Origin of the sequence: Streptomyces sp. NPDC007205 (genome assembly GCF_040634095.1) — a bacterium.
GTDB lineage: Bacteria > Actinomycetota > Actinomycetes > Streptomycetales > Streptomycetaceae > Streptomyces.
The window spans coordinates 1-57671 of sequence record NZ_JBEYEW010000022.1 but is presented as its reverse complement, the minus strand read 5'-3'; the positions used below and the strand labels follow the sequence as shown (position 1 = coordinate 57671).

Annotated in this window: 42 protein-coding genes, 2 pseudogenes and 1 riboswitch (1 of these 45 running past the window's edge); of the genes and pseudogenes, 14 read left to right on the top strand and 30 right to left on the bottom strand. The window is 70.9% G+C overall.

Features of this window, described 5'->3' with window-relative positions; genetic code table 11:
• Positions 1–1864 carry the 5' portion of an acyl-CoA dehydrogenase family protein gene (locus tag ABZ624_RS29395; protein WP_360095376.1) on the bottom strand. Its footprint begins 74 nt before the window's first position, so only the first 1864 of its 1938 coding nucleotides appear in the window; the start codon lies at positions 1862–1864; the stop codon falls past the left edge of the window.
• Positions 1865–2058: 194 nt separating this feature from the next.
• Between ABZ624_RS29395 and ABZ624_RS29390 the strand changes: the two are divergent.
• A pseudogene (locus ABZ624_RS29390) lies at positions 2059–2546 on the top strand (LacI family DNA-binding transcriptional regulator); the annotation flags it as partial.
• Positions 2547–2755: 209 nt separating this feature from the next.
• Here the strand turns inward: ABZ624_RS29390 and ABZ624_RS29385 are convergent.
• From ABZ624_RS29385 to ABZ624_RS29365, 5 genes are all read right to left on the bottom strand, one after another.
• Positions 2756–3652: an SMI1/KNR4 family protein gene (locus ABZ624_RS29385; RefSeq protein WP_360095373.1), complete on the bottom strand. Its 897-nt coding sequence runs from the start codon at positions 3650–3652 to the stop codon at positions 2756–2758.
• Between the two features lie 103 nt (positions 3653–3755).
• On the bottom strand, positions 3756–5126 hold the full coding sequence (locus tag ABZ624_RS29380) for a S53 family peptidase (RefSeq protein ID WP_360095370.1): 1371 nt from the start codon (positions 5124–5126) through the stop codon (positions 3756–3758).
• 232 nt (positions 5127–5358) lie between these two features.
• Positions 5359–6804: an aldehyde dehydrogenase family protein gene (locus tag ABZ624_RS29375; protein ID WP_360095367.1), complete on the bottom strand. Its 1446-nt coding sequence runs from the start codon at positions 6802–6804 to the stop codon at positions 5359–5361.
• Between the two features lie 195 nt (positions 6805–6999).
• The gene (locus ABZ624_RS29370; protein WP_360095364.1) at positions 7000–8679 is read right to left on the bottom strand and encodes a PucR family transcriptional regulator; all 1680 of its coding nucleotides are present in this window, start codon (positions 8677–8679) and stop codon (positions 7000–7002) included.
• A gap of 120 nt (positions 8680–8799) precedes the next feature.
• The gene (locus ABZ624_RS29365; RefSeq protein ID WP_360095361.1) at positions 8800–11283 is read right to left on the bottom strand and encodes an ATP/GTP-binding protein; all 2484 of its coding nucleotides are present in this window, start codon (positions 11281–11283) and stop codon (positions 8800–8802) included.
• 313 nt (positions 11284–11596) lie between these two features.
• Here ABZ624_RS29365 and gabT point away from each other — a divergent pair, with 313 nt between their 5' ends.
• Together gabT and ABZ624_RS29355 are read left to right on the top strand one after the other, a co-directional pair.
• Positions 11597–12931, top strand: a complete 1335-nt coding sequence (gene gabT / locus ABZ624_RS29360) for a 4-aminobutyrate--2-oxoglutarate transaminase (protein WP_360095358.1) — start codon at positions 11597–11599, stop codon at positions 12929–12931.
• A gap of 377 nt (positions 12932–13308) precedes the next feature.
• On the top strand, positions 13309–14085 hold the full coding sequence (locus tag ABZ624_RS29355; protein WP_360095355.1) for a phosphatase PAP2 family protein: 777 nt from the start codon (positions 13309–13311) through the stop codon (positions 14083–14085).
• Positions 14086–14130: 45 nt separating this feature from the next.
• Here the strand turns inward: ABZ624_RS29355 and ABZ624_RS29350 are convergent, their stop codons facing one another.
• The 7 genes from ABZ624_RS29350 to ABZ624_RS29320 all read right to left on the bottom strand — a co-directional run bounded on the left by ABZ624_RS29350 (position 14131) and on the right by ABZ624_RS29320 (position 21925).
• Positions 14131–14589, bottom strand: a complete 459-nt coding sequence (locus ABZ624_RS29350; RefSeq protein ID WP_360095352.1) for a hypothetical protein — start codon at positions 14587–14589, stop codon at positions 14131–14133.
• Between the two features lie 131 nt (positions 14590–14720).
• The gene (locus tag ABZ624_RS29345) at positions 14721–16151 is read right to left on the bottom strand and encodes an FAD-dependent oxidoreductase (protein WP_360095349.1); all 1431 of its coding nucleotides are present in this window, start codon (positions 16149–16151) and stop codon (positions 14721–14723) included.
• Positions 16152–16202: 51 nt separating this feature from the next.
• Positions 16203–17003, bottom strand: a complete 801-nt coding sequence (locus ABZ624_RS29340) for an ABC transporter permease (protein WP_360095346.1) — start codon at positions 17001–17003, stop codon at positions 16203–16205.
• Positions 17004–17933, bottom strand: a complete 930-nt coding sequence (locus tag ABZ624_RS29335) for an ABC transporter permease (RefSeq protein ID WP_360095343.1) — start codon at positions 17931–17933, stop codon at positions 17004–17006. It lies immediately after the preceding gene.
• Positions 17933–19093: an ABC transporter ATP-binding protein gene (locus ABZ624_RS29330; RefSeq protein WP_360095340.1), complete on the bottom strand. Its 1161-nt coding sequence runs from the start codon at positions 19091–19093 to the stop codon at positions 17933–17935. The genes ABZ624_RS29335 and ABZ624_RS29330 overlap by 1 nt, the downstream gene beginning before the upstream one ends.
• A complete protein-coding gene (locus ABZ624_RS29325; protein WP_360095337.1) occupies positions 19090–20337 on the bottom strand; it encodes a spermidine/putrescine ABC transporter substrate-binding protein in 1248 nt (415 codons plus the stop codon). The genes ABZ624_RS29330 and ABZ624_RS29325 overlap by 4 nt, the downstream gene beginning before the upstream one ends.
• Before the next feature lie 52 nt (positions 20338–20389).
• Positions 20390–21925, bottom strand: coding sequence for a gamma-aminobutyraldehyde dehydrogenase (locus ABZ624_RS29320; protein ID WP_360095334.1), 1536 nt, complete (start codon positions 21923–21925; stop codon positions 20390–20392).
• A gap of 208 nt (positions 21926–22133) precedes the next feature.
• On the opposite strand from ABZ624_RS29320, the gene ABZ624_RS29315 reads away from it, so the two are divergent.
• Positions 22134–22697 (top strand): NADAR family protein, encoded by a 564-nt coding sequence (locus ABZ624_RS29315; RefSeq protein WP_360095331.1) that lies wholly within the window; start codon positions 22134–22136, stop codon positions 22695–22697.
• A gap of 67 nt (positions 22698–22764) precedes the next feature.
• On the opposite strand, the gene ABZ624_RS29310 is transcribed toward ABZ624_RS29315, so the two are convergent.
• Positions 22765–23217: a DUF4190 domain-containing protein gene (locus tag ABZ624_RS29310; protein ID WP_360095328.1), complete on the bottom strand. Its 453-nt coding sequence runs from the start codon at positions 23215–23217 to the stop codon at positions 22765–22767.
• Positions 23218–23324: 107 nt separating this feature from the next.
• A complete protein-coding gene (locus ABZ624_RS29305; RefSeq protein ID WP_360095525.1) occupies positions 23325–24077 on the bottom strand; it encodes a DUF4190 domain-containing protein in 753 nt (250 codons plus the stop codon).
• Between the two features lie 302 nt (positions 24078–24379).
• On the opposite strand from ABZ624_RS29305, the pseudogene ABZ624_RS29300 reads away from it, so the two are divergent.
• Positions 24380–25505 (top strand): annotated as a pseudogene (locus ABZ624_RS29300) (adenosine deaminase).
• A 20-nt stretch (positions 25506–25525) separates the two neighbouring features.
• The gene (locus tag ABZ624_RS29295) at positions 25526–26212 is read left to right on the top strand and encodes a glycerophosphodiester phosphodiesterase (RefSeq protein ID WP_360095325.1); all 687 of its coding nucleotides are present in this window, start codon (positions 25526–25528) and stop codon (positions 26210–26212) included.
• Positions 26213–26582: 370 nt separating this feature from the next.
• On the opposite strand, the gene ABZ624_RS29290 is transcribed toward ABZ624_RS29295, so the two are convergent.
• Both ABZ624_RS29290 and ABZ624_RS29285 read right to left on the bottom strand, forming a co-directional pair.
• Positions 26583–27095: a hypothetical protein gene (locus tag ABZ624_RS29290; protein WP_360095322.1), complete on the bottom strand. Its 513-nt coding sequence runs from the start codon at positions 27093–27095 to the stop codon at positions 26583–26585.
• A gap of 72 nt (positions 27096–27167) precedes the next feature.
• Positions 27168–33035, bottom strand: coding sequence for a TIR domain-containing protein (locus ABZ624_RS29285; RefSeq protein ID WP_360095319.1), 5868 nt, complete (start codon positions 33033–33035; stop codon positions 27168–27170).
• Between the two features lie 101 nt (positions 33036–33136).
• Here ABZ624_RS29285 and ABZ624_RS29280 point away from each other — a divergent pair, with 101 nt between their 5' ends.
• On the top strand, positions 33137–34417 hold the full coding sequence (locus ABZ624_RS29280) for an SLC13 family permease (RefSeq protein ID WP_360095316.1): 1281 nt from the start codon (positions 33137–33139) through the stop codon (positions 34415–34417).
• 203 nt (positions 34418–34620) lie between these two features.
• On the opposite strand, the gene ABZ624_RS29275 is transcribed toward ABZ624_RS29280, so the two are convergent.
• The 7 genes from ABZ624_RS29275 to ABZ624_RS29245 form a co-directional block, all read right to left on the bottom strand.
• A complete protein-coding gene (locus ABZ624_RS29275) occupies positions 34621–35589 on the bottom strand; it encodes an inositol monophosphatase (RefSeq protein ID WP_360095313.1) in 969 nt (322 codons plus the stop codon).
• Entirely contained in the window at positions 35573–36229 is a 657-nt protein-coding gene (locus tag ABZ624_RS29270) for a hypothetical protein (RefSeq protein WP_360095310.1), read from the bottom strand. Before ABZ624_RS29270 ends, ABZ624_RS29275 begins: the two co-directional genes overlap by 17 nt.
• A 30-nt stretch (positions 36230–36259) precedes the next feature.
• Positions 36260–37210, bottom strand: coding sequence for a hypothetical protein (locus tag ABZ624_RS29265; protein WP_360095307.1), 951 nt, complete (start codon positions 37208–37210; stop codon positions 36260–36262).
• A 61-nt stretch (positions 37211–37271) separates the two neighbouring features.
• Positions 37272–38711 (bottom strand): NAD(P)/FAD-dependent oxidoreductase, encoded by a 1440-nt coding sequence (locus ABZ624_RS29260; protein WP_360095304.1) that lies wholly within the window; start codon positions 38709–38711, stop codon positions 37272–37274.
• Between the two features lie 466 nt (positions 38712–39177).
• Positions 39178–39942: an alpha/beta hydrolase gene (locus ABZ624_RS29255; protein ID WP_360095301.1), complete on the bottom strand. Its 765-nt coding sequence runs from the start codon at positions 39940–39942 to the stop codon at positions 39178–39180.
• 205 nt (positions 39943–40147) lie between these two features.
• A complete protein-coding gene (locus ABZ624_RS29250) occupies positions 40148–41341 on the bottom strand; it encodes an extracellular solute-binding protein (RefSeq protein WP_360095298.1) in 1194 nt (397 codons plus the stop codon).
• 494 nt (positions 41342–41835) lie between these two features.
• The gene (locus tag ABZ624_RS29245) at positions 41836–43272 is read right to left on the bottom strand and encodes a gamma-aminobutyraldehyde dehydrogenase (protein WP_360095295.1); all 1437 of its coding nucleotides are present in this window, start codon (positions 43270–43272) and stop codon (positions 41836–41838) included.
• Between the two features lie 170 nt (positions 43273–43442).
• Here ABZ624_RS29245 and ABZ624_RS29240 point away from each other — a divergent pair, with 170 nt between their 5' ends.
• The 6 genes from ABZ624_RS29240 to ABZ624_RS29215 all read left to right on the top strand — a co-directional run bounded on the left by ABZ624_RS29240 (position 43443) and on the right by ABZ624_RS29215 (position 49046).
• Positions 43443–43961: an Lrp/AsnC family transcriptional regulator gene (locus tag ABZ624_RS29240; protein WP_360095292.1), complete on the top strand. Its 519-nt coding sequence runs from the start codon at positions 43443–43445 to the stop codon at positions 43959–43961.
• Between the two features lie 19 nt (positions 43962–43980).
• The gene (locus ABZ624_RS29235; RefSeq protein WP_360095289.1) at positions 43981–45345 is read left to right on the top strand and encodes an aspartate aminotransferase family protein; all 1365 of its coding nucleotides are present in this window, start codon (positions 43981–43983) and stop codon (positions 45343–45345) included.
• 209 nt (positions 45346–45554) lie between these two features.
• A complete protein-coding gene (locus tag ABZ624_RS29230; RefSeq protein WP_360095286.1) occupies positions 45555–46295 on the top strand; it encodes an ATP-binding cassette domain-containing protein in 741 nt (246 codons plus the stop codon).
• Positions 46277–47644, top strand: a complete 1368-nt coding sequence (locus tag ABZ624_RS29225) for a hypothetical protein (RefSeq protein ID WP_360095283.1) — start codon at positions 46277–46279, stop codon at positions 47642–47644. Before ABZ624_RS29230 ends, ABZ624_RS29225 begins: the two co-directional genes overlap by 19 nt.
• 108 nt (positions 47645–47752) lie before the next feature.
• Positions 47753–48166, top strand: a complete 414-nt coding sequence (locus ABZ624_RS29220) for a VOC family protein (RefSeq protein WP_360095280.1) — start codon at positions 47753–47755, stop codon at positions 48164–48166.
• 220 nt (positions 48167–48386) lie between these two features.
• Positions 48387–49046, top strand: a complete 660-nt coding sequence (locus ABZ624_RS29215; RefSeq protein ID WP_360095277.1) for an LAETG motif-containing sortase-dependent surface protein — start codon at positions 48387–48389, stop codon at positions 49044–49046.
• 77 nt (positions 49047–49123) lie between these two features.
• On the opposite strand, the gene ABZ624_RS29210 is transcribed toward ABZ624_RS29215, so the two are convergent.
• From ABZ624_RS29210 to rlmN, 5 genes are all read right to left on the bottom strand, one after another.
• On the bottom strand, positions 49124–49924 hold the full coding sequence (locus tag ABZ624_RS29210) for a maleylpyruvate isomerase family mycothiol-dependent enzyme (RefSeq protein WP_360095274.1): 801 nt from the start codon (positions 49922–49924) through the stop codon (positions 49124–49126).
• Between the two features lie 24 nt (positions 49925–49948).
• Entirely contained in the window at positions 49949–50968 is a 1020-nt protein-coding gene (locus ABZ624_RS29205) for an ABC transporter ATP-binding protein (RefSeq protein WP_360095271.1), read from the bottom strand.
• A gap of 29 nt (positions 50969–50997) precedes the next feature.
• Positions 50998–52599 carry an iron ABC transporter permease gene (locus ABZ624_RS29200; RefSeq protein WP_360095268.1) on the bottom strand — a complete coding sequence of 534 codons (1602 nt, stop codon included), beginning with the start codon at positions 52597–52599 and terminating at the stop codon, positions 50998–51000.
• 44 nt (positions 52600–52643) lie between these two features.
• Entirely contained in the window at positions 52644–53753 is a 1110-nt protein-coding gene (locus tag ABZ624_RS29195) for a thiamine ABC transporter substrate-binding protein (RefSeq protein ID WP_360095265.1), read from the bottom strand.
• 81 nt (positions 53754–53834) lie between these two features.
• Positions 53835–53943, bottom strand: a riboswitch (TPP riboswitch).
• Positions 53944–53981: 38 nt separating this feature from the next.
• On the bottom strand, positions 53982–55088 hold the full coding sequence (gene rlmN, locus ABZ624_RS29190; protein WP_360095262.1) for a 23S rRNA (adenine(2503)-C(2))-methyltransferase RlmN: 1107 nt from the start codon (positions 55086–55088) through the stop codon (positions 53982–53984).
• A gap of 396 nt (positions 55089–55484) precedes the next feature.
• On the opposite strand from rlmN, the gene ABZ624_RS29185 reads away from it, so the two are divergent.
• Positions 55485–56018, top strand: a complete 534-nt coding sequence (locus ABZ624_RS29185) for a hypothetical protein (RefSeq protein WP_360095259.1) — start codon at positions 55485–55487, stop codon at positions 56016–56018.
• A gap of 444 nt (positions 56019–56462) precedes the next feature.
• Here ABZ624_RS29185 and ABZ624_RS29180 read toward each other — a convergent pair whose 3' ends face one another.
• The gene (locus tag ABZ624_RS29180) at positions 56463–57161 is read right to left on the bottom strand and encodes a DUF6602 domain-containing protein (protein WP_360095257.1); all 699 of its coding nucleotides are present in this window, start codon (positions 57159–57161) and stop codon (positions 56463–56465) included.
• Between the last annotated feature and the right edge of the window lie 510 nt (positions 57162–57671).

Genomic DNA, 57671 nt, shown 5'->3' with positions numbered 1-57671 from the left:
CATCCGACGGGTCGACGACCCCCTCCTCCAGCCACGTGTACGCACCGCCGAGCACGCCCTTGACCACACCGCGGTCGAGGGCGTCGGTGTTGGTCCACAGCCGGCCGAAGAGCTCCTCGACGCGGATGCGGGCCTGCCGGCAGAAGGCGTCGGCCAGTTGGTAGGCCTCGCGGCCGTGTTCGTCACGGCCACGCAGCAGTTCGGCGCGGACGCAGGCCGCGCTCATCGCGAACAGTTCGGCACCGATGTCCACGATCCGGCCGAGGAAGCCCTGCTTGGTCTCCATCCGGCCCTGCCAGCGGGACATGGCGTAGAAGGTGGAGCGGGCCAGTTTGCGGGCCGTGCGCTCGACGTAGCGCAGATGCCCGGACAGGTCGACGCCATGCCGGAACTCGCCGTAGGACGTGGGGAGCTGGCCGGGCCCGGCGACCAGCTTCGGCAGCCACTTGGCGTAGAAGACGCCCGCGTTCGCGCCCGCCTTGGCCTTCTCGGACAGGGACTTGTCGGGGTCGATGAGGTCGCCGGCGACCGCGAGGTGGGCGTCGACGGCCTCGCGGGCGATCAGCAGGTGCATGATCTCCGTCGAGCCCTCGAAGATGCGGTTGATGCGCAGGTCGCGCAGCATCTGCTCGGCCGGGACCGCCCGTTCGCCGCGCGCCCTGAGGGACTCGGCGGTCTCGTATCCGCGTCCACCGCGGATCTGGACCAGTTCGTCGGCCATCTTCCAGGCCATCTCGGAGCCGTAGAGCTTGGCGAGGGCGGCCTCGATGCGGATGTCGTTGCGGTCCTCGTCGGCCATCTGCGAGGACAGGTCGAGGACGGCCTCCAGGGCGAAGGTGGTGGCCGCGATGAAGCTGATCTTCGAGCCGACGGCCTCGTGCAGCGCCACCGGCTTGCCCCACTGCTCGCGCTCCGCCGACCATTCGCGGGCGATCTTCAGGCACCACTTGCCGGACCCGGCGCACATCGCGGGCAGCGAGAGCCGGCCGGTGTTGAGGGTGGTGAGCGCGATCTTCAGGCCCGCACCCTCCGGGCCGATCCGGTTGGCGGCCGGGACCCGCACCTGGTGGAAGCGGGTGACGCCGTTCTCGATGCCCCGCAGGCCCATGAAGGCGTTGCGGTTCTCGACGGTGACGCCCTCCGAGGTCGCCTCCACGACGAACGCGGTGATGCCGCCCTTGTGCCCCTCGGACTTCGGTACGCGCGCCATGACGACGAGCAGGTCGGCGACCACGCCGTTGGTGGTCCACAGCTTCACCCCGTCGAGGACGTAGTCGTCGCCGTCCGGTACGGCCGTGGTGGCGAGCCGCGCCGGGTCGGAGCCGACGTCCGGCTCGGTGAGCAGGAAGGCGGAGATGTCGGTGCGGGCGCAGCGGGGCAGGAAGGCGTCCTTCTGTTCCTGGGTGCCGAAGATCTTCAGCGGCTGCGGTACGCCGATCGACTGGTGGGCGGAGAGCAGCGCGCCGACGGCGGGGCTCGCGGAGCCGGCCAGGGCGAGGGCCTTGTTGTAGTAGAGCTGGGTGAGGCCGAGACCGCCGTACTCGGGGTCGATCTTCATGCCGAGGGCGCCGAGTTCCTTCAGGCCCGCCACGACCTCGTCGGGGATGCGGGCCTCGCGCTCGATACGGGCGGAGTCGATCGTGGACTCGCAGAACGCGCGCAGCTTGGCGAGGAACTCCTCGCCGCGCCGGACGCTCTCGGGGTCCGGGAGGGGGTGGGGGTGGATGAGGTCGAGCCGGAAGCGCCCGAGGAACAGTTCCTTGGCGAAGCTGGGCTTGTGCCAGTCCTGTTGCCGGGCGGCCTCCGCCACCTGACGGGCCTCGCGCTCGGTGACGGTGGTGCGTGGAGTGGTGGGGGCGGACATGAGGCTCACCTCGCCGCGAAGAGGGCTGATTGCGGACCGTTCGTTACCGACCAGTGCTACTGGATCGTTGGTACCCGAAACGGGCCGATGCCACCACCCCTCGGGCGTCCGAACGGCCGAAAGGTCTGCCGCAGCCAGGCTCTCGGGTGTGTACTGCTTCCCAGTGGCTCGTTCGGCATCTCGACCACGCGGAGATCAGGGAACTGGGCTACCGCCCCAACGCCGGCGCCCGCGCCCTGGCCGGCAAACGGTCGGACATCATCGCGCTGATGATCCCGCTGCGCACCGACATGTATGTGCCGGTGATGACGGAGATCGCCATCGAGGTGGCCACCACGGCCCGTACGACGGCTACGACGTCCTGCTGCTCACCGGAGAGGAGGGGCCGGACGCGGTGCACCGGGTGACCGGCAGCGGGCTCGCCGACGCGATGATCCTGATGGACGTCGAGCTCCAGGACGAGCGGCTGCCGCTGCTGCGGCAGACCGACCAGCCCTAGGTACTGATCGGCCTGCCCGCCGACGCAGCGGGTCCGACCTGCGTGGACCTGGACTGGAGCGCGACCGGCGCGCTGTGCGTGGAGCATCTGGCGGGCCTCGGTCACCGGGACATCGCTGTCATCGGCGAGGCCCCGGCCGTCTACGAACGGCACACCGGTTTCGCCGAGCGCACCCTCGATGGTGCGCGCGGCCCGCGCCGCGAACCCGCAGACGATGCTGGTGCTGACCTCGGCGTATCCCTACGCGGTGGACGCCGTCCGGCTTCCCGCCGTGCTGTGGACGGCGTGGACAGGACGCGGACCGCGGGCGACGCGGTGACGCCGGCGGGGAGCGGTACGGGGGAACTGGTCTACCGTTCCTGCGACTTCGGCACAGGGGTGACCGTCCTTGCCTAGTACCTCTGGAACCAGTGGGCGCGGAAGTGCCGGGCGGTCGAGAAGGGCTGCTGCGGGTCGGTGAGCAGGCGATGGACGTACTCCCCGGTCGACCCGTCGAACCGGTAGGCGGTGCCGTCGTCCTCGTACGCCAGGACGGGCCATGCGTCGGGGTCGGGGCCCTCGGTGAGCCAGTAAAACGAGTCGGCCTGCTCGCTGTCCGCCCACTTCAGCAGCCCGCCCGGAGCGGGGTACGGCCGGTGCGGCTCCCACAGCCGGTTGCCGTGCACCTCGGCCCAGCGGGCCAGCCACTCGCTGTGCTCGACGAGGTCGGCGTGCGGGTCGCCGGGCAGACGGAGCTGCAGCCAGCCGTCGAAGGCACCGCGCCCGAACAGCTCGACCAGCCGCTTGTAGTCGCCCGGCAGCGCGGTCCCCAGCCGGGCTTCGGCCGCCGCCCAGTCGACGGCATGCGGTCCGTCCGCCACCCATCCCGTGACGGCGACGACCCGGTCCACCCAGGAGGCGTCCTCCGGCAGCCCCGCCGCCGACGGTACGGCGCGCTCCGCGATGACGACGACGGGTCGTACGCCGTCGCCGGTGCGGGCGGTACCGCAGCCGGCCCACCGCCCGCCGACGGCCCACGCGCACATCTCGATCACGTCGTCGCCGAACGGAGCGAGCAGCGGCAGCCCGGTCCGCTCGGAGGCCGCCGGATCGACACGCCCGCCCGTGACCAGCGTGCGCGGCTCTCCGTACCAGCCGCTCAGCTCCTCGCGCAGCGCGGACGGACCGGTCCCGTCGGACACCGTCAGGCACACATGCCCCCTCGGGTGCCCGGCCTGCCCGCACTGCAACTCCTGCGTGTCCGACCAGACCACGGGGTGCAGAGCCGCGAGTACCTCATGTGCGTCCATGACGGGGCAGTGAAGCACATGCCACGGAGGGGAGGGAGTGCCGACGGCCCGGGTCGGGGACCCGGGCCGTCTTGGGGGCTTTCCCCCGGTGAGTGGCGGAGCGTCAGCTGTGGTCGGCTGCCTTCGCCAGGGCCGGTACGAAGCGGAGGGCGTCCAGGGTGCCCACGCCGGTGGCCATGTCGTAGCCGTTGACGGCCTTGTAACCCTTGACACCCTGGTAGGTGTTGTCGGTGCCGTCGTTGACGTCGACGATGCCCGGGTTCTTCTGCTTGAGAAGGGTGTACAGGGCCCCGTTGATGTCACCCACGCGGTGGCCGGCCGCCTGGTCGGCGAGGGCGACGATGCCCGAGAAGAGCGGGCTGGCCTCGCTGGTGCCACCGCTGACGTCCCAGCCGGTGGCCGTCGGGGCGTAGCTGGAGTAGACCCAGGCACCGCCGTTGACCGCGGCGGCCATCGAGATGTCCGGGGTGCCGCGGCGGGTGCCCACGACGTTCTTCACGCCGTTCTGGAAGGACGGGCGGGTGAAAACGTGGGACTGGCCGCCGCCGCCCGCGCCGTTGTCGTTGTAGACGCTGTCCGGCTTGACGCGCTCACCCTTGTCGTTCAGGTGGAGCTGGGTGCCGCCGATGGAGGTGACCAGCGGGTCCGACGAGGGCCAGGAGTTGACGCGCTTGTTGTAGTAGGTCTTGCCGTCCAGCTTCATGTCCGTGGCGCCGCCGTCACCGGAGGAGGCGAGGACGGTCACGTGCTTGCGCCGGGCGTCCTCGAAGGCGTACCGCAGCTTCTTGATGCTGGAGAAGTCGCCCTTGTCGAAGCCGGGGAAGGTGTTCTCGGTGGCGCCGAAGCTCTGGCTGATGACATCGCCGACACCCTGGTCGATCAGGTGCTTCTCGGCGGACATCATCTCGGGCAGACCGGTGGTCCCCTCGGTCTCCGAGACCGCCGTCTCCACCAGGACGATCTTGGCGCCGGGCGCGACGGCGTGGGCCATCTCGACGTCCAGCGTGGTCTCGCCGGCCCAGCCGGTCATGTCGGAGTTCTTGGGGTCGAACGCGGGGACGTGGCCCCACTTGACGACCTTGACCTTGGTGCTGGGCAGCCCGAACTGCTTGCTGTAGACGTCCAGGTCGTGCTGGACGGTCGGGGACCCGAAGGAGTCGACGATGACGATCGTGCGGCCCTTGCCGGTGATCCCCTTCTTGTACAGGGGGTTCAGGTGGTAAGCGGTGCGGTACTGCAGCGGGTTGTAGCAGTTGATGTGCCACTTGGCCTGGCACTGCTCGGTCGGAAGGGGGCTGGCCACGCCGTGGACCAGGTTGTGCCCCGCGATGGCCGGTGCCGCGAAGGTGTGCGGTACGGCGGCGGGCGCGGCGGTGGTGGCGCCGGCCTGGGAGGTGGCCGCCAGTGCGGCGGCGGCGAGTGCGACGGTGGCGGCGGACGCCGCGACGCCGCGCCCGGTACGGGCTATGTGCATGTAGGTCCCCTGAGAGATCCTGAGACGTCCCGAGTTGGGCGAACCAACTGGACGAAGTGGTCAGGCGCATCTCATCGGGAGAGTCATGGACAGAACAAGACTCTTGAACCGCCGATATCAAATCCTTTGCCAACAGGCAGAAAACGGGTTACCCCGGCTGGGCGCACATGCGAACGGCCGGAGCCCCCGCACAGTGGGCTCCGGCCGTTCTGTCCGACCTGTCCGTGGCAGGTCAGAGCGCGAGTCCGGTGAGAACCAGCACGCGCTCGTAGGTGTAGTCCTCCATCGCGAACCGCACGCCCTCGCGGCCGACGCCGGACTGCTTGGCGCCGCCGTACGGCATCTGGTCGGCGCGGTAGGACGGGACGTCGCCGATGACCACGCCGCCGACCTCAAGGGCGCGGTGGGCGCGGAAGGCGACCTGCAGGTCGTGGGTGAACACGCCTGCCTGAAGGCCGTACTTGGAGTCGTTGACCGCGGCGAACGCCTCGGCCTCGCCGTCCACCTTCTGCACGGTGAGGACAGGCCCGAAGACCTCCTCGCAGGCGAGGGTGGCGCCGGCCGGTACGTCGGTGAGGACGGTCGGCGCGTAGGAGGCGCCGTCGCGGTCGCCACCGGTGAGGAGCGTGGCACCGGCCTCGACGGCCTCCTTGACCCACGACTCGACGCGCTTGGCGGCGTCCTCGCTGACCAGCGGGCCGACGTCCGTCTTGGCGTCGGACGGGTCACCGGTGACCTGGGCCTCGACGGCGGCGACGATACGCGGCAGCAGACGGTCGTAGACGGAGGCGTCCGCGATGACCCGCTGCACGGAGATGCAGGACTGGCCGCCCTGGTAGTTGGAGAAGGTCGCGATACGGGTCGCGGCCCAGTCCAGGTCGGCGTCGGAGGCGAAGTCGCCGAGGACGACCGCGGCCCCGTTGCCGCCCAGCTCCAGCGTGCAGTGCTTGCGCGGCACCGAGTCCATGATCGCGTAGCCGACCTTCTCGGAACCGGTGAAGGAGATGACCGGCAGCCGCTCGTCCTGGACGAGGGCGGGCATCTTGTCGTTGGTGACCGGGAGGATCGACCAGGAGCCGGCGGGCAGGTCGGTCTCGGCGAGCAGGTCGCCGAGGATCAGGCCCGACAGCGGGGTGGCCGGGGCCGGCTTGAGGATGATCGGGGCACCGGCGGCGATCGCCGGGGCGACCTTGTGGGCGCACAGGTTCAGCGGGAAGTTGAACGGCGCGATGCCGAGCACGACACCCTTCGGGAAGCGGCGGGTGAGGGCGAGCCGGCCCTGGCCGCCGGCGTCGGTGTCCAGCCGCTGGGCCTCGCCGCCGTTGAACCGCCGGGCCTCCTCGGCGGCGAACCGGAACACGGAGACGGCGCGGCCGACTTCCCCGCGGGCCCACTTGATCGGCTTGCCGTTCTCGGCGGAGATCAGCTGGGCGATCTCCTCGGTGCGCTCGGCCAGCCGCTTGCTGACGTGGTCCAGGGCGGCGGCGCGCACGTGTGCCGGGGTGGCGGCGAACTCGTCCCGCACGGCGTACGCGGCGGCCACGGCCTCCTCGACCTGGGCGTCGGTCGGCACACTGACCTTGCCGACGAGCCGGCCGTCCCACGGGGAGGTGACGTCGAAGGTGTCCTCGCCGGTGACCTGGCGGCCGGCAAGCCAGAAGGCATGGGTGGAAGTCATGTCGTGAGTCCCGGCCCTTCCGCGTTGGGGGTGTTGTTTCGGTTCGCTGTCCACGGTAGGGCGGGGGCGGCCAGGGGTCGTTTGTCCGAGTCGTAGCAGTCGGGATGGGTGCTGCGCCGGAATGGCGGGGTCACCCGCAGTGCTCGGGCAGTGGGCGAGTGCCTGGCGGAGCACGCAGGGGCGTCCCCGGGGTGGTCACTCCGTCGACGTCGCCTTCAGGGCGAGCCACAGCTCCATCCGCACGTCGGGATCGTCCAGCGACCGTCCCAGGATCTCCTCGACCCGCCGCATCCGGTACCGCAGCGTGTGCCGGTGCACCCCCAGATCCGCCGCGGCGGCGTCCCACTGCCCGTGCCGCGACAGCCACGCCCGCAGGGAGGCAACCAGATCGCCCCGCCCCGTCGCGTCATGCTCGTGCAGCGCCCGCAGCAGCCCGTCGGCGAACGCCTTCACCGCGTCGTCGGCCAGCAACGGCAGTACCGACCCGGCGGCCAGCTGCTCGTGTTCCACCAGTACGCGCCCCCGCCGCCGGGCCACGGACAGCGCCTGCTCGGCTTGTTTGTAGGCCGCGGCGGCGGCGATCGGTCCGGCCGGCGCGGACAAGCCGACGACCAGCTCCTCCTCGTCACCCCCGGCCTGCTCGGGCGCGGCTCGCGCCGCCTCCAGCGCCGCCGCGTACTGCGTACAGGCGGCCACCGCCGCGCCCCCGTCGGCGGCGAGCACCACCAGCCGCTCCCCTTCGGGTACGACCAGTACGGCCTCCCCGGAGCGCGCGGCGGCGGACTCGACGGTCTCCGCCAGCCCGCCCAGCAGGTCCCCGCCGGTGCCGGCGGCGGCGAGAGCGGCGGCCGGGGACGCCTGCTTGGCGGCACCGGGCACACGCGCGTGGGCATGGGCATGGGCGTCCGCGTGCGCCCGTGCGGCCGAGCCGGACACCGACTCGGCGACGATCACCCGGAACGGCGCGTCGAGCAGCCCGCCGTACAGGTCCCCGGCGACGGCACGGGCGTGGTCGGGCTGACCGGCGAGCAGCATGCGCAGCACCGCCGTACCGATGCGCTGCTCGGCCGCGTGCAGGGAGCGGGAGCGTTCGGTGGTGAGGGTGAGCAGGGCGATGGCGGAGTGGACGGCGTACCGCTCGGCGGTGCCGAGGGCTGCGGCCGTGCCGACGGCCAGCGCGGCGCGCGGCCGCCGCCCCGTGCCCAGGGAGTGCAACTCGACCCGGTCCTCGTGATCGGGCCCGCCGACGACGGAGGAGGCCGGGGCGGGCCGCTCCCGCAGCCGCTCGACCTCGGCGGTCAGCCGGGCGGCCCGCCGGCCGGCCCACTCGGGCGCGGCGGCGACGACGGCGCCGGAGGCGTCGTACAGGGCCGCCCACCCGTCGACCTGGGCGGCGAGCGCACCGAGCAGCCCCTCGGGCCCGGAGTTCAGCGCCTGCTTGGTCAGCTCACGCTGCGCGGCGAAGCCGGCCGTGACGGCCCGGTACTGGTCGGCGGCGATGGCGGCGGACACGGCCTTGCTGATGGCGAGGAAGGGGGTGCGGCGGGGTACCTCCAGCAGCGGCAGCCCTTCCGCCTGCGCGGCCTCGACAAGCGCCTCGGGAATCTCTTCATAGTTCACCCCGACGGCGAACCCGAGCCCGACGACACCGGCGCCCACCAGGCGCTTCACATACCGCCGCATGGCCTCCGGGTTCTCCGCGTCCAACTTGAGCGCGGTGATCAGCAGCAGCTCGCCGCCCTCCATGTACGGCACGGGGTCGGCCAGCTCGCTGACGTGGGCCCAGCGGACGGGCACGTCGAGGCGGTCCTCGCCCGCGCGTACGGTCAGCTTGAGCGCGGAGTGGTGGACGAGCGAGGCGAGGGTCGGGGGCATGGGGCCTTCACGGTGAGGGAGATCGGCTGCTGCTCTTTTGATCTTTCGGCGACCTGTTGGCCGCAACGTACGAACGGCCTACGCCGATTCTGCCTCACCGTACGGTCCCCCGGGGCCCCGTCACCCCCGCAGATCCACCAGCAACGGCGGCGCGTGCTCCCCGCGCACACTGGTCAACGACAACACGGCATGCCCCGCCGGCACCCCGTGAGCCAACTCGGAAGCCGACCAACGCTCCCGCTCCACCTGCCGAACGGTGACGGCCTCCGTGGTCACCGCCTTGCCGGTCACCAGCTTGCGCAGGGCATGGATGGCGCGTGTCATCGGCTGGTCCGCGAACACGGTGTGCCGAGCCACGTCCCGGGTCTCCACCCACTGCGTGCCCCAGGCTTCCGCGAACCTGCCGCCGTCCCATGTGGTCACCCCGGAGAACGCCATACGGCAGCCCACGGCCGCGTACAGCGGCCCGTGCAGTACCTCGGGGACGTCACCGACCGTACGCAGAGTGAGCACCACGGCCGCGTTGCAGGACCGCAAGCGCTGGATGCGGCGGACGGACTCGGCCGTCACCGCACCGGTGGCATCGTCGAGGACGAGGCAGGCGAAGTGGGCCCGCTCGCCTGTCGGCACCACGGCGCCGAACTGGGCGAGCAGCAGCCGGGTGACGATCCGGGACACCTCTTCGTGTCCGCGGTCGGGCAGGTCGATGCGCACACGGAGCGGATGATGGGCGACGGCACGCAGGGAGAACGGCCGAGCACTCCCACCGTCCCCGCCGAAGAACTCGGCGAACGCCGGCCGGTCCAGCACGGCGAGCCGGTCGGCGAGGACCGGTCCGGGATCGCCCGCGGTGCCCGACTGCCGGGCACGCGCTTCCAGTTCCCGGCGCATCGCGGTGTGCTCGTCCCCGGCGAGCGCACCGCGCAGCGCGGCAAGGGCCGAGGACTCACCTTCCAGCAGTTCTCGCAGCACGGGCAGCGTCGGGAAGCGTCCGTAGGCCGCCCGGTAGGGGCCGAGGAACTGGGCGAGCGCGGTCACCGCCCGCTGACCGCTCACCGAGTCGAGGTCGCCGACCAGCCCCTCCGCCAGAAAGACGGCCGCCTCGTCGGGGTCGTCGGAGTCCGCGTACGGGTCGAGGTCGTGCACGGACGCCGGGTCGCCGAGGCGTACGACCACGTCGTAGGCCGAGTCGGGTCCGAGCGGAGTGCCGGCCGCACACACGGCGACCACGGCGCACTGCCCGGCGAGCGCCTGCAGTCCGAGCGACTCGACGACAGGCCGGATCAGGTGGCGCGTCTTGCCGGAGCCGGAGGGTCCGACGGCCAGCAGCGAGGTGCCCAGGGTGTCCGGCGCGAGAGCGGCTCCGGCCCCGCCGTAGGCGAGCGGGGTGCGCTCCCCTGGCACCCACTGCCCGATGCGCACCTGTCCGGCGAGCAGATCATGCCGGGCGGCCCGGCTGGGCAGGTCACGGTCGCCGGACGGGTGGGTCCATGCGGCGCCGCCCTCGCGCAGCACTGTCTCGGCGAAAGAGGAGACCCGGGCCCGGGCACGTGCCACAGTCCACATGTGGCCGATCCTGGCGCAGTCCACGTCGTTCATCCGGCCGGCGTCAACCTCGGCGGCGAGAACGTCCGCGGCCTGATGCTGACCGGCCTCGCGCAGTTCCGGCCACTGCGACGGCCGCCGGTCGACGGCCGGTTGCGGGACCTCAGCCGTCCTGGCCCGCGCCCGCGCGGCCAGCGCCTCCTTCGCGAGGGGCCACCAGCCTCCGGCCCGGGCGAACGGCCACAGCACCAGCAGGGTGATGAGCGCGTACAGTCCGTCGGTGAGCGGCTTGGACGCGAACACACCATAGTCTCCGGTGATCAGAACGATCAGGGAGAACAACGGATCCTGGACGGGCAGGGCGTCCCAGCCGAGGCCGAACGCGCTCGGGAAGACGAAGGCCAGCGCGATCAGCGCCCCGAGAGCGGCGACGAGGGCGCGAGCGGGTTGCTCACACCGCATGACGACGTGCCGGATGATGTTCGCCCAGCTGCCCAGGCGCGCCATGACGTAGATGAGGATCGCGAAGAACACTCCGTCGGCAACCATCTTTGCCTCGGCGCCCTGGTAGCTCTTCGGCGACGCGGTGCCGCTCCACCACCAGTCGTCAGGGGTGAGCAGCTTGAGAACCGTCCACTGGTACGGGATCGTGCCGTGTCGCCACAGTGACCATAGGAGCAGTCCCGCCGCCAGGGGGACGATGAAGCCGACGATGGTCACGGGGGCCAGTCGCTGTCCCGGGCGTGCTGCCTTGGGCAGGCGGTAGCCGTAGCGCCAGATGCCGGGCTCGACGGCCGGACGCGGCTGGTCGAGCCACTCGGCGGCGGGCGAGCGGGATTGCGTCGGGTGGAGGGCGTACCCGGGTGGCACGGCCGACGGCGGGTCCGGCGCGTGCGTCGGCCGTGGCGGCACGGCAGGGGCGCCGTATGGCGGAGCCGCGCCGCTGTACGGCGTAGCGGGCCCGTTCCGGGGCGCCGCGGGCATATCCGTCGGCTCTGCCGGGCGCGGCACAGGGTGAGCGTGCGTGCCCCGCGTGTCCTGCGTCCCGTCGCTGTCCATCGCCCTTGCCCCCTGACCAGCCGCTCCGTCCACCATCAGCGAGTCAATCTAATGCCCTCGCAAGGGGAGTTCAGCGATTGCGTGGCAGGGCACGCGGTGAGATGCGCGAAAGCCGTCGCGTCGTCCTCCCAGTTCCTCTATATCCACTCCGGACAACCGTTCTTCCCGACAACGCCCACATGGAGCATGCCCACCCCCCGCCCCCGGCCCTAGCCTGCGGAGAAAGATAGGTAAGCGGCTGAAAACGCACCGCCCGGGATCGTCCGGGATCGCCCGGTACGCAGATCAACGCTAGATCATCAGGGAGCCACCCATGACCGCACTTCCGCAGGAGCGTCGCGTCGTCACCGCCATCCCCGGCCCGAAGTCGCAGGAGCTGCAGGCCCGCCGTACCGCTGCGGTCGCGCAGGGTGTGGGTTCCGTGCTGCCCGTCTTCACCGCGCGCGCGGGCGGCGGGATCATCGAGGACGTCGACGGCAACCGGCTCATCGACTTCGGCTCCGGTATCGCCGTGACCAGCGTCGGCGCGTCCGCCGAGGCCGTGGTGCGGCGGGCCTCCGCCCAGCTCGCGGACTTCACCCACACCTGTTTCATGGTCACCCCCTACGAGGGCTACGTGGAGGTCGCCGAGGCGCTGGCCGAGCTGACCCCGGGTGACCACGCCAAGAAGTCCGCGCTGTTCAACTCCGGCGCCGAGGCCGTCGAGAACGCCGTCAAGATCGCCCGCGCTTACACCAAGCGGCAGGCCGTGGTGGTGTTCGACCACGGGTACCACGGGCGGACCAACCTGACCATGGCGCTCACCGCCAAGAACATGCCGTACAAGCACGGGTTCGGGCCGTTCGCGCCCGAGGTGTACCGGGTGCCGGTGGCGTACGGCTACCGCTGGCCGACCGGGGCGGAGAACGCCGGACCGGAGGCCGCCGCGCAGGCCATCGACCAGATCACCAAGCAGGTCGGCCCGGACAACGTCGCCGCGATCATCATCGAGCCGGTGCTGGGTGAGGGCGGCTTCATCGAGCCGGCCAAGGGCTTCCTGCCGGAGATCGTGAAGTTCGCCAACGACAACGGCATCGTGTTCGTGGCCGATGAGATCCAGTCCGGCTTCTGCCGGACCGGGCAGTGGTTCGCCTGTGAGGACGAAGGGATCGTGCCCGACCTCATCACCACCGCCAAGGGCATCGCCGGCGGGCTTCCGCTCGCCGCCGTCACCGGGCGTGCGGAGATCATGGACGCCGCGCACGCCGGTGGCCTCGGTGGTACGTACGGCGGCAACCCCGTCGCCTGCGCGGGTGCGCTCGGCGCCATCGAGACCATGAAGGAGCTCGACCTCAACGGCAAGGCCAAGCGCATCGAGGAGATCATGAAGGGTCGCCTCACCGCCATGGCCGAGAAGTTCGATGTCATCGGTGATGTGCGTGGGCGCGGCGCCATGATCGCGATCGAGCTGGTCAAGGACCGGACCACCAAGGAGCCGAACCCCGAGGCCACCGCCGCGCTCGCCAAGGCCTGCCACGCCGAGGGCCTGCTGGTCCTGACCTGTGGCACCTACGGCAACGTGCTGCGCTTCCTGCCCCCGCTGGTGATCGGCGAGGACCTCCTGGGCGAGGGTCTCGACATCATCGAGCAGGCCTTCTCGCGCATCTGAGCGAGAGGTCCGCACCTGTGACGGGGTCCTGCGGCAGGCCGTGTGAAGAAGGTGTGCGAGGTGGATGACGGGACGCGATTCCGTCTGCCCAAGCGCCTTTGCCTGCCGTAGGTTCTACCCAGATGAGAGATACACCCCGCCCACAGGGGACTGTGGGCGATTTCAGGCCGAGGCCTCCCCAGCTTCGACCTGGCCGTGCCCTCGCGCACACAACCGGCGCCTGACGGCTCCGGGATCTCCTCACCGATCGGACGGTCGCCGCCCCAAACCCCCCGGGGCGCGCGACGTTCCGATCCGGACGGCCGCCTCGGAACGCCCCCCCTGTTCCGGGGCGGCCGACCTCCTTCGCGCCGGGCCCGTCTGTCAAGCTGAGCGCCGTGTCGACCGCAGTCCGCCGCGCCCCGCTCCTCGGCCTCCCGGCCGTCCTCTTCGCGCTCATCACCTGGCAGGTGGTCGGCCACGGCCCGCTGCTGCGCCTGGACGCCCGCCTCAGCCGGGCCCTCGTCCATCCGGACCCGTTCTCCGAGCTGCTCTCCGACCTCGGGAACATCCAGGTCGCCGTCCCGGTGCTGGTCCTGGCCCTCGGGTGCGCGGCCTGGCGGGGACGTGCCGCCGGTGCGGACCGGTGGTGGCTGCCGCCGCTCGCCGCGGCCGTCCTGATGGCGCTGGTCCCGGCGGTCGTCGTACCGCTCAAGGACTGGACCGCACGGCCGGGGACCCCCGAGATGCCCACCGGGGTGGGGTATTTCCCCTCCGGCCACACGGCCACGGCGGCCGTCGCCTACGGCTCCGCGACCCTGCTCCTGCTCCCCTGGCTGCGCTCCACGGCCGCCCGCCGCACCCTGGTCGCCGGCTGCGCGGCCCTCGTCCTCGGGGTGTCGTACGGCCTGGTCCGCCACGGCTATCACTGGCCGCTGGACGTGGTGGCCAGCTGGTGTCTGTGCACCATGCTGCTGACCACCCTCGCTCTGTTCGTCGGCCTTGTCAGCGGAGGCGGGACGGCGGCCGGGTTCCGTCGGGCGCGTACGAGCCACGGTGCGTCTTCTTCGTCGGACGGTCCAGGGTCTCGTTCTTCGTCGGACGGTCCGGAGTCTCGTTCTTCGTCGGACGGTCCAGAGCCTTGTTCTTCGTCGGACGGTCCAGGGGCTCGGTGACCCCGGAGGGAGCCGCAGCGGTGGAAGCCGGCGCCGAGCCGGGCGCTAACCGTCCCGCTCCCCGCCCCTGGCCTGTCCCGCCGCCGCCTCGTGCATCGCCAGCTCCAGCAGCGCCGGGTCGGTCAGGGTGCCCGAGCCGTCCGGCGGCACCAGCCAGCGCACACCCTGGGCGGCCCGGCCCGGATACGGCACGACGATCCAGGTGCCGGATCCCGCGGTACGGATGCCGGTGCCGAGCCAGCGGGCCGCCGTGCCCGGGGGCACGAAGAACCCGACCCGGTTGTCACCGAAGTCGGCGAGTACCGGGCCGGGCTGGTCGAGGACCCGGGTGAGCACGTCCAGGGTCGGACATCCGAGGTCGCCCGGCAGGATCAGCACGTCCCAGGCCCGGCCGGCGGGCAGCAGCGCGACACCGAGGGGATTGCGCTCCCATGCCCAGCGGCAGGCCGCGGGATCCGGCGCGACGGATACCAGCCACTCGACGGCCGTCTTCGCCCCAGTCATGAGAAGGCCTCCCTCTTCTCTGGCCCGACCGTCCTGTGCGGCCGCGTCAGGAGGAGAGAGGAAGGCCTTCCGGGTGCATTACGCGGGTTCCGCGACCTGCTTCAAGTGACGTGGCTCACACCCGTGCGGGCTCAGCTGTCGAAGCCCAGACCCAGCCGGTCCATCGTCCGCAGCCACAGGTTGCGTCGGCCGCCGTGCGCGTCCGCACGGGCCAGGGACCACTTGGTGAGCGCGATCCCGGTCCAGGCGAACGGCTCGGGCGGGAACGGCAGGGGCTTCCTGCGGACCATCTCCAGCTCTGTCCGCTCGGTGCGCTGCCCGTCCAGCAGGTCCAGCATCACGTCGGCGCCGAAGCGGGTCGCACCGACGCCCAGGCCGGTGTAGCCCGCCGCGTACGCGACCTTCCCCTGGTGTGCCGTGCCGAAGAACGCCGAGAAGCGGGAGCAGGTGTCGATCGCGCCGCCCCAGGCGTGGGTGAACCGGACGCCCTCCAGCTGCGGGAAACAGGTGAAGAAGTGGCCCGCGAGCTTGGCGTACGTCTCCGGCCGGTCGTCGTACTCGGCGCGGACCCGGCCGCCGTAGTGGTGGATCGCGTCGTAGCCGCCCCAGAGGATGCGGTTGTCGGCGGACAGGCGGAAGTAGTGGAACTGGTTGGCGGAGTCGCCGAGGCCCTGTCTGTTCTTCCAGCCGATCTCCGACAGCTGGTCGGCGGTCAGCGGCTCGGTCATCAGGGCGTAGTCGTAGACCGGGACGGTGTAGGAGCGCACGCGGCGCAGCAGGCTCGGGAAGATGTTGGTGCCGAGGGCGACCCGTCGGGCGTGGACCGCACCGTACGGGGTGCGTACGGCCATCCCGGCGCCGTACTGCTTCAGGGTCAGCGCGGGTGTGTGCTCGTACACCCGCACCCCGAGCTGCTTGCACGCCTTCTTCAGGCCCCAGGCCAGCTTGGCCGGGTGCAGCATCGCCACGCCCTCGCGGTCCCACAGGCCTGCCTCGAAGGTGGGCGAGTTCACCTGCTCGCGCACCGCGTCGGCGTCCAGGAACTCGATGCCGTCGGCGAGGCCCTTCTCCTCCAGTTCCCGGTGCCAGTCCTTCAGTTCCCAGGCCTGGTAGGTCTCGGTGGCGACGTCGATCTCGCCGGTGCGTTCGAAGTCGCAGTCGATGCCGTGCCGGGCGATCGCGGCCTCGATCTCGTCGAGGTTGCGCCGGCCCAGCTCCTCCAGGGTGTGGATCTCGTCGGGCCAGCGGGTGAGGCCGTTGGGCAGGCCGTGCGTGAGGGAGGCGGCGCAGAAGCCGCCGTTGCGGCCCGAGGCGGCCCAGCCCACCTCGCGGCCTTCCAGCAGGACCACGTCCCGCTGCGGATCGCGCTCTTTCGCGTTGAGCGCGGTCCACAGCCCGCTGTAGCCGCCGCCGACGACCAGCAGGTCGCAGGTGTCGGTGCCGGTGAGGGCGGGCTCGGCGGGTGGCTTGCCGGGGTCTTCCAGCCAGTACGGGACCGGCTGGGCTTCGGAGAGAGAGGAGATCCAGTTGTCTTTGCCACGGCTCATGGCGCTTGGGGCCATGATTTCAACTCCCTACAGAGGACGTTCCTGAAAAGGACGGGCCTGGGAGGCCTACGCCTTTTGCTTGTTCCGGCGATTGGTGATGACCATCGAGGTCAGGACGAGGAGCACGGCGACGAGGAACATGGCCGTACCGATGACGTTGATCTGGACGGGCGTGCCGCGCTGCGCCGAACCCCACACGAACATCGGGAAGGTGACGGTCGAGCCGGCGTTGAAGTTCGTGATGATGAAGTCGTCGAAGGAGAGCGCGAACGACAGCAGCGCGCCCGCGGCGATGCCCGGTGCCGCGATCGGCAGGGTGACCCGCAGGAAGGTCTGCACGGGGCCGGCGTACAGGTCCCGCGCGGCCTCCTCCAGACGCGGGTCCATCGACATCACGCGCGCCTTGACCGCGGTGACGACGAAGCTGAGGCAGAACATGATGTGCGCGATCAGGATCGTGTAGAAGCCGAGCTGGGCGCCCATGTTGAGGAACAGGGTGAGCAGCGAGGCGGCCATGACGACCTCGGGCATCGCCATCGGCAGGAAGATCAGCGAGTTGACGGCGCCGCGGGCGCGGAAGCGGTAGCGGACCAGCGCGAAGGCGATCATCGTGCCGAGGATCGTGGCGCCGATCGTCGCCCACACGGCGATCTGGAGGCTGATGGAGAGCGAGCCGCACATGTCGGCGACGCCGCACGGCTGCTTCCAGGCGTCCAGGGAGAACTGCTGCCACGCGTAGTTGAAGCGCCCCTTCGGTTTGTTGAAGGAGAACACGGTGACGACGACGTTGGGCAGCAGCAGGTACGCGAGAGTCAGGAGTCCCGCGATGACGACGAGACGGCGCTTGAGCCAGGTGACGAAGGGCATTTAGACCAGGTCCTCCGTCCCGGACCGGCGGATGTAGATCGTGACCATGGCCAGGATGGCGGCCATGAGGATGAAGGACAGGGCCGCGGCCGTCGGGTAGTCCAGGATCCGCAGGAACTGCGTCTGGATGACGTTGCCGATCATGCGGGTGTCGGTGGAGCCGAGGAGTTCGGCGTTGACGTAGTCACCGGCCGCGGGGATGAAGGTCAGCAGGGTGCCCGAGACCACGCCCGGCATCGACAGCGGGAAGGTGACCTTGCGGAAGGTGGTCCAGGGTTTGGCGTACAGGTCGCCGGCCGCCTCGTGCAGCCGCCCGTCGATCCGCTCCAGCGAGGTGTAGAGGGGAAGGATCATGAACGGGAGGAAGTTGTACGTCAGACCGCAGACGACCGCCAGTGGTGTGGCCAGGACGCGGTCGCCGGCCGTCCAGCCGAGCCAGTTGGTGAGGTCCAGGACGTGCAGCGAGTTCAGCGCGTGCACGACCGGGCCGTTGTCGGCGAGGATCGTCTTCCAGGCCAGGGTGCGGATCAGGAAGCTGGTGAAGAACGGTGCGATCACCAGGATCATGATCAGGTTCCGCCAGCGGCCCGCGCGGAAGGCGATCAGATAGGCCAGCGGATAGCCGAGCAGCAGGCACAGCACGGTCGCGGCGGCGGCGTACGCGACGGAGCGCAGGAACTGCGGCCAGTACTCGGACAGGGCGTCCCAGTATGTCACGAAGTGCCAGGTGACCTTGTAGCCCTGCTCCAGGGAGCCCTGCTGCACGGACGTGGAGGCCTGGTAGATCATCGGCAGCGCGAAGAAGACGATCAGCCAGAGCATGCCGGGCAGCAGCAGCCAGTACGGGGTGAACCGGCCGCGTCTGCGCGCGGGCTTCTTCTCCGGTGCGGTGGGGGCGAGGGGCGGGGGCGCCTCGGTGAGCGTCGACATCAGGCGGCCGCCTCTTCCTCGGTGCCCGCGTCGATGTCCTGAGCGGCGTCGAGACCGAAGGTGTGCGCCGGGCTCCAGTGCAGGACGACGTCGGCGCCGGGCACGAGCCGGCCGTCGCGCTCGACGTTCTGGACGTACACCGCGAGTTCGTCGCAGACCGGGCTGTCGATCACGTACTGGGTGGAGACGCCGATGAAGCTCGCGTCGGCGATCTTACCGGTGAGGCGGTTGCGGCCCTCGGGGATCGAGCCCGCGTCGTCGGCGTGCGTGAGCGCGATCTTCTCGGGGCGGATGCCGACCAGGACCTTGCCGCCTGCCGTCGTGGGGGCGGAACATCGCGCCTCGGGCAGCACCAGCTTGCCGCCGGCCGCCTTGAGCACGATGTCGTCGCCGTTCTTGGTGTCGACCTCGGCCTCGATGAGGTTGGAGGTGCCGAGGAAGTTGGCGACGAAGGTGGTGTTCGGGTTCTCGTAGAGGTCGGTGGGCGAGCCGAGTTGTTCGACGCGGCCCGCGTTCATCACGGCGACCGTGTCGGCCATGGTCATGGCCTCCTCCTGGTCGTGCGTGACGTGCACGAAGGTGATGCCGACCTCGGTCTGGATGCGCTTGAGCTCCAGCTGCATCTGGCGGCGCAGCTTGAGGTCGAGGGCGCCGAGCGGCTCGTCGAGCAGGAGCACCTTGGGGTGGTTGATGAGGGCGCGGGCGACGGCGACGCGCTGCTGCTGGCCGCCGGAGAGCTGGTGCGGCTTCTTGCGCGCCTGCTCGCCCAGCTGGACCAGCTCCAGCATCTCCTCGACCTGCTTCTTGACGCTCTTGATGCCGCGCCGGCGCAGGCCGAAGGCGACGTTCTCGAAGATGTCGAGGTGCGGGAAGAGGGCGTAGGACTGGAAGACCGTGTTGACCGGCCGTTTGTACGGCGGCAGGTGGGTGACGTCCTGGTCGCCGAGGCGCACGGTCCCGGAGGAAGGTTCCTCCAGGCCGGCGATCATGCGCAGGGTGGTGGTCTTGCCGCAGCCGGAGGCGCCGAGCAGGGCGAAGAAGGAGCCCTGCGGCACGGTCAGGTCGAGTGGCTGTACGGCGGTGAAGCCGTTGTCGTAGGTCTTGCTGATACCGGAGAGGCGGACGTCGCCGCTGTTGTCTGGTGTCGTCATCGTCGTCACGCCCCTGTGAGCTTCGAGAACTTCTGCTGGTAGGCCGTCTCTTCCTTCGAGCTCAGGGAGCGGAAGGCATGGGACCTGGCCTGCATCGCCTTGTCGGGAATGATCAGCGGGTTGTCCGCCGCCGACTTGTCGATCTTCGCAAGGTAGGGCTTCACATTCGAGACGGGGCTCACGTAGTTGATGTACGCGGCGAGCTCGGCGGCCGGCTCCGGCTCGTAGAAGTAGTCGATGAGCCGCTCGGCGTTCGTCTTGTGACGTGCCTTGTTGGGGATCAGCATGTTGTCGGTCGACGTCATGTAGCCGCTGTCGGGGACGACATAGCCGACGTCCGGGCTGTCCGCCTGGAGCTGGACGATGTCACCGGCCCAGGCGACACAGGCCGCGAAGTCGCCCTTGGTGAGGTCGGAGGTGTAGTCGTTGCCGGTGAAGCGGCGGATCTGGCCCTTGTCGACGGCCTTCTGCAGGCGGGCGATCACCGCGTCGAAGTCGTCGTCGGTGAACTTCGCCGGGTCCTTGCCCATGTCGAGCATCGTCATGCCGACGCTGTCGCGCATCTCGGTGAGGAACCCCACGCGGCCCTTGAGTTTCGGGTTGTCGAGCAGGTCGGAGACCGACTTCACCTCGATGCCGTCGAGCGCCTTCTTGTTGTAGGCGATGACGGTGGAGATGCCCTGCCAGGGGTACGAGTAGGCGCGGCCCGGGTCCCAGTCGGGGGCGCGGAACTGGTCCGACAGGTTGGCGAAGGCGTGCGGCAGGTTGGCCGGGTCCAGTTTTTGGACGTACCCGAGGCGGATCATGCGGGCGGCCAGCCAGTCGGTGAGCACGATGAGGTCACGGCCGGTGTCCTGGCCCGCGGCGAGCTGCGGCTGGATCTTGCCGAAGAACTCGTCGTTGTCGTTGATGTCCTCGGTGTACTTGACCTGGATGCCGGTCCGGCGGGCGAATGCGTCGAGCGTGGGGTGGCGTTTGCCCTTGTCGTCCACGTCGATGTACTCGGGCCAGTTGGAGAAGTCGACGACCTTCTCCTTGGCCGAGTGGTCGTCCGCGGACACGCCGCCCTGCGTCCTGGTCGCCGCGGGGATGCCACAGGCGCTCAGCGCGCCGAGTCCGCCGGCCGCGAGCGCACCACCCGCGGAGGCCCGCAGCAGGGACCGGCGGGTCATGGCGGCCCGGCCGTTGCGGAGGCTGCGCCGCATCGCGGCGACTTCGACCGGTGTCAGGCGGTCGGGCTCGTACTGCTCCATGCGCGTGGTGCCCTTTCGGGAGTGATCGGCCTGGTCGGTGGCCTGGTCGTCGCTAGCGGTCCCCGAAGACGGTGCGGTGCCAGTCCTTCGCGGCCACCGCGGTGTTGTCGAACATTACGTGCTTGACCTGCGTGTACTCCTCGAATGAGTACGCCGACATGTCCTTGCCGAAGCCGGACGCCTTGTAGCCGCCGTGCGGCATCTCACTGATGATCGGGATGTGGTCGTTGACCCACACGCAGCCCGCCTTGAACTCACGGGTGCAGCGGTTGGCGCGGTAGACGTTCGTGCTCCACGCGGAGGCGGCGAGGCCGTAGGGGGTGTCGTTGGCCAGCCGGATGCCCTCATCATCACTGTCGAAGGGCAGCACGACCAGTACGGGGCCGAAGATCTCGGACTGGACGATCTCGCTGTCCTGGGCGGCGTCGGCGATCAGCGTCGGCCGGTAGTAGGCGCCGTTCTCCAGCTCGCCCTTCGGTGCCTCGCCGCCGGTCACCACGCGCGCGTAGGCACGCGCGCGGTCCACGAAGGCGGCGACCCGGTCGCGCTGGACGTGCGAGATGAGCGGCCCGAGATCGGTGCCCGCGGCGAACGGGTCCCCGAGCCGCACGGTCTCCATCAGCGCGGCGGTCTGCTCGACGAACGCCTCGTACAGCGGTCGCTGCACGTACGCGCGCGTGGCGGCGGTGCAGTCCTGTCCGGTGTTGATGAGCGCACCGGCGACGGCGCCGTGGACGGCGGCCTCCAGATCTGCGTCGTCGAAGACCACGAAGGGCGCCTTGCCGCCCAGCTCCAGATGGAGCCGCTTGACGGTGGCGGTGGCGACCTCGGCGACGCGCTTGCCGACGGCGGTGGACCCGGTGAAGGAGGTCATGGCGACATCGGGGTGACCGACCAGGTGCTCCCCCGCCTCCCTGCCGGTCCCGGTGACGATGTTGACCACACCGTCGGGGAGGCCCGCGTCCGTGGCGGCCTGGGCGAAGAGCAGCGAGGTGAGCGGGGTCAGCTCGGCCGGCTTCAGCACGATGGTGTTGCCGGCGGCGATCGCCGGGAGGATCTTCCAGGCGGCCATCTGGAGCGGGTAGTTCCAGGGTGCGATGGAGCCGACGACGCCGATCGGCTCGCGCCGGACGTACGACGTGTGGTCGCCCGAGTACTCGCCGGCGGACTGTCCCTGCAGGTGCCGGGCGGCGCCCGCGAAGAAGGCGGTGTTGTCGATCGTCCCCGGTACGTCGAACTCGCGGGTCAGCTTCAGCGGCTTGCCGCACTGCAGCGACTCGGCGCGGGCGAAGTCCTCGGCGCGGTCGGCGAGCACGGCGGCGAACCGGTGCAGGGCGTCGGAGCGCTCGCCCGGGGTGGCCGAGGCCCAGCCCGGGAAGGCCTCGCGCGCGGCGGCCACGGCCGCGTCGACGTCGTCGGCGCCGGCCAGTTCGCAGGTGTACACCTCCGCGCCGGTGGCGGGGTCGACCACGGCGTGGGTCCGGCCCGAGGTGCCCTTGGCCAGCCGGCCGGCGATGAACTGCGCGCCGTCGGCGAATCGCTCCTCGGCGGGGAATCGTTCCGGGGTGGCGGTGCCCGGCTTGTGCATGTCGCTCTCCTCCGCCGTTCGCCCCGTCCCGGGGGTGGGTGGCGTAGCTCCAGCTCGATTTGAGTGCCGATCCTGACAGAGGCAGTGGACTCCAACAAGTGATTCCGTTGTTGCCTTTTGGTTACGCGACGGAATCTGTCGACCAGGTGTCGAGTCGGGGCCGAAAAGGGCGGACGGAGTGTCAGTGGTGCGTGCCAGACTCGCGTGCATGGGGAAGATCGACGGGGTGGAAGCCCTGATCAAGGAGGTCCGGGCGGGGGCCCGGATCAGGTATCTGCACTTCTGGGGGCACCGGCCGCGGCCGGACGGCCGGATCGGCGCGAGCTGTCTGAGCCAGTGGTGGCCGTCCCCGTTCAGGGTGGACGGGGTGGAGTACACGACGGCCGAGCACTGGATGATGGCCGGCAAGGCGCGGCTGTTCGGGGACGCGGAGGCGGAGCGCCGGGTGCTGGCCGCAGAGCATCCTTCTCAGGCCAAGAAGGCGGGGCGGCTGGTCCGGGGCTTCGACGAGGCGGTGTGGGAGCGGGAGCGCTTCCGGATCGTGGTCGAGGGCAGTGTCCACAAGTTCGCGGCGGACGACGACCTGCGCGGGTTTCTGCTGGGCACGGGCGACCGGGTGCTGGTGGAGGCGAGCCCCGTGGACCGCATATGGGGCATCGGCCTCGCGGCGGACGACGAGGCGGCCTCGGATCCGGAGCGGTGGCGGGGGCCGAACCTGCTGGGGTTCGCGCTGATGGAGGCGCGGGAGCGGTTGTCGGGGGCGGGGGCCTGAGCGGACCGGGAGCTGGGGGGCCGGCCTGATGCCCAGCCCCCGTGCGCTTCCTGGTCCGCCGGGACCGTCAGAGCGTGCCGGCGCTGAAGAGGCTGGCGAAGAAGACGAAGACCAGCAGCGGCAGAAGCACGGTGGCGACGATGCCGCAGACCAGACCGGCGGTCGCCGCGCCCCTGTTGGTGGCCTCACCACGGTTGGCCTTGCCCCGGCCGACGGCACCGAAGATGATCGCCAGGATGCCCAGGATCATCCCGAGGATCTCCATGGCGATGGTGAGGCTGCAGACCACTCCGATGATGCCCAGCACCAGTCCCGCGGTGCCCATGCCGTTGCTCGGCTGCATCGGCATCGCATAGCCGGGGGGCTGCGGGTATGCCGCGGGCGGCGCGGCCGGGTAGGACGGCCCCGGACCCGACTGGGGGTAGCCGTAGCCGGGCCCGGACTGCTGCGGGTATCCGTATCCCGGCTGCTGCTGCGGAGCCGGCGGGCCGAAACCAGGTTCTGGGTTGATGTTGGACATGAAGCGGGTTCCCCTCCGTTGACGATCAAGGCATCGTAATGGCCGCACGGAGGGGAGGGAGCGGGTTCCGGCCGACGGCTGCCGGAAAGGGCCACGGTCCGACGGACTCAGCGGCCGGCGGCCACCGTCACCGGGACGCTGCGGGCGGAGTTGTCGTCGTACGGGTCGGAGTGCTTGTTGCCCTCATGGATGGCGGCAGTGATGCCGATCGCGAGCAGGACGATCACGACGATGCCGAGCACGATGCCGACGACACCCATGATCAGGCCCGCCTGGGCCTGGCCGTGGTTGGTGGCCTCGCCGAGATCGGCCCGCCGGCGGCCCTTGATGCCGAAGACCACCGCGAGGATGCCCAGCACCACCGAGACGACGCCGTACATGCAGAACAGACACAGGGAGAGGATGCCGAGCACCATCGCCGCGGTGCCCATGCCGTTCTGCGGGGCCATCGGCATGCCGGGCCAGCCGTAGCCGGCGGGGTAGCCGGGGTAGCCGTAGCCGCCGGAAGCGGGCGGTGCGGGTATGCCGGGGCCCGAGGGCGCGATCGGCGGGGGCGGTACCGCCTCGCCGCCCACCGGAGCCGTGCCAGGCACGCCGAATCCGGGGGCGGCGGCTGACGGCGGGAAGCCGGGAGGAGACGCGGGCGGCGCGAAGCCGGGGGCGGACCCGGGCGGCGCGAAGCCGTCGGTCGGCAGGGAGGTCATGGTCGCCTGGTCGTGCACGGACGGCGGCTGCACGGGCGGTTGAGCATCCGCCTGGGGCGGCTTCTTCTCCAGCGAAGTCCGCTGCTCGGGCGGCGCCCACAAGTTGTAGTCGCCCCCCGAGGAGCCACTCGGCTGCGCTCCGTCACTCACGGGCATGTCCCCCTCGGTCGTTCGTCCCGCCATGCTACGACCTCGCCACCGGACCACTGCGGCCCGGTCCCGCCTGATCCACGCGGGGCACGCGCGGCGGACGGATCCCGGCGCGCACACCCGGAGGCGCGGCCTCCGCCACCCGACCGGTCCGCCGAAAGCACGAGCAACGGCAGGCCTCGAGCACCGCCGCGCCGCGCACCACCCGACGGACCGGACCTCGTGCGGGCGCCGGCCGCACCGCGCCTCCGCCGACCGGTCCGCACCCGACGCCCGCCTACGATGTCGTCCGTACCACCGATCAGCCGATCACCCGCGCCTCGCCCGCACCGGGCCGCCGGCGCCCTGCCCGGGGAGGACCCCATGACCGACAGCAGTTCCGTACCCGCCGCCGGCACGGCCGACCGCGATCTGCGGGCCTTCATCGCCGGACTGCCCAAGGCCGAACTGCACGTCCACCACGTCGGCTCCGCCTCTCCGCGTATCGTCTCGGAGCTGGCCGCCCGCCACCCCGACTCCAAGGTGCCCACCGACCCCGAAGCTCTGGTCGACTACTTCACGTTCACCGACTTCGCGCACTTCATCGAGGTGTACCTGTCGGTCGTCGACCTGATCCGCACCCCGGAGGACGTCCGGCTGCTCACCTACGAGGTGGCCCGCGATCTGGCCCGGCAGCAGGTGCGGTACGCCGAGCTGACCATCACGCCCTTCTCCTCGACCCGGCGCGGCATCGACGAGCTGGCGTTCATGGCGGCGATCGAGGACGCCCGCAAGGCGGCCGAGGCCGAGTTCGGGACCGTGCTGCGGTGGTGCTTCGACATCCCCGGTGAGGCCGGCCTCGAGTCCGCCGAGGAGACGGCACGGCTCGCCACCGACGACCGGATCCGCCCCGAGGGGCTCGTGTCGTTCGGGCTGGGCGGGCCCGAGATCGGCGTACCCCGGCCGCAGTTCAAGCCGTACTTCGACCGGGCCATCGCCGCCGGCCTGCACTCCGTGCCGCACGCCGGCGAGACGACCGGCCCGGAGACCGTGTGGGACGCGCTGAACGAGCTGCGCGCGGAGCGGATCGGGCACGGCACCAGCTCCGCGCAGGACCCGAAGCTGCTCGCGCACCTCGCCGAGCACCGCGTTCCGCTGGAGGTCTGCCCGACCTCCAACATCGCCACGCGCGCGGTCCGCATCCTGGACGAGCACCCGGTCAAGGAGTTCGTGCGGGCGGGGGTGCTGGTCACGATCAACTCCGACGACCCGCCGATGTTCGGCACCGACCTCAACAACGAGTACGCGGTGGCCGCCCGGCTGCTGGACCTGGACGAGCGGGGTCTGGCCGGACTCGCCAGGAACGCGGTGGAGGCGTCCTTCCTGGACGCCGAGGGCAAGGCCCGGATCGCGGCGGAGATCGACACGTACACCAGCACCTGGCTCGCCTCCTGACGCCCACCACAATGGGGGGCATGCAGACCGTGACCGCCGTGGCCCACCGCGGCGACCCCTACCGCTTCCGCGAGAACACCGTCGACTCACTGCGTTCCGCGCTCGACCGGGGCGCGGACGCGGTCGAGATCGACGTACGACTCACCCGCGACGGCGTCCCCGTGCTGCTGCACGACACGACGCTCACGCGGCTGTGGGAAGTCGACCGGCCGCTCGGCGCGCTGTCCGCGGAGGAGCTGCGCGGGCTCACCGCGGGCGGTGTGCCGACGCTCGCGGAGGCGCTGGCCGCGACCGGTGACTGCCGGGTGATGGTGGACCTGTGCGGACGGCCCGACCGGCGGATGGTGGACCGGGTCATGGACGTGGTCCGGCAGAGCGGTGCCCGGGAGCGCGTCTACTACTGCGCGGGTGCCGAGGCGATGCTCGCCGTCCGCGCCGCCGACCCGGCCGCCGAGATCGCCCTGACCTGGACCACCCTCGCCCCGCCCCGGCCCGCACTGCTGGACGTGGTCCGCCCGCGCTGGCTCAACTACCGTTTCTCGCTGGTCAGCCGGGAGCTGGCGGCCCGGATCCAGCGCGACGGACACCTGCTGTCCGTGTGGACCCCGGACACCCGCCGCTCGATGAGCCGGCTGCTGGACCTGGGCGTCGACTCGATCACCACGAACCGGATCGACGCCCTGCACGCCCTGCGCAACGGCGGTTAGGCGCTCCGCCGGCTGGGGCATGGCCGCGCAGGAGCACTGCACGCGCGAGCGCGCCGCGCGCCCTGGGCCGGCCGGCCCGGTCGTGACGTCCTTCTCGACCGCGTCCCAGGTGGCCGTGAACACGCTCAGGCCGTAGTCGGCGCCGCGTTCGTGCACGGTGGGGGTGACGCTGCTGCCCATGGAGACGTACTCGTCCTGCCCCATCTGCTGGGTGCCGGCCGGCAGGACGGCGTAGCCCGTGGCCGGACTGTTCCGCGGCCGAGCGGTGCCCGAGCCGCTGTTGCGGGAGATGTCACACTGCCCGTCGTGCCCGGGGCCGGTACAGCGCGGCCCGGCCAGGCCGCCGCCGTGCGCTTCGGGTACCCGGCGTTCAACCGCTGACGTGCCCCGGCTCCAGCGCCTCCAGCCGCTTGATCTTCTTCCGTACGACGTACAGCGGGACGACTCCGAACACCCCGAAGGACATGTCGATCAGGCTCCACCAGAAGGGGATCCCGCGGACCGGACCGCAGACCAGGGCGAGCGGGATGATGCCGGCGCAGGCGATCATCCCGAACTCGACGACCCAGATGTTGCGGACGGGGTCGCGGTACGGGCCGTAGAAGGCGACCGCGATGACGAGGTGGGCGAAGGCCAGCCAGTCGGTGCCGTAGAGCAGGAACGGGTAGTCGGCGTCGGCGGTGTCGAGTCCGTTGCGCACCCGCGTGATCCAGGCCATGAGCCGGGGCAGGTGGTCCGGCACGGACAGGGCGCGCAACGCGCTGTCGGTCCAGCGCAGTTCGTGCACCAGGGGGAAGGCCGTGGCCCCGCTGAGCACGAGGCACACGACGAAGAGGACCAACCAGACGCGAATGCCCCTGAGCAGGGCGGCTCTGTCGCTCATGGGAGGAGCGTACGCCCGCAGTTGAACGCGTTCAAAACTGCCCCGCGTTCAAAGCTGCCCCGCTCCCTGCTGTCACCCCAGCCGGTCGTCCAGCGGCACCTGCCACACACCCGGCAGATGCCCGTCCAACTCACCCGGCTCGAAGCGGCACATGCCCACCGCGTGCCAGAACTCGCCGGTGACGTCCCCCTCGTACTTGTAGCCGCCGGACGGGGCGAGCGCCGCCCAGCCACCGGGCATGCCGACCAGGGTGACCCGCAGGGTGGCCGGGGCGTCGGCGGGGACGTTCCACAGCCGTACCGTGCCGTCCTCGCCGCCGCTGGCCAGCAGGGAGCCGTCGGGGCTGAACGCCACCGCGAGGATCCGGCCCGTGTGGCCTCTCAGAACATCCGTCTGCTCGCCGGTGTCCGGGTTCCACAGGCGGACGGTCCGGTCGTCACCCGCCGTCGCCAGCAGCGGCCGCGAGGGATGGACGGCCGCGGTCCAGAGCTTGCCGGTGTGGCCCGTCAGCCGGTGGTCGGCCTCGCCGTCCTTCCAGATCACCGCCGTACCGTCCCAGGAGGCGCTGGCCAGCCAGGAGCCGTCGGGGGCGAACGCCACGGCGTACACCCGGTCAGTGTGGCCGTCGAGTTCGGCGGTGATCCGGTGGCCGTCCACGTCCCAGATCCGCACCTTGCGGTCGTCGCAGCCGGTGGCCAGGACCGCGCCGTCGGACCGGAAGTCGATCGCGCGGACCCGCCCGTAGTGCTCGCCGATGGTGGCGACATGCGCTCCGGTGGCCCGGTACCACAGCCGTACCGTGTCGTCGTCGTTGGCGGTGGCCAGCAGTTCGCCGTCGGCGCTGAACGCCTCCGCCCACACATGGTCGGTCTCGACGTCCAGTTCGCGCTGGTACTCGCCGGTGGCCGCGTTCCACAGATAGACGTCGCCGTCGCTGCTCGCGGTGGCCAGCAGCGGGCCCGCGGGCCCGAACACCGCGGAGACCAGGCGGTCGCTCTGCCCGGTCAGTTCGCGCAGCCGCCGGCCGGAGGCGCAGTGCCACAGCCGTACGACACCGTCGTTGCCGCCGGCCGCCAGCAGGGTGCCGTCGGCGCTGAAGGACAGCGTGCCGATGCGCCGCCCATGGCCGCGCAGAATGCGCCGGCCCTGGCCGGTGCCCGGCTCCCACAGCCGTACGACACCGTCGTTGCCGCCGGTCACCAGCAGGGTGCCGGGGCCCTGGGCGGGCGTGTCGCCGTGCGGGCGGAACTTGCACACCCACACCGAGCCGCGGTGCTCGGCGGGCTGCCGGCTCAGCGTTGCCGCGACCGGGTCGGCCGCCGGGTCGATCCGCCACAGCCGGACCACCCCGGCGCTGTCCCCGGCGGCGAGCAGGGGCCCGTCGGGATCGAACAGCACCTGGTACACGGCCCCGCGGCAGCCGCCGAGCAGCCCGGCCGAGCGCCCGGTGGCCAGGTCCCACAGCCGCACCTCGCCGTTGGTGTCGCCGCTGACCAGCAGGGCGCCGCCGGGGTGGAAGTCCAGGGTGTAGACGCGGCCGGAGTGCCCGGTGAACGTGTGGCGCGGCGTGCCGGTGGCGAAGTCCCACACGCGCACCGTGCCGCCGCGCCCCTCGTCGCCGCGGTCGGCGGTGGCCAGCAGGGTGCCGTCCGGGCTGAACCGCGCCCGGTACACCACGCCGTGGTGACCGGGCAGTTCCCCGGTCTGCCGCCCGGTGGCCAGGTCCCACAGGCGTACGACGGTGGAGGCGTCCCCGGTGACCAGGGTGGCGTCGCCGGGCCCGAACGCGACCGTGTAGACGGGCGCCGTGTGTCCGGGCAGCCGGTGCAGCGGGGTGCCGGAGGCGGTGTCCCAGAGGGTGACCACGCCGTCGGCGTCGCCGGTGGCCAGGCGCGAGCCGTCGGCGTCCAGGGCGAGGGGCCACACGCCGTTCGGGTGGATCTCCAGCCGGTGCAGGCAGCGGCCGGAGACCGGGTCCCACAGCCGTACCGTGCCGTCGGAGCTGCCGGTGGCCAGCACGCGTTCGCGGAACTTGACGGCGTAGACCCGTCCGGTGTGGCCCTGCAGGGTGCGCAGGGCGATGCCGGTGGCGGCGTCGCAGACCAGGACGCCGCCGTCCTCGCTGCCCACGGCGAGCAGTTCGCCGTCGGGGCTGTAGGAGATGGGCTCGGGCAGCCGGATGCGGGCCTCGTAGCCGTACGGCACCCCGACCGTGGAGGGCCGGAAGCCGGAGTCGACGGCCATGCCGGGCGCGATCGCGGCTCCCCGGAGTTCCGGGGTCCGGTCCAGGGACCCGGTGGTCGCCGAGATCAGCGCCGCCCGCCGCCACCGGCCGCCGTCCACCCGGGCACCGGTCAGGTCGGTGCCGATCAGCCGGGCCCGCCTGAGGTCGGCGCCGCGCAGGTCGGCGCCGGTGAGATCCGCGCCGTCGAGCCGGGCGCCGGTCAGCCGGGCGCCGCGCAGGACGGCGCCGGAGAGGTTGGCGCCGACCAGCCGGGCGTCGGTGAGGTCGGCGCGGGTGAGGTCGACGCCGGAGAAGTCGCGGTGGGACAGGTCCTCGCCGGCCAGGGCGGCGCCGCGCAGATCGGTGTGGGCGGGCACGCGGAGCCGGCTGAGGATCTTCACGGCGTTGGCGTGGCCGGCGTCCGAGGAGGCGTCCCCGGGGGTGCCGGACAGCTCCCGCTCGGCCCACGCCTGGCAGATCCGGTGGTCGGCGAGGTCGCACAGGAAATCGACGGCCAGCTGGCTGAGTTGGCGCCGCCCCAGCAGGGCGCCGTCGCCGTCGGTGAGACGGCGGGCGCACTCACGGGCGACGAGCCACTCCACCACCGAGCCGTGGATGAAGCGGAACACGCCGTCGTCGCTGCGCACCAGCAGACTGCCGGAGCCGATGGCGTGCGCGGTCTGCGGCACCGACAGCCGGGCGTCCGCGAGCCCGCTCAGGGTCTCGGCGACATCGGTCAGCTCGTCCAGGCGCAGCGAGTCCTGCCCGCTCTCCCACAGCCGCAGGGCGAGCGCGGTGACCGCGTCCCACAACTGCTCCACGGAGAGCCCGGGGGCCCGGCCGGGGCCGCCGCTGCCGCGCTGGACCTCGAAGTTCAGCCAGGCGGTGAGGACCTCCTGATACAGCCCGGCGGGGCTGAGGGCGCGTCCGGCACCGGCGACCGCGCGCAGCCGGTCGTCGTCCAGGTCGGCGACGAAGCCGAGCAGCCGGGGGTTGCGGCACAGGGCGAGCAGGTCGGGGATGGCGTCCAGCAGCCGCAGCCGGTGGTCGGCGGCGCGTTCGTCACCGTCGTAGCGGTTGACCAGATAGGCGCGGATCTGCTGCGCGGTGAACTCCTGGACGGCCAGGACCCGGCGGTGCGGAAGCAGGCCGACGCGTTCGCCGAGCGCGGTCAGCACCTGGCCCTGGGAGCGGAAGTGCTGGGTGCGGCTGGAGACCACGATCTTGGCGCTGTCCACGGCGGAGTCCAGCAGCACCTGCAGACGCTCGGCGGCGCGGTCGTAGGTGACCTGGTTGACGAGCTCGTCGAACCCGTCGAAGAGCAGCACGATCCGCCCCTGCTGGAGCATGTACCTGAAGGCCCGCAGGTCGATGTTGTCGACGCCGTGGGCGGCGAGGTGCGCGGCGACCAGCCCCTCGAAGGAGTACGCCCGGTCCAGCGCGTGCAGCTCCACCAACAGGGGTACCAGATGCGGAAGTTCGGCGGGGACGCGGCGGGCCAGCTCACGCAGCGCGAAGGTCTTGCCGTGCCCGAAGTCGCCGAGCAGCAGCAGGAAGCGCCCCTGGTCGGAGTCGAGCAGCCGCAGCATCTCGTCGACGAGTCCGTCGCGGTCCTCGGCGTCGAGGCGTTCCACCTCCCGGTACCGCTGCGGCAGGTACATGCCCGGGGGGTAGCGCGGGTCGGTGCGCAGTCGCTCGCTCTGCGCACCGACGTATCCGCGCAGGTCCAGCAGGCCCTGGAACTCGGTGAAGCTGCGCACCCGGACGCCTCGCCGCCGGGCCGCGTCGCGCAGCTCGCGGGCGGGCGGCGGGCCGTCGTGGACGAGTTCGGCCTCGCTCTCGGCGTCGGCGGCGTGCACGAGGGCCACGAACCGGTCGACGTCCTGCGCGGTCGGCGTGCCGGTGTGCACGGCCACGCGCTGCTGCCGGACGAAGCCGGACTGGGTCCAGGTGACCAGCAGTTGCGGCAGCGGCCCGTCGACCTGGCGGATCTGGGCGCCCTCGTGGCGGGTGCGGCACACCTCGGCGACCCGGGCGAGCAGTGTCTCCACCGGGCTCGTCAGGGCGCGCGGCTCCGGCTCGGGTTCGGGGAGGCCGTTCCGGCCGGCAGGGGGCACGGGGTCCGTGCGAGGCGTCCCGCCCCCGGGGTCCCCGGGGTCCCCGGGTCCGAAGGCGCGGTGGGAACGGTGCCACCGGACCGGCCGCCGCTGCGGCTCCCGCGGCCCGTCCCAGACGGCCAGTCCCTCCCGGCCGACCCGCAGCAGCTGGTGCCGGCCGGGCCCGACGGCGCCGATCACCGGAACCTCACCGGAGGCGGTGGTGAGTACGGGCAGCGCACCGGCGTCGGCCGGGCCGTGCAGCAGCAGGTGCAGCCGGGGCGCGGTCAGCCGGGTCAGCACATCGGTGTCCCGCAGCGGCCCGGCACCGTCCAGGGCGGCCGTGCCCGGCGCACCGGCCCGGCGGACTCCGGGGGCGGCGGGCCGCGCGGCACCCGGCGAGTGCCGTACGGCCCCGATCCTCAGCCACCCCTCCGTCTCATGGGGCCGCAGCGCCTGCGCGAACCAGGCGGCCTGCTCGCGCCCGATCAGCCCGTACTGGTCGTCACGCCGGTGGCTGTAGGCCATGGACGAGTTCAGCCCCGCGACCACGGTGTGCAGCTCCGGCACGGGAAAGAGGGTCCACGGCTGATCACTGTCGAAGACGACGTCCAGCCCCTGGTACAGCTCCTGGAACAGCCGGGCGAAGTGCCGCCACTTGGGCCAGTACGGCGGCCGGGGCGGCATCTCGTCCGCCTCGCAGGTGCTGAAGTAGGCCTGGCAGGCAGCCTGGTTGACGTCCTGGCCGCCGGGGACGAGAGCGACCCGGTGCGGTTCGAGCCCGAGCAGGGCCCGCATCCCGGTGAGGAAGGCGAGGGCCTGCTCGAACTCGCGCCGGCTGCCGGAGGCGGTCAGATCACCGGTCACCACCAGCAGGTCCGGGGAGGGCGCCCCGGCATCCGCCAGCTCGACCAGGTCGCCCCAGATCGCCGCCTGCAACTCGGCGGGGTCCTGCCCCCGGCCGAAGGCGGGCCCGGCCAGCTGGAGCACGGTGACCGCCTCCCGCTCGCCGGCCGCCGCGGACAGGCGCGGATACGACGGCGGCGCGGCGGGCCTGCGCCGCCCCGCCCAACCCGGCCCGCCGAGCGGCCGCCCGGGACCCGGGGCGGACGGGGCGGACGGGGCGGTGTGGCCGTTCGCCCCCGGGTAACCGGGCGGCAGACTGGGCCGGGCCCGCCCGTCGAGGGCCTGCCGCACCCGGGCGAGCAGCAGCTCCCGCGCCGCCCCGGCATCGGCGACCGGCACCAGATCCACATAGGTGATGGTGGCCAGCAGCCCCTCCACCGGGATGTCCTCGACCCGCACGGTGATCAGCCGCCGCTCCGGCGCATCCGGATCCGCCCGCAACGCGGCCTGCCACTCCATCCGCCCGTACCGGGACCGCTCGTAGTTCCGCGACAGTACGGCGATGACGGCGGCGGACTCGCTCACCCCCCGGTCCATGAAGTCGACGAAGTTCGTGCCCGGCACGAAGTCCCAGGCCTGCAGGACCGTGCGGTACCCGGCCTCCTCCAGGGTCCAGGCGATCCAGGACGCCCAGCGTTCGTCGGCCGGCGAGTAACTGATGAAGAAGTCCAATGGCCCGGTGCTGTCCCCCGGGGTGTTCTGACGAGCCACCATGTATTGATAATGCCGTGAAAAGAGAGGTTGATACCGGTCGTTTCCAGGCGTTCGAAGACGCCCTGGTCACAGCGACGTACAAACGTGCGACCCTTCCCACCGTGCGTGCCTTATTTTTGCGTCTGCATGTCCTCGACCGGGTGGCGATCGGTCTGCTGGTGACCGGACTGCTGTGCGTGGCCACGGGATTGCTGCCGACGGATTCCGCGTCCGACGCCATGACACGCATCGCCCCGCTCCTGGCCTTCCTGGGCACGGTCATCGTGCTGGCCGAACTGACCAGCCGGGCCGAGGTGTTCGACGTGGTGGCGGCACGGGTGGCGAGGGCGGGGCGGGGCAGCTATGCGTTGCTGTTCCTGCTGTGCGTGCTGTTCGCCGCGGTCACGACGATCGCCCTGAACCTGGACACGACGGCCGTCCTGCTGACCCCGGTGATGCTGGCGCTCGCCTCCCGGGTGGGCATCGCGCCGGTGCCGCTGGCGATGACGACGGTATGGCTCGCCAACACGGCGAGCCTGCTGCTGCCGGTGTCCAACCTGACGAACCTGCTGGCCGCCAACCGGGTGGCGCTGTCGCCGCTGGGCCTGGCGGCCCGGATGTGGGCACCGCAACTCGCGGCGCTGGCGGTGACGATGGCTTGTTTGTGGCTGTTCTTCTGGCGCCGGGGGCGGCGTGGGGAGCCTGTGGTGGACGAGTCCGGCCTGATGGCGGCCGTACCCGTGTCGGGACCGGGCGCGGCCCGTGCGACGGATGTGCGCGTGGATGCCGCCGACCGCTATGTGCCGCCCGCTGTGCACCGCCCCGCCGACGCGGTGCTGTTCCGCGCCTGCGCGCTCGCCTGCGCCGGCTTTCTGCTCGCCATCCTGGTGGCCGACGTACCGCTGTGGACGGCCTCCGCGACGGCCGCGCTCGTCGCCGTGGCGGCATTCGGGGTACGGCAGCGGTCCGCTCTTCGCCTGTCGCTCGTCCCTTGGCGGCTGCTGGTCATGGTTCCGGGCATGTTCCTGGTGGTCGAGACGTTCGACGCACACGGGCTGCACCACCTGCTCGCCTCGGCGGTCGGCACCGACGGCGGCACACTCGGCCAGTTCCGCGCGGCAGCGGTCGGCGGCGGCCTGTCCAACGCCCTCAACAACCTCCCGGTCTACCTGGCCGGGGAGGCGGCCGTCCCCGTGGGCAACCACGACCAGCTCCTCGCCCTGCTGATCGGCACCAACGCCGGACCGGTGGTGACACCGTGGGCGTCCCTGGCCACGCTGCTCTGGTACGAGCGCTGCGTGTCGTACGGGGTACGGGTGCCGGTCCGCCGGTTGTTGGGGACGGGTGCGGTACTGGCGACGGGCGCGGTGGGTGCGGCGGTCGCCGTACTGGCGTTGACCTGAGGCGGAGGGGTGAGAGTGATCGAGACCGGTTACTGCGCGAGGAGGATCGCGCGGACTGGGGACAGCGGCTACGGCGTGGCAGGGAGATCCACGGCATCGGCGCCTGGTCCGCGGGCAAGCTCGTCGGCATCGCGTGGCGACCTTCAAGGGGGTCATACGTTATGACCACCCACTGAGGTGACGAAACGCCGATCAGGGTTACCTCACGCTGAGGGTCTCCCGGGACGGGGACCGGACGTGGTGGGGGCCGGCGAGGACGTACCGGCCGCCGGAGGACGCGGCGCCGCTGGGCCTGTCGGGGCGGTTTCCGCCGTGTGGATGTGCTCGGTGCCGGAAGAGAACGAGCTGACGAGGTCCAGCAGGTGCGGCAGCATCTCCGGGCGGCCGGCGACGAAGGACCGTCCGGCGTCGGGGCCGCCGAAGCCGCCGGCGAACTCGGCGCCGTCGAGGTGCCGCAGGGCGATGCCGGCCTCGCGGGCGAGCAGCGCACCGGCGGGCAGGTCGATCGCCTCCGCGCGGTAGCCGACGAAGCCGTCGATGTCGCCGCGTGCCAGCATCGCCCAGGCCACCAGGGGCGCCCAGAGCTGGAGCAGGCGCCGGGAGCGGAGTTCGAGGGTGTGCCGCAGGGCGCAGGCCACCGGGTCGTCGCGGGAGACGCCGTGGCCCTGCGTCCAGGCCAGCAGCGGCCCGGCGGCCGGAAGCGGGCGGCCCCGCGCGGCCACGGCGAGCCGCCCGCCCGGACCCCGCGCCCCACCGCCCCGCAGGGCGGACCACGTACGGCCGGTCATCGGATCGTGGACGACCCCCACGACGGGCGTGTCATCGACACACAACGCGATGCCGACGACGTAGACCGCCAGCCCGATGACCACGTTGTTGCTGCCGTCGAGGGGGTCGATGAGCCAGGTGCGGCCGTCGTCGTCGCCGTCGCCGCTGAGTTCGCCGGACTCCTCGGCCAGGATGCGGTCGCGCGGGAAGCGGGCGCGGATCCGTCCGATCACCAGCTTCTCGGCGGCTACGTCCAAGTCGGTCACGACGTCGCCGAGTTCACCTTTCTGCCGTGCGGCGAAGCCGTCGGGGAAGCTGGACCGCAGCAGTGCCCCGGCCTCCTCGGCGGCGGTCACGGCCGTTCGGTGCTCACTGCTGTAGCCGGGGTCAGGGTTCGGGCTCATGGATCCTCCTGAGGGCGGCCCGAGCGATCCGGGCGGTCTGGGTCGCGTCACACGTGCTGCGGACCATGCGGTGCCCCGGCGCGGACAGCGGGCCCAGCGAGAGGTCCACCCGGCCGGGCAGGGTCCGCCCCAGCACCAGGGTGGCGGTGGGGCGGCCGTCCGGCACCACGGTGGTGTGGAACTCGCCTGCCGGGAGGGCGTAGGTCTGGCCGGGCGCGCTGGTGTGCTCGGCGCCGGGCCGGCAGCGCACCAGCCGCTCGGTGGGCCGCAGTTCGTCGACGCCCGAGGGATCGCTGAGCACCTCGAAGATCCGGTGGGTGGCCGCGCCGGCGTCCTCCTCGATGTGCATGCGCCGGTTGCCGAGCCGGCCGTACAGCACGGTGCTGGTCAGGTCCCAGCTGTGGCAGTGCACCTGGGGGGCGGTCCGGTCGGGTTCCGCCTCCGGGGTGCGGAAGACGTGGACGCAGACGCCGTCGCCGCCGTCGCGCAGGACGGGGAAGCAGACGAACCCCAGGGGATGGCGGACCGCGCGCAGGGCGCGGCGGCCCGAGGCGATCCGGTCCAGTTCCGCTGTGGCGTGTCGGATCAGCTCGGCGGTGGCGTGCCGCCGGGCGGCCCGTTCCAGGGCCGGGTAGTCCATGTTCCATCCCCCTTGGCCGGAACACGACGCTCACCTGCGGTACGGGTTCTCCGCGCGCAGCGCCTTGTCGATGATGTCGCCGACGTCACGATCGGTGAAGCTCGACGGAAGTGGCAGGCCGAGCCGGTCGAGCAGGCGTCTGACCTCGTCGACGGTGGGCTCGTCGGCGAGGGGGACGGCCTCGCGCAGATCGAGCTTGACCGCCTGTTCGCGGCTCTGGTGCAGCTCGGTGACGTAGTAGTCGTACAGCGGCCGGTCCCGCTCCACGTACAGACCGACCCGGCTCGGGTCGTCCTGGGTGATGATCAGGCAGGTGTCCGAGAGGTCGAACCGCAGGGCCGGTGCCACCGAGGACAGGTGGACGTCGATCTCCAGGGTGTCCAGGCGCTGCCGGTGCCAGCTCGCGGCGACGACGGTGGCGTACGCCTCCTTGCGGGTGCGCTCGACGGTCCACTCGCCGAAGCCGCCGCCGAACGTGCTCCGGAAGCGGGCGTACGCGGTGCACACCTGGTCGTCGGCGGGGTTGATGATGTCGATCTTCATGCTGAGCGAGCGCCGCTGACGCTGTGCCTCCAGCACGCATTCGGGCAGAGTGACGGCCCGCAGATAGGTGCCGGTGCCGCCCTTGAAGACCCAGCGGGTGGTGGCGCTCCGGGCCCGCTCGTGCGCGAGCGCGACCTCGGCGCCGGACAGCGTGCGCACCATCGCCAGGTCCTCGATGGCCCGGCTGGTCCCGGCGGCCGCGGCCCGGATGTCGGCCAGCCGCCGGCGGCGCTCGGTGAGCCCGCCGTACACCAGCGCGGCGAGGACCAGCAGGGTGGCGCCGGAGACGATGTTGCTGTCCATGTTGTTGTTGAGGACGTCCATGAGCCCGACGACCACGGCGACGACGATCGCCACGATCCCGTCGGCGTTCCGGACCGCCCACGCGATCCCGTCCTCCAGCCGGCGCCCGGCACCCTGCGGCGTACTGCGTGTCACGTCCACCCTCCCCCGACGGTGGCTTCCATCGTAGGAGCACGGACACGTCGGCAACCATGCATCAATCAGCCGTGCACGCACGGGCGTTCTTGCGGAGGTGGCGCAGTGCGGCGGCGGCTGCCCCGGCGCCGCACATGCCGTGCGCTCCGGGTCCCGGCGGGGTGGCGGCGGAGCAGCAGAAGACTCCTGGCAGGGCGGTGGAGTAGGGGTTGAGAGCGGGCCTCGGTCCGAGGACCAGTCGCGGGACGGTCTCGGCTCCGGTGACGATGTCGCCGCCGGCGAAGTTGGGGTTGGCGGTGGCGAAGTCGGCGGGTGAGGTGGTGCGCAGGCCGACGACGCGGTCCCGGGTGCCGGGGGCGAAGCGTTCGAACTGGCCGATGACGGCTTCGGTCGCGTCGCCGTCGTATCCGTGCGGGACATGGGCGTAGGCGTAGACGGGGTGGACCCGGCCGGCGGACCGGCTGGGGTCGGCCAGGTACTGCTGGCCGACGAGGACGAAGGGCCGTTCGGGCATGCGCCCGCGGTTCACGTCCCGTTCCGCCTGGGCGATCTCGGCGAGGGTGCCGCCGAGGTGCACGGTCCCGGCCTCCCGGGCGTGTTCGTTCGTCCACGGCACGCCTTCTTCGACGGCCAGGTCCACTTTGAAGGCGGCGGGGCCGGGGCGGAAGCGCCGGTAGGCGTTGCGCACCCGGCTGGGCAGCCGGTCGTCGTAGATGCGGGCGATCTGTGCGGGGGCGAGGTCGAGGAGGGTGACGTCGGCGGGCGGGATCTGTGTGTGGTGGGTGATGCGGACGCCGGTGTGGATCCGGCCTCCGTGGGAGCGCAGCGCGCGTTCCAGACTGCGGGCGATGTTCTGCGAGCCGCCCTCGGCTACGGCCCATCCGGCAGCGTGACCGGCGACGAGGATGCCGAGGCCGATGGCCGAAACCAGCGGCTCGGACAGCGGCCGGAAGGAGTGCGCCGCGACGCCGGCCCACAGGGCCCGGGCCCGCGGGGTGGAGAAGAGGCGGGCGAGGACGGTGGCGGGGAGTGTGGTGGGCAGGCCGAAGCGGGCAAGGAGCAAGGGGTGGGACGGGATGCGCAGGAGCGGGCCCAGCACGTCCTGGCTCAGCGCGTCCCAGTGGCGCACCGAGGACTCCAGCAGGCGCCGGTAGCGCGGGCCGTCGGGCCCGAGCATGCGGGCGGTGTCCTGCACGGAGCGCAGCAGCACGCCCGCTGTGCCGTCGTCCAGGGGGTGGACGCAGTCGATGTCCGGCAGCCGCCAGCGCAGTCCGTGGCGTGCGAGGTCCAGCGCCCGGTGCGCGGGCGAGGTGACGGCCATGGGGTGGATGGCGGAGCAGTGGTCGTGCAGCAGGCCGGGCAGGATCGCCTCCTCGCTGCGGGTGCCGCCGCCCACCTCGTCGGCGGCCTCCAGGAGGGAGACGTCCAGGCCGGCCTGGGCGAGGAGGGCGGCAGCGGTGAGCCCGTTGGGCCCGCCGCCGACGACGATCGCGGTGGTCATGCCGGGGCCTCCTCCACGGGTGCCGGTCGGACAGGCCGGCGTCGGCCGGTGAACGGGCCGGCTTCCGGGCAGCAGATCACGCGTACGTCCGCCTCCGCATCTTGTGGGACATCAAACCGGCCTTCTCCTCGTCGCGGGGGCGCCGGCGCGAGCTACGGCGATGGACGTGTCGACCTCCGGCGGCGCTGCCGGGGCCCGGTCGGCCGCGCCGTCGGAGGTCTGTGCCTGATGCCTGGTCCCTGGTGCCGTGTGCCGTGTGCCGTGTGCCGTGTGCCGTGTGCCGTGTGCCGTGTGCCGTGTGCCGTGTGCCGTGTGCCGTTGAAAGCTCGCGCAGTGGCGGAACCGGAGGTCCGGGCGGTGCGGGAAGAGCCGAGCGCCGACGGCTGCGTCGGCGCCGCCGGGCTCGGCTCGACCGGACACGCGGTCCCGACCCCGACCCCGGGCCGGGACCGTGGCCATGCCCGCGTCAGGCCGGCGAGGTGGCTGGCCGGCCGAGGTGACGGGCGAAGAACCGGACCGCGCTGTCGGCCTCGAACCGGGGCAGCTCCTTGTGCTTGCCCGAGTTCACGTGCAACGACTTCTCCTGCGAGGCGAAGGCGTCGAACAGCGCGAGCCCCTCCTCGCGGGAGATGTGCTCGTCGTCCCACTGCAGATCGAACTCGATCGGGATGGTGATCTGCTTCGCCTTCTCGGCCAGGACGTCGGGCCAGTGCTGGCCGAAGACCGCGGCCGTGAACCGTGGTTCCGCGGCCACCAGCGGTATGCCGATGGCGGTACCCATGTTGATGCCCCAGTAGCCGACCGGCCCGTCGGTACCGATCTCCGGGAGCTCCTGGAGGGCGTCCAGGGTCGCCAGGTACTCGGGCACCGCGAGCTCCGCCAGGTGGGCGTTGTAGCGGACGACGATCGGGCCTTCCGGCTCGCCCGCCGCCCTCGCCCGGAACAGCTCCGCGATTTCCTCCTCGTCGTGCGCCGTGCGCGGCCGGTCGCCGTGACCGGGCGCGTCGATGCAGGCGACGTGGAAGCCGCAGCCGGTGACGAGGAGTCGGGCCCGGCCGGTCATCGCCGGGTGCTTCTTGTGGTTGCCGCCGCCGTGCCCCATCAGGACCAGGGGCGCGCGATCGGCGCCGGAAGCCGGCGACCAGAGAACTCCGGGGACATCGCCCACGGTGAAGTCGCGCTCGACCATGCCGTTCGACGACGACTCGGAAGTGAACTTGAAAGAGTGCATGAGGTGTTGCCCTTCGGGAGTGCCTTGTGGTCGAGGCGCTCCCGGCGACACCTGCGTCAGTCGCCGGCCGTGACGGGAAGGGGGAGCACCCACGTCGATACCGCGTTCATGGGTCTCACCTCCTCGGACGGTGTCACGGTCAACGGGAAGCTACCAGCCTGATGATCATGCCTTCAACCCTTTTCCCGCCGCACTCCCCGGCGCCCTAAAGACCCACGATCGTGTTCCACCGCTGCGCGAACTCCACCCGCTCCGTGGAGGTGATGTCGCGGGCGATGGCGAGGCGGGACCGCATGGCGGTGTCCGGGAAGACCAGGGGGTTGTCCGCGAGGGCGGCGGTGTCCTTGTCCTTCGATGCCGCCAGGACCTCCTTGGCGGCCGGGACCGGGCAGACGTAGTTGACCCAGGTGGCCAGCTTCGCGGCGACGGCGGGGTCGTAGTAGGAGTCGATCAGGCGCTCGGCGTTGGCCTTGTGGCGGGCCCGGTTGGGGATCATCAGGGAGTCCGACCACAGCTCGGCGCCCTCCTCGGGTACGACGAAGCGGATGTCGGGGTTGTCCGCCTGCAGCTGGATGACGTCGCCGGAGTACGCCTGGCAGGCCAGCACGTCCCCGCTGACCAGGTCCTTGGTGTAGTCGTTGCCGGTGAAGCGGCGTATCTGGCCGCGGTGGACCTGCCGCTCCACCTCGTCGCAGACGTGGTGGAAGTCGTCCGCCGTCCACCTGGTGATGTCCACGCCGTTGCCCTGCATCAGCAGCGCGAAGGACTCGTCCAGGCCGGAGAGCAGCGTCACGCGGCCCTTGAGGTCGCCCGCCCAGAGGTCCTTGACGTGCCGGATCTCGCGGCCCAGCTTCCTGCGGTTGTAGGCGATGCCGGTGATGCCCGACTGCCAGGGCACCGTGAACCGGCGGCCCTTGTCGAAGGCGGGCGAACGGAGCAGCGGGTCAAGGTACTTGGCCACGTTCGGCTGGCGGGCGCGGTCCATCTCCTGAACCCAGCCCAGCCGGACGAACCGGGCGCACATCCAGTCACTGATGACGATCAGGTCGCGGCCGGTGGACTGGTGATTCATCAGCGCGGGGCTGATCTTGCCGAAGAACTCGTCGTTGTCGTTGATCTCCTCGACGTAGTCGACCCGGATCCCGGTGCGCCTCTCGAACGCCTCAAGTGTGGGCCGCCGGTTGGGGTTGTCGTCGTCGGTGTCGATGTACAGCGGCCAGTTCGCCCAGGTCAGTTTCTTGTCGGCCGCGGACTCGTCGGCCACGGCCCGGTCGCCGGGCGCGACATAGGCGGCGGGCACCCCGCAGCCGGCGAGGGCACCGAGCGCGGCGGTGCCGCCGAGGGCGCGCAGCAGGGAACGGCGGGACGGCACGGACGTACGAGAGGAAGTCTGGGGCACCCCGGAAGGATGCCGCCCGGCGCGGTGAGGAGACAATCGACGCTGCGTCGAGCATGCGCGCGCCGGTCCGACAGGTTGTCGATCAAGGCCGTTCACGCACCGGCCAGGGCCTAGACGACATGGCCTAGCTCCCCGCCAGCCCCAACGCCTCGGCCGCGCCCTGCTCCGGCGGGGCACCGGCACCGGCGTGATCCCCTGCCGGCCGCTCCACTCGGGCCCGCTCAGCGGGACCTTCGCCCGGGAGCGGCCGGCCTTGCCGGGCCCGTCCGGCCGGCGCCGCACCCACCCCGACTTCACGACGCACCCGGACACCCACCTCCCGGCTCGAACTGCCCGGCCAGCAACCGGAGTTCGTCGCAGGGGCGTGACACAGCGCGGCACCCGGACGGGGAGGTGACCCGTCCGGGTGCCGCGCCCATGAACGCCGGTCAGGACCGGCTCCCTGGCGGCGCACCCGCACCCGCACCCGGAAGACGACCGAACCCGGCAGACGCTCAGTCCAGCGAAGTCATCACGTGCTTGATCCGCGTGTAGTCCTCGAACCCGTACGCCGACAGATCCTTGCCGTACCCGGACTTCTTGAAGCCACCGTGCGGCATCTCCGCGACCAGCGGGATGTGCGTGTTGATCCACACGCAGCCGAAGTCGAGCTTCTTGGACATCCGCATCGCACGCGCGTGGTCCTTGGTCCACACCGAGGAGGCGAGGGCGTACTCGACGCCGTTGGCCCACTGCACGGCCTGGTCCTCGTCGGAGAAGGACTGGACGGTGATGACCGGGCCGAAGACCTCCTTCTGGACGATCTCGTCGTCCTGCTTCAGGCCGGAGACGACGGTCGGGGCGTAGAAGTAGCCCTTGTCACCGACCTGGTGGCCGCCCGCCTCGACCTTGGCGTGCGCGGGCAGGCGCTCGATGAAGCCGGAGACCTGCTTGAGCTGGTTCGGGTTGTTCAGCGGGCCGAAGAGGACGTCCTCGTCGTCCGGCTGGCCGGTCTTGGTCTCGGACGCGGCCTTGGCGAGAGCCGACACGAACTCGTCGTGGATGGACTCGTGCACGAGGACGCGGGTCGCGGCCGTACAGTCCTGGCCGGCGTTGAAGAAGCCCGCGACGGAGATGTCCTCGACGGCCTTGGCGATGTCGGTGTCCTCGAAGACGACGACCGGGGCCTTGCCGCCCAGTTCCAGGTGGACCCGCTTGAGGTCCTTCGACGCCGACTCGGCCACCGACATGCCGGCGCGGACCGAGCCGGTGATGGAGGCCATGGCCGGGATGTCGTGCTCGACCATCAGGCGGCCGGTCTCGCGGTCGCCGCAGAGGACGTTGAAGACGCCCTTGGGCAAGATCGAGCCGATGATGTCGGCGATCAGGACCGTGGAGGCCGGGGTGGTGTCCGAGGGCTTGAGGACGACCGTGTTGCCCGCGGCGATGGCCGGGGCGAACTTCCACACCGCCATCATCATCGGGTAGTTCCAGGGGGCGACCTGGGCGCAGACGCCGACCGGCTCGCGGCGGATGATCGAGGTCATCCCCTCCATGTACTCGCCGGCCGAGCGGCCCTCCAGCAGTCGCGCCGCGCCCGCGAAGAAGCGGATCTGGTCGACCATGGGCGGGATCTCCTCGGAGCGGGTGAGCCCGGTCGGCTTGCCCGTGTTCTCCACCTCGGCCGCGATCAGTTCCTCGGCGCGCTCCTCGAAGGCGTCGGCGATCTTGAGGAGGGCCTTCTGCCGCTCGGCCGGGGTCGTGTCGCGCCAGGCCGGGAAGGCGCGGGCGGCGGCCTCCATGGCGGCGTCCACGTCCGCCTCGCCGGACAGCGGCGCGGTCGCGTACGCCTCGCCCGTCGCGGGGTTGACCACCTCGGTGGTCCGTCCGTCGGCGGCGTCCCGGAACTCACCGTCGATGTAGTTGCGCAGACGACGCAGCTCGGTGCTCACTGCCGGCCTCCTGATCAGGTTCTTTACGTCCACTCACTGAGACACCCACCCTAGCCGCCGGGCCCACGTTTTCAACACCCCCACTGCCCGCACTTCTGCGAAATCCGCAAGACATGCAGTCAGAAACAACGGATTTCATTGATTGGGCCTTGCGAAACTATCGAGACGTCGTGCACAGTGAGGTCGTGGCCAGTCGAAGCGCAGACCAGAGGGACTCCTCCCGCGAGTCCAGGAACGGCACTCCCCAGTTGGACGCCGTCTCCCTCGCCATCATTCAGCAGCTCCAGGAGGACGGCCGCCGGCCGTACGCCGCGATCGGCAAGGCCGTCGGCCTGTCGGAGGCGGCCGTGCGCCAGCGCGTGCAGAAGCTGCTGGACCAGGGCGTGATGCAGATCGTCGCCGTCACGGACCCGCTCACCGTGGGCTTCCGCCGGCAGGCGATGGTCGGGATCAACGTCGAGGGCGATGTCGAGTCGATCGCGGACGCGCTGACCGGCATGTCGGAAGTCGAGTACGTGGTGATGACCGCGGGCTCGTTCGACATCCTCGCGGAGATCGTCTGCGAGGACGACGACCACCTGCTGGACGTCATCAACAAACGCATCCGGTCCCTGCCCGGAGTGCGCTCCACCGAAAGCTTCGTCTACCTGAAGCTGAAGAAGCAGACCTACATGTGGGGAACCCGATAACCGTGAGGACCCGATAACCGTGAGCACCAAGGACCTCAGCCGCACCGCGTACGACCACCTGTGGATGCACTTCACCCGCATGTCCTCGTACGAGAACTCCCCCGTCCCGACCATCGTCAGGGGTGAGGGCACCTACATCTACGACGACAAGGGCAGGCGCTACCTCGACGGTCTCGCGGGTCTGTTCGTGGTCCAGGCCGGTCACGGCCGTACGGAACTCGCCGAGACCGCCTTCAAGCAGGCCCAGGAGCTGGCCTTCTTCCCGGTGTGGTCCTACGCCCACCCCAAGGCCGTCGAGCTGGCCGAGCGCCTGGCCGACCACGCCCCGGGCGACCTGAACAAGGTCTTCTTCACCACGGGCGGCGGCGAGGCCGTCGAGACCGCCTGGAAGCTCGCCAAGCAGTACTTCAAGCTGCAGGGCAAGCCGACCAAGTACAAGGTCATCTCCCGTGCGGTCGCCTACCACGGCACCCCGCAGGGCGCCCTGTCCATCACCGGCCTGCCGGCCCTGAAGGCCCCCTTCGAGCCGCTGGTCCCGGGCGCGCACAAGGTGCCGAACACCAACATCTACCGCGCGCCGCTCTTCGGTGACGACCCGGTCGCCTTCGGCCGCTGGGCCGCCGACCAGATCGAGCAGCAGATCCTCTTCGAGGGCCCGGAGACCGTCGCCGCGGTCTTCCTGGAGCCGGTGCAGAACGCCGGTGGCTGCTTCCCGCCGCCGCCCGGCTACTTCCAGCGCGTGCGCGAGATCTGCGACAAGTACGACGTCCTGCTCGTGTCGGACGAGGTCATCTGCGCCTTCGGCCGCCTGGGCACGATGTTCGCCTGCGACAAGTTCGGCTACGTCCCGGACATGATCACCTGCGCCAAGGGCATGACCTCGGGCTACTCCCCGATCGGCGCCTGCATCATCTCCGACAAGCTCGCCGAGCCGTTCTACAAGGGCGACAACACCTTCCTGCACGGCTACACCTTCGGCGGCCACCCCGTGTCGGCCGCGGTGGGTCTCGCCAACCTCGACCTGTTCGAGCGCGAGAACCTCAACCAGCACGTCCTGGACAACGAGGGCGCCTTCCTGCAGACCCTGCAGAAGCTGCACGACCTGCCGATCGTCGGCGACGTCCGCGGCAACGGCTTCTTCTACGGCATCGAGCTGGTGAAGGACAAGCACACCAAGGAGTCCTTCAACGACGAGGAGACCGAGCGGGTCCTGTACGGCTTCCTCTCCAAGGCGCTGTTCGACAACGGCCTGTACTGCCGTGCCGACGACCGCGGCGACCCGGTCATCCAGCTCGCCCCGCCGCTGATCTCCAACCAGGAGACCTTCGACGAGATCGAGCAGATCCTGCGCGCCACCCTCACGGAGGCGTGGACGAAGCTCTGAACCTTCCCCGGAAGGTCCGATCATCCGACTGGCTGATCGACACCGGCCCCGGTGCCTCCGTTCGAGTGGGAACGGCGGCCCGGGGCCGTGTGCTGTCCGGGCTGCCGCGGGGGACCTGTCCTAGCGTTCCAGTGACCGATCGGCCCAGCCTTCGTTCCCCCGCACGAGGGACCAGACAGGGAAAAACGGACCAGAACCGAGGTACGCGTATGGAGGCCCCGCCGGACAACGACGTGCTCTGGGCACGTTCGCTGCACTTCAGGTACCCCGACGGGTCGCCCGGGCTCGCCGGGGTCGCGCTCGCCGTGCGCGAGGGCGAGATCGTCGCCGTCACCGGCCCGCGCGGCAGCGGCAAGACGACCCTGCTGCGCTGTCTGTCCGGCCTGCTGCCGGTGCGGCACGGCGAGGTGTGGTTCAACAGCACGCCCCTGCACACCCTCGGCCCGATGCGCCGGGAGCGGCTGCGCCGGGACCGCTTCGGCTGGATCGACTCCGCGCCCGTCCTGGTCCCCGAGCTGAACGCCTGGGAGAACGTCGCGCTCCCGCTGATGCTGCGCGGTGCCGGCCGCCGCAGGGCCAAGGTCGCCGCGCTGGAGTGGCTGGAGCGGCTCGACGTCGGCGAGAAGGCCCGCAACCGCCCGCACGCACTCCAGCAGGCCGAACGCCAGCGGGTCTCGATCGCCCGGGCGCTGGCCGCGGCCCCCATGATCCTCTTCGCCGACGAGCCGACGGCGCCGCTGCACCGCGCCGACCGCATCCAGGCCCTGCGCACCCTCATCTCGGCCGCCCGCTCGCACGGCATCACCGTGGTCCTCGCCACGCACGACCCCGAGACCGCCGCCCTCGCCGACCGCGCCGTGGGCCTGCTGGACGGCCGGAGCGTGCGCACCGTACACCTGCCGGAGGCACCCGACACGGAGGGCCGCGCCGCGTGGTCGCTCTCCGTCTGAGCCGTGCCGGACGCCCCGCCGTCCAGCTGCGCCGTCTGCTGGTGGCCGCGGCCTCGGCAGGCACCGGTTTCCTGCTCCTGTCCTGCCTCGGCTACGCCCTGAACCAGCCCGGGTCCGCGGACGCCGCCACGCTGCGCCTGGCCTGGTGCACGGTGCCGCTCGCCGCCACGGTGTACCTGGCGCTCGCCGTCGCCCGTACCGACCCCGGCACCCGGCCACGCCCCGGCCTGTCCGCCGTGGGCCTCGGCCCGGGGCGCCTGATGGCCGTCTCCGCGCTGACCACGGCGCTCTCCTGCACCCTGGGCTCGCTGCTGGCGCTGCTGGTCTTCCTCCTCCTGCGCGGCGACCTGACGGGCATGCCCTTCGACGGCGCGGCGGCGGACGTCCTGGCAGCGGACCGGCCCCTGCCCGCCCCCGCGGCCCTGACCCTGCTGACCCTGCCCCCCGCCCTCGCCTCGGCAACGGTGGTCCTGGCCCTGCGCCCGAAGGACCCCCTTCCCGCCACCCCGGCCCACCACAGGTACGGCCGCTTCGGGGCCTACGGCTCGATGGCCCGGGAGACGTTCGGCGCGTACGCACGGTTCGGTGCCCGGTTCGACGCCCGGTTCGGCCGACAGAACGGAAGCGACGGCGAGCCCCCTGGCGCTCAGCCCGCGGGCAGCCGTGCCGCCGGGGCGGCTCCCGACCCCGGGCAAGGCGGCACCCCGCCGGCGCCGGACGGCGCGACCGCCCCCGAGCCCCCGACTCCGGACGCGGACCGGACCGACCTCGGCGGACAACCCCCCGATGACGCCCCCGTCGGCTTCCCCTGGGGCGTCGCCCTGCTCGCCACCGGCCTGACAGCCCAGGCGTACGCCGGCCGGTCGGCCCTCGCCGTACTCACCGGCTGGCTCCTCACCGCATCCGGCCTCGTCCTCGCCGCCCCCGGCCTCACCCACCTGTGCGGCCGCCTCCTCCAGTCCACCCGCCCCGGCGCCCTCCGCCTCCTCGCCGGCCGGGTCCTCATGACGGAGGCCACCCGGATCGGCCGCCCCCTGGGCGTCGTCTGCGCGGTCGCCTCCGCCGGCCTCGCCAGGACCACCCCGTACACCGGCTCGGGACCGGCGTTCGGCCCCCTGACCACCTTCGCCACCCTGTTCGTCGCCGGCTGCACGGTCGCCACCCTCCTCACCGCGGCCGTGGAGACCCGCCAGTGCCGGGCCGGCACGACCGCCGCGCTGCTCCGCCTCGGCGCTCCGGCCTCGATGCTGCGCGCGGCCGCGGCCCTCCGCGCGGCGGCCCTGCTGGCGGTCTTCGGCCCGCTCACACTCGGCGTCGCCGCCCTGGCGGCCCTCCCCGTCGCCCGCTGAGCGGCCCGCCGCAAAGAAATCTCCTGCGGCCGATGAGTTCTGCCGGGCCCCGGGGTCTACCCCGCCGAACACGCTGATCCCAAGGCGAACCACGGAAGCGAGAACCTCATGTACCAGCAGATGATCTTCGTCAACCTGCCCGTGAACGACCTCGACGCCTCGAAGAAGTTCTTCACGGAGCTCGGCTACACGATCAACCCGCAGTTCAGCAACGAGAACGCCGCCTCCGTGGTGATCAGCGACACCATCGTCGCGATGCTGCTGACCAAGCCGTTCTACGCGACCTTCACCAAGAAGCAGATCGCCGACGCGACCACGACCAGCGAGGTGCTGGTCTGTCTGAGCGCCGAGAGCCGCGAGAAGGTCGACGAGCTGGTCGACAAGGCGATCGCGGCGGGCGGCACGGCGAGCGGCCCGACCCAGGACCACGGCTTCATGTACGGCCGCGCCTTCGACGACCTCGACGGCCACACCTGGGAGGTCATGTGGATGGACCCGGCTGCGGTCGAGGGTCAGGGCTGAACCGGGATCAAACGCAGCGGCGGTTAATAAGCAGGTAAAGCCAACTGAGTTGAGCGGCATATGCATTGACACTGCTTACGGAGCGCTTATAGACCTGTGAGCCTCCTGGGGGTGATGGGGCCTCACCTCATCCGTAGCCCCAACGCCCCCACAGCCCCCCGCAGTTATGCACCTGTAAAGGACAAACGTGTCCATAACTCGCCGTAGTGCACGCCGTTCCGTGCGCATCCTGGGTGTCGCCTCCGCCTCCGCCGCCGTGGTGCTGGGTCTGTCCAGCTCCGCGCTCGCGTGCACCATCCGTGACTTCAAGGCCGAAGCCAAGTGCGACGGCGACAAGAGCGTCATCGTCGTCACCGACACCGACGGCTCCCGCACCCCCGCCACCATCTCGGTGTTCCTCAAGGGCATCGGTGGCGTCGAGACCAAGGTGGGCGAGCAGAAGGTCAAGGGCTCGGCGAAGGGCGCTCCGGTCACCTTCCCGGACGACTGGAAGCCGAGCGCGACGTACCGCGTGCACATCACGGCCGCCAACAAGAGCGTCGACGAGGACATCCAGCCCGACCTGGTGACACCGTCCACCGCCTGCAAGACCGAGAGCCCGACCCCGAAGCCGCCGGCCAGGACACCGAAGCCGACGCCGTCGAAGTCCGCCCCGGCCGAGTCGGCGACCCCGACTCCGTCGGCCTCCGAGTCCAGCTCCGCCCCGGCGTCCGCGCCGAGCAACGCGCCGTCCCCGGCGGTCGGTGACTCGAACCTCGCCGAGACCGGTGCCAGCTCCAACACCGGCCTGATCGCAGGCATCGCGGGCGCGCTGGTCGTCGTCGGCGGTGGCGCGGTCTACTTCGGCATGCGCCGTCGTGGGACACGCGGCAACGGCTGACGCCTCGCCCTCCGTACACCGCCGCGGCCCGTCCTCCTATCCCCAGGGGACGGGCCGCGGTCGTCTCTCCGCCCGGCTCAGCCGAAGCTCGCCCGCTCCACCCAGAACTCCAACACCTCCCGCTCACCGAGGACTTCGAGGCCGGGGCTGTCCAGCGGCAGCCGGCGGTAGAAGGCCAGCAGCACCGAGGTGAGCGGGCCGCGCAGGGCGACTGTGGCCTTCTCGTGGCCGCGCCGCCAGCGCACGCCGTCGGGGCCGAACTCCACCAGCCACTCGGCGTTCAGGGCCGGGTCGGCGTCGGTCGCGTGGAGGTGGACGGTGCGGGTGGGCCCGTCCAGGCGCAGGGCCTCTTCATGGCCGCGGACCCGCTGGAGGAAGACGCCGAAGTCCAGCCACTCGTCCATCGCGTCGACGGCGATCTCCGGTGACAGTTCGTAGTCGAGCCCGGCGGCGAGGGCCGCGTCGGCGCGGTGGACGGTGATCTCGTGGGTCATCCGTCGGGCCCAGAACCCGGAGACGGCCTTCTCCGGGAAGAAGCTCCACACCGCGGTGTCCGGACCGGCCTCGCGCAACGTCGCGACGACCAGCTCACCGGTCTGAGCCAGCCACTTGTCGAGCGCCACCGCGTCGCCCCGTTCCTCTGGCCCGGCACCGAGGGACACCTGATCGTAGGGGACGTTCTCCTGGGCCCGGGTGCGCACCAGGGTCTCCACCCACCGCAGGGCGCCGCCCATATGCCGTACGAGGTCTTCCAGCGACCAGTCAGGGCAGGTCGGCACGGTCGCGGACAGATCGGCGCCAGAGGCCACCACGGCCCTCAACTGCTCGGTCTGACGGGAGATTTCGTCACAGTAGCGGTCATGGGAGAGCACAGTCATGCCGTCACCCTAAGGGCCCGATGATCAGCCGAGCACGACGATTTCGGCCGCGTCGAACTCCACACCCACCCCGCCCCCGACCTCCGGCGCGTCCCGCAGCGCGCACGCCGCCTCCAGGCGCGGCCCGTCCTGGGGCTGGAGGTGGACGGCGACATGGGTGCCCTTGAAGGTGCGGGCGGTCACCGTGCAGGGCAGACCGGTGTCGGCCGCCACGAGCCGTACCCCGGCGGGCCGGACCAGCAGGCTGCGGGCGCCCTGCGGGGAGCCCTCGGGCACCGGCAGCTTGCCCCAGGGGCTGTCGGCGACCGTCCCCGCGACGGTCGCCGGGACCACGTTGTCGAAGCCGAGGAAACGGGCCACGAACGCGTCGGCGGGCCGCTGCCACACCTCCAGCGGCGTACCGGACTGCGCGATCCGCCCGTCCCGCATCACCACCACCCGGTCGGCCAGCGCGAACGCCTCACCCTGGTCGTGGGTCACGGCGAGCACGGTGGTGCCCAACCGGCCGAACAGCTCCCGCAGTTCGATGACCAGCCGTTCCCTGAGCGAGCGGTCGAGCTGGCCGAGCGGCTCGTCCAGCATGAGCAGCCGGGGCCGGGGCGCGAGCGCCCGGGCGAGGGCCACCCGCTGCTGCTCGCCCCCGGACAAGGAGGCCACGGCCCGCCGGGCGGCCCCGGGCAGCCCGACCAGCTCCAGCAACTCGCCCACCTCGGCGTCCCGTTCACTCTTCCCCACCCCGTGCATGCGCAGCCCGAAGGCCACGTTCGCGCCGACGTCCCGCTGCGGGAAGAGCTGGTGGTCCTGGAACATCAGGCCGACGCCCCGCCGATGCGCGGGAACGCCCGACTGGTCGCGACCGCCGAGCAGCACCCGTCCGCCGGAGAGGGGCTGGAGCCCGGCGACCACCCGCAGCAGGGTCGACTTCCCGCTGCCGCTGGGGCCCAGCACACACACCACCTCGTGCTCGGCGACATCGAGATCGACCGCGTCGAGCACGGCCCGCCCGCCGAAGCGCACGGTCGCGGCATCGAGGCTCAGCAGCATCGAGAACTCCCCCGTCGGGCCGGCAGCATCTAGAACTCCCCCGTCCGGTCGGTGCGCAGCCGCTCCAGGACCAGCAGCGCGGCGGCGCACACCACCATCAGAATCGTCGAAAGGGCCATCGCCTGGCCGTAGTTGAGGTCTCCCGGGCGGCTGAGCAGCCGGGCCACGGCGACCGGGAGGGTGGGGTTGTCGGGCCGGGCGATGAACACGGTCGCCCCGAACTCACCGAGCGAGACGGCGAACGCGAACCCGGCCGCGACCAGCAGCGCCCGCCGCACCAGCGGCAGGTCCACCTCCCGCCACACCCGCCAGGGAGAGGCCCCGAGCACGGCGGCGGCCTCCCTCAGCCGTGCGTCCACCGCGCGCAGCACCGGCAGCATCGTCCGTACGACGAAGGGGGCGCCGACCAGCGCCTGGGCGAGCGGGACGAGCATCCAGGACTGTCTGAGGTCCAGCGGCGGCTTGTCGAGGGCGATCAGAAATCCGAAGCCCACGGTCACGGCGGACACGCCGAGCGGCAGCATCAGCAGCGCGTCGAAGCCGCGCACCAGCCGTCCGGCGTCCCTGCGGGCCAGCGCGGCGGCGGCGAGACCTCCGATCACGACGGCGACGGCGGTGGCGGCGACGGCGTACTGCAGCGAGGTCCACACGGCGTGCACCGGCGCCACCAGGAACGTACCGCCGTCGGAGTGCGCGAGCGCCCGGTAGTAGCCGAAGCCGGGCGCGTCGAGGGAGCGCCGCACGAGCACGGCGAGGGGCAGGACGAGCAGCAGGGCGATGGTGACGAGCACCCCGGCGAGCAGCGCCCACTGCCCGCCGCCGCGCGGCCGGCGGGTGGTCGCCTTCGGGTCCACGAGCCGTAGTGCGCTCTCCCTTCGCCGTACGGTCCGGGCGTGCACGGCGAGGATCGCGCCGACGGCGACGAACTGGACGAGGGTGAGGACGGCGGCCGTGGAGAGGTCGAAGACCTCGGAGGTCTGTCGGTAGATCTCCACTTCGAGGGTGGAAAAGGTGGGGCCGCCCAGGATCTGGACGACGCCGAAGGAGGTGAAGGTGAACAGGAACACCATCAGCGCGGCGGCGGCCACGGCGGGCGCGAGGGCGGGCAGCGTCACCTTCCGCCAGGCGTGCCACGGAGACGCGCCCAGCATCCGGGCCGCCTCCTCCTGCCGGGGATCGAGCTGGGACCACAGTCCGCCGACGGTCCGTACCACGACCGCGTAGTTGAAGAAGACGTGGGCCAGCAGGATCGCCCACACCGTGGTGTCCAGCCGTACGCCCCACAGCTCGTCGAGCAGCCCGCCGTGTCCGACGAGGGCGAGGAACGCGCTGCCGGCGACGACGGTCGGCAGCACGAACGGCACGGTGACCACGGCCCGCAGCAGCTGCTTGCCCGGGAAGTCGAAGCGGGCGAAGACATGGGCGGCGGGCAGCGCGAGCAGCAGGGTGAGCGCGGTGGAAGCCAGCGCCTGCCAGGTGGTGAACCACAGCACGTGCCGGATGTCCGGCTGCGTGACCACGTCCGCGAGCCGCCCGAACTGCCAGGCGCCGTCCACCTTCAGCCCACGCGCGACGATCGCGGCGACGGGCCAGGCGAAGAACAGCGCGAAGAACGCGACGGGCAGGGCCATGAGCCCGAGCCGCGCCGCGCTCCCCGCGCGGTCCTTGCGGGGGACTACTTCAGTACGAGCGAGGTCCACGACTTGACCCACTGGTCACGGTTGGCGGCGATCTTGCCGGGCGCCATGGTCTCGGGGTGCTCGGCGGCCGGCCCGTACTCGGTGAACTCGGCGGGGACCTTCGCGCCCTGCACCACCGGGTAGACGTACATGTTCAGCGGCATGTCCTCCTGGAACTCCTTGGAGACCAGGAAGTCGATGAACGCCTTGGCGCCCTTGGGGTTCTTGGCGTTGCTGAGCAGCCCGGCGAACTCGATCTGCCGGAAGCAGGTGCCGGTCGCGACGCCGGTCGGTGCGGTGCTGGGCCGCTTCTTGGCGTAGATCACCTCGGCGGGCGGCGAGGAGGCGTACGACACGACGAGCGGCCGGTCCCCGCCGGCCTTCTTGCCCTCCGACGACCCGGAGAACTCCTGGTAGTAGGCCTGCTCCCAGCCGTCGACGACCTTCACGCCGTTGGCCTTGAGCTTCTTCCAGTAGTCCTGCCAGCCTCCCCCACTCCCGGCTTCGCTCGGGCGGGAGGTGCCCCCATCCCCGAACTGGGCTGCGCTGCCGAGCAGGAAGCCGAGGCCGGGCGAGGAGGTGGCCGCGTTCTCGGTGACGAGGAGGTTCTTGTACTGGGGCTTGGCGAGGTCCGCGAAGGACTGCGGCGGGGTCAGCTTGTGCTTGCTGAAGTACGCCTTGTCGTAGTTGACGCAGATGTCGCCGTAGTCGATCGGCGTGACCCGGTGCTTGGCCTGGTCGAGCTGGTACTGGCTGCCGACCTTGTCGAGCCCCTTGGCCGTGTACGGCTGGAACAGCCCGTTGTCGAGGGCCCGGGAGAGCAGGGTGTTGTCGACGCCGAAGAAGACGTCGCCCTGCGGGTTGTCCTTGGTCAGGATGGCCTTGTTGACGGCCTGCCCGGCGTCGCCGTCCTGGAGATTGCGGACCTTGTACCCGGTCCGACGCTCGAAGTCCTTCAGCACGCTCTTCGAGATCCGCCACGAGTCGTGGCTGACGAGCGTCACCGTCTTGGAGTCCGCGGACGGCTTGGTGTCACCGGATCCGCACGCGGACAGGCTGATCAGGCCGAGCCCGACCGCCACGGCCACGAAGGTCTTGTTCTGCACTGGATGTCCTCCTGGGGTTGGCCAGGAAGAGACGCGGCCCTGCCCGGGCTCCGCTGGGGAGACCCGGGCAGGGCGCAACAGCTTGAGTGATGACCGAACTCCCTACCCAGAATGACCTGGGCGAGGTTCAGAGGGTCTGCGGCCCTGTCCGCCGCACTCTCAGCGCTGTGGCGCTCCCCTGTCGGAATATGAAGATATGTGGACTGAGGATATGTGGACGTGGCCAGATTACCGCTCGGTGGCCGCCAGCTGACCACAGGCTCCGTCGATCTCCTGCCCTCGGGTGTCCCGGATCGTCACCGGCACACCATGCGCGGCGATGGCCTCGACGAACGCTTTCTCGTCCTCCGGCCGGGAGGCGGTCCACTTCGACCCCGGCGTCGGGTTCAGCGGAATGAGATTGACGTGCACGGGCTTGCCCTTGAGCAGCCGGCCGAGCCGGTCACCGCGCCACGCCTGGTCGTTGATGTCCCGGATGAGGGCGTACTCGATGGACAGCCGGCGCCCGCTCTTCTCCACGTACTCGAACCCGGCGTCCAGCACCTCGCGCACCTTCCACCGTGTGTTCACGGGGACGAGGGTGTCGCGCAGCTCGTCGTCGGGGGCGTGCAGGGAGATCGCGAGCCGGCACTTGAAGCCCTCGTCGGCGAACCGGTGGATGGCCGGCACGAGCCCGACGGTGGACACGGTGATCCCGCGCTGCGACAGTCCCAGCCCGTCCGGTGCGGGATCGGTCAGCGCCCGGATCGCGCCGACGACCCGCTTGTAGTTGGCGAGCGGCTCACCCATGCCCATGAAGACGATGTTGGACAGCCGGGCGGGTCCCCCGGGCACTTCCCCGTCCCTCAGGGCCCGCATCCCGTCGACGATCTGGTGGACGATCTCGGCGGTCGACAGATTCCGGTCGAGCCCCGCCTGCCCGGTGGCACAGAACGGGCAGTTCATCCCGCACCCGGCCTGCGAGCTGATGCACATCGTCACCCGGTCCGGATACCGCATCAGCACGGACTCGACGAGGGTCCCGTCGAACAGCCGCCACAGCGTCTTGCGGGTGGTTCCCTCGTCGGTGGACAGATGCCGTACGACGGTCATCAGCTCCGGGAACAGCGCTTCCTGCAGCTTGTCGCGCGACCCGGCGGGGATGTCGGTCCACAGCTCCGGGTCGTGCGCGTACCGCGCGAAGTAGTGCTGAGAGAGCTGCTTGGCACGGAACGGCTTCTCACCGATCTCGGCCACCGCGTCCTTGCGCTCGGCGGGCGTGAGGTCGGCGAGATGCCGCGGCGGCTTCTTGGCTCCGCGCGGGGCGACGAAAGTGAGTTCTCCGGGTGCAGGCATAACACGACCAGTGTCGCAGATCATCTCCGGGGCCCCAGGCCAGAGCGGGGTGGGGGTGGTCACCCGTGGGCGCTGACTGTCAGCGTTGGTCGACCTCGCACGGCCCAGGGACGGCCCAGCACTGATCGAGGATGCCCGTGATCATTGCCTGGTAGCCCAGCAGGGTCCACGCCACCGCCGCGACAAGCTGCCGGGTGCGCGCCCGCCTGGATCTGGCATGCCGATGGCAAGGGCCCCTTCGTCTCGAAGCACCCTGGAGAAGGCTGGGCCTTGTCGGGCCTTCGCTTCCGACTGCCGCCGTCGACTGCAGCGGTCTTGTGTCCAGGCTTCAAAGACCCGAGGCTGATCGGACGGCTGGCCGGGGTGCCACCGCATGTGAGCAGAGCGGAGGCTTCCATGAATCAGACCGTGGTCGTTGCGCTAATCACTGCCGCAGCAGCATTGGGTGGCTCGGCGGTGGCCGCTCTGATCAGTCTGCGAAGTATCCGCTTACAGAATGAGCACGCAATTCTCCTTGCGCGCGAGGAGCGTGCCGAGAATAGAGTCGCCGGACTCCGCCAAGCGCGCCGTGACGCTTATAAGGCTTTCCTAGACAAGGCAAGCAGTGTGGTGGACGCCATCACCAAGACTCACGATGCACAACTCAGCGATGGTGATTTCCAGAGGCTATTTGATTTAGCCTGGCGGGAAGCCAATAACCTCCTCCCATTAATCAATGCCGTATCGATCGAGGGGCCGCTGGAAGTCCTAGAGTGCGGGCGTGAACTGCGAAAGGCTCTGTACGGTGAGTTGAGGACCATCCAGGCGGCGCGTCAAGGAGAAGAACCGAATGATGCCATTATCGATGCGGCCAATCGTCGAAGGCGGGCTGTTTCTGCGACATCATCGGCAGCACGTGAGGCACTTGGCGGCAATATCATCACTAATTGAGCTGGCCACGGTAAATGACACATAGGATGGCCACCCAGCCCGCGAGACGCCTCTTACTCCGCCTTCAGGGCGTTCCACGTTGACCGCTTCATACTGAAGCAACCTGGGCGCGTGGCCGACCTGGGGCTGGCCTGCCTCTCAACTGCTGCGATGGTCCATCGATGTCCGCACGTATTTGTGGTTGTGCGTTGACATCGTCACGCTGTTGCACACTCACCCCGCACCCCTTACCGGCTCGGCGGGGCGTCGATGATCCATAGCTCCATCTTGTTCGGCGGTAGATCGCATCGGTAGCTCGACCCGCTTCGGGCCGCCTACCAGTAGGTCTTAATTCTCTTGCGTGCGCGAGTGAGTTCAGGCTTTGACCACTCGCGTGGGTTTTCACCTGCCATCGATCCGTTTAGTCCCACCCTCATGAAGTACAGATTCATGCCCATGAATCGCCTATCTTTCGAAGCTAGATGGCGGTAAACGGAAGAAAGCATTCTCCCTACGGGCGGTGGATCGCAGTGCTTTAGTGGAAGACACGTAACCGGAAGTAAACATTTCGTCCCCATCTCCCATTGGAGGCATGCAGTACGAAATCCATGTATCGAGATCTGCCACACATACCATGTCGAGCGCCTCATTCGGATGCTGGACATGTTGAGCGTCCGACTTCTTCAAGAGGTTGGATATCTTGTCGATTGCTACATCATCAGAACCCCATGAATGAGAATGTGAGACCAGTCCGTATATGATATCCCGGCCATGCTGTTCATAAAGTAACCGCTTGAGAGCCGCGGCCCGCTTCACCGTCTCGCTGACATGCGCTTTCTTGAGGGTTAGCTTGCACTCGAAGACTGCTAGCACCTCAGAGGCGAGATACATTTTCTTACTCAGCAGACCTACGGGATAGCTATCCGAGAGTACGATCACGTCCACTTGGCGACTTGTGGATCCATCCGCGCAGAGAAGTCTCCCTTTCGTGACCACGTGCACCGAAGCAGGTAGCCATCTGCGCAATACATGCGCCCAATTCTCCTCCCCTTCGTCGCCTGCAGTTCCAGGATCTTCCGCTGCCCTGAAGGAAATCCTTTCGTACTCATCCTGAATTTCGCGAGTGGCTTGTCGCACATAGCTTTCGACTTCGTGAGGGGCCATTTATCCACCTTTCCTCCTCGCATCTTTCTCGTCAGCATTCTGCCAGGCTAACGACAGGCGTGATGGTGAAACTTGAAGAGCGGTCGGTGGAGCGGCTTTGGTCTGGAGCTACTTTGGGCGAGTGATCATGGCCCTGTAAGCTTCCGGCGAGTAGGGCAGTCTGTGGACCTGCCCGTAAAGCACGACGTTGGGGCCATGATCTTAGAGGCTCGCCCCAAAATGGCTGCCTAAAGCCGTGGAGCCGACCGCCCCCGCCATAGAGGGTGTCCCTCACTTCATGCCCGCAGCCGCCGGGCGCGGCCAGCCGGGGCGCAGACAGGAGGCGGGTCGCGCCGCAGAGGCGGCGCGCGCCCGCGCCGTGCGTGGGCACTAGATGAAGTAGGGAAAGTCTTACCGCGCTCTGATCACAGAGCGATGTCTTGTCTCGGTTGATGCTTGACGTTGTGGCTTCACCTGATGCTTGACACCGCTTGCCTCGGCTTGGCTGTGCGCGTCTGATCCGCGTGCAGG

Bases quoted from the DNA above. Each gene is read 5' to 3' on its own strand.
- ABZ624_RS29185 (WP_360095259.1), top strand. From the start codon at position 55,485: ATGAATCAGACCGTGGTCGTTGCGCTAATCACTGCCGCAGCAGCATTG.
- ABZ624_RS29340 (WP_360095346.1), bottom strand. From the start codon at position 17,003: ATGCCCTTCGTCACCTGGCTCAAGCGCCGTCTCGTCGTCATCGCGGGA.
- ABZ624_RS29295 (WP_360095325.1), top strand. From the start codon at position 25,526: ATGCAGACCGTGACCGCCGTGGCCCACCGCGGCGACCCCTACCGCTTC.
- ABZ624_RS29275 (WP_360095313.1), bottom strand. From the start codon at position 35,589: ATGAGCCCGAACCCTGACCCCGGCTACAGCAGTGAGCACCGAACGGCC.
- ABZ624_RS29270 (WP_360095310.1), bottom strand. From the start codon at position 36,229: ATGGACTACCCGGCCCTGGAACGGGCCGCCCGGCGGCACGCCACCGCC.
- ABZ624_RS29325 (WP_360095337.1), bottom strand. From the start codon at position 20,337: ATGGAGCAGTACGAGCCCGACCGCCTGACACCGGTCGAAGTCGCCGCG.
- ABZ624_RS29285 (WP_360095319.1), bottom strand. From the start codon at position 33,035: ATGGTGGCTCGTCAGAACACCCCGGGGGACAGCACCGGGCCATTGGAC.
- ABZ624_RS29320 (WP_360095334.1), bottom strand. From the start codon at position 21,925: ATGCACAAGCCGGGCACCGCCACCCCGGAACGATTCCCCGCCGAGGAG.
- ABZ624_RS29350 (WP_360095352.1), bottom strand. From the start codon at position 14,589: ATGACTGGGGCGAAGACGGCCGTCGAGTGGCTGGTATCCGTCGCGCCG.
- ABZ624_RS29290 (WP_360095322.1), bottom strand. From the start codon at position 27,095: ATGAGCGACAGAGCCGCCCTGCTCAGGGGCATTCGCGTCTGGTTGGTC.
- ABZ624_RS29380 (WP_360095370.1), bottom strand. From the start codon at position 5,126: ATGCACATAGCCCGTACCGGGCGCGGCGTCGCGGCGTCCGCCGCCACC.
- ABZ624_RS29385 (WP_360095373.1), bottom strand. From the start codon at position 3,652: ATGGACGCACATGAGGTACTCGCGGCTCTGCACCCCGTGGTCTGGTCG.
- ABZ624_RS29230 (WP_360095286.1), top strand. From the start codon at position 45,555: ATGGAGGCCCCGCCGGACAACGACGTGCTCTGGGCACGTTCGCTGCAC.
- ABZ624_RS29310 (WP_360095328.1), bottom strand. From the start codon at position 23,217: ATGTCCAACATCAACCCAGAACCTGGTTTCGGCCCGCCGGCTCCGCAG.
- ABZ624_RS29255 (WP_360095301.1), bottom strand. From the start codon at position 39,942: ATGCACTCTTTCAAGTTCACTTCCGAGTCGTCGTCGAACGGCATGGTC.
- ABZ624_RS29200 (WP_360095268.1), bottom strand. From the start codon at position 52,599: ATGGCCCTGCCCGTCGCGTTCTTCGCGCTGTTCTTCGCCTGGCCCGTC.
- ABZ624_RS29365 (WP_360095361.1), bottom strand. From the start codon at position 11,283: ATGGACAGCGACGGGACGCAGGACACGCGGGGCACGCACGCTCACCCT.
- ABZ624_RS29220 (WP_360095280.1), top strand. From the start codon at position 47,753: ATGTACCAGCAGATGATCTTCGTCAACCTGCCCGTGAACGACCTCGAC.
- ABZ624_RS29315 (WP_360095331.1), top strand. From the start codon at position 22,134: ATGGGGAAGATCGACGGGGTGGAAGCCCTGATCAAGGAGGTCCGGGCG.
- ABZ624_RS29370 (WP_360095364.1), bottom strand. From the start codon at position 8,679: ATGCCCCCGACCCTCGCCTCGCTCGTCCACCACTCCGCGCTCAAGCTG.
- ABZ624_RS29305 (WP_360095525.1), bottom strand. From the start codon at position 24,077: ATGCCCGTGAGTGACGGAGCGCAGCCGAGTGGCTCCTCGGGGGGCGAC.
- ABZ624_RS29260 (WP_360095304.1), bottom strand. From the start codon at position 38,711: ATGACCACCGCGATCGTCGTCGGCGGCGGGCCCAACGGGCTCACCGCT.
- ABZ624_RS29205 (WP_360095271.1), bottom strand. From the start codon at position 50,968: ATGCTGCTGAGCCTCGATGCCGCGACCGTGCGCTTCGGCGGGCGGGCC.
- ABZ624_RS29345 (WP_360095349.1), bottom strand. From the start codon at position 16,151: ATGGCCCCAAGCGCCATGAGCCGTGGCAAAGACAACTGGATCTCCTCT.
- ABZ624_RS29180 (WP_360095257.1), bottom strand. From the start codon at position 57,161: ATGGCCCCTCACGAAGTCGAAAGCTATGTGCGACAAGCCACTCGCGAA.
- ABZ624_RS29210 (WP_360095274.1), bottom strand. From the start codon at position 49,924: ATGACTGTGCTCTCCCATGACCGCTACTGTGACGAAATCTCCCGTCAG.
- ABZ624_RS29375 (WP_360095367.1), bottom strand. From the start codon at position 6,804: ATGACTTCCACCCATGCCTTCTGGCTTGCCGGCCGCCAGGTCACCGGC.
- ABZ624_RS29335 (WP_360095343.1), bottom strand. From the start codon at position 17,933: ATGTCGACGCTCACCGAGGCGCCCCCGCCCCTCGCCCCCACCGCACCG.
- rlmN (WP_360095262.1), bottom strand. From the start codon at position 55,088: ATGCCTGCACCCGGAGAACTCACTTTCGTCGCCCCGCGCGGAGCCAAG.
- gabT (WP_360095358.1), top strand. From the start codon at position 11,597: ATGACCGCACTTCCGCAGGAGCGTCGCGTCGTCACCGCCATCCCCGGC.